This window comes from Armatimonas rosea (assembly GCF_014202505.1).
GTDB lineage: Bacteria > Armatimonadota > Armatimonadia > Armatimonadales > Armatimonadaceae > Armatimonas > Armatimonas rosea.
On the sequence record NZ_JACHGW010000005.1, the window covers coordinates 167574 to 222072 of the forward strand.

A 54499-nucleotide genomic window follows, 5' to 3' on the forward strand; every position below is an offset into this window, starting at 1 on the left:
CTTTTTGGCTGATTGGTCGTATTCTTGGATTTTTATTACGGACCCTGTGTTTTTTCTGTATCCATTTATAATAGATATTAAGTTGTTATATTCGTTTATTCCTGTATAAAGACGAACTGTGTCTGCTAGCGCTGTAAGATAATTTGCATCGCTATCCGTCAGGAATTTTCCGTCAAGAGAAACTGCTTTTTTAATTAATGCATTGGATATTTTATCTGTACTGACAGTTGCTGTGTTGTTAGAAGGGATATATTGTGTTATATCGAATGTGATGTTGATGGCAGGTTCAGTAAATGAGGGGATTGATCTGTTAGTCTTGAATACATTTTTTAAACTGGCATTTGTGAATGATGTGAAAATAATGTTAGGTTTAAAATCTCCAATATTAAGTGCCAGAATTATTTCTGGGCCATGAAAAAATCTATAACTCTTATTTGAGAAAATATTAGACTTAAAATCAGATGAAGAGAGACCTGAAATGATTGATCTAAAAGAATAACCCATCTTTAAATTTGCACCTATGCGACTATCATTATTTCCAAATTGACGATAGTTTTCAAATTTACCTAACGATCCATATGCAAGCCATCCTTGATCACTAGAAGTATCTTTCTTCCATTGAAGCGGCGTAAAGCCGATGTTGAAATAGTGTCCATGTTTTGACTTAAGATCACTTTCTGTGTCTATATCGGGATTTGGTTTTGCACCTTTAAATAAACTATGAATGTTACTATCGCTTGCTATGTATAAATTATATACAAATCCAGATTGTGTTGGTAATAAGAGCTTTTTACCAAATTCATTTGCGTCTTCAGACGAGAATATATCTGATATCTGGAATACAGACGAAGTGATTTTCTTATTGTAGTCTTTAATTGTGTAACCAAATAATGAATTGAAACCAGTAGTGCCAAATACATTAGATTTTGCTTTTTGGTTGGGTGATACTGAAATCCCATAAGCCATTCCATATTTTATAGAGCTTTGATCTGATATTTGATTGAGTATATTTTCAGCGTCAGACTTTGTTTTTTGATTGTCTTGACCAAGTGAAATGGACTGGTTGGCCATGATAAGTAATGCTGTTGTTATTATTGTGTTGGTTAGTTTCATTCTTTTGCCTTTGAAGATTCTTTATATTGATTCGGCTACGGGTGCATACCCCGGAGCTTGCTCCAGTCGGGTAGTTGTATTGTAGAAACGATTATACATAGACTTTATTTGTGGCGCAAGAGCTAAATAAGAATTTTCCTAGAATATTTATTACCTTATAGTGCTTAACAATCTATTACCTAATTGTTGGCAAATCGTTGTCAAGGTGGGGTCGGCACAAATAAAGCCATACTGAGGTGAGATGCGTGGCTATGAGTTGTAGATCGGTAGTCCTTCAGGGAACGCTAGCTTTGGGCTTACGCTTGGGGGGCTTGCGTTCGCTGGTGATAGTGCCTCCGGCTTGCTTATATTGCTTGCTATCGGCACCATAAACTGATCGGAAGCCATCACGGGCGCGTATGGTGTAGTCAGTGAGGGTATCTACTTTCTTATCGCACTCCTGGAGTATTCCAGTAAGTTTGTTACGCTGCGCTTCTTTGCATCCTGGAGAGAAACGACGAACTGTGCCAAATTTCGGGGAGGCGGTTCGTGCGGCAGGTACAATCCAGGAATGGGAAAAGCAAGAGTGTTGGTGACCGGTGCGGCAGGAGTGGCGGGGCGGGAGACGGCTCGGCAGCTGCTGGTGGCGGGGTTTGAGGTGCGGATGGCGGATGTCGGGGCGCCGCCTAAGGATGCCGAGCTGGCGGGAGTGGAGTTTGTGCGCTGCGACACGCGCTCGCCGCAGGATGTGGAGGCGGCGGTGGAGGGCTGCGAGGGGGTCGTGCACCTAGCGGCGTGGCACTGCGGGCATATTCCTCCCGTGAGTGATGCGACCATCTTCGCGGTGAATGTCGATGGGACGTTCTATGTTTTAGAGGCGTGTGTGAAGTTCGGCGTGAAGGCCGTGGCGTATGCCTCGTCGATGGCGTATGGGCACGGCGGGGTCTACTCGGTGACCAAGGTGATTGGCGAGGACCTGTGCCGGACATGGCACAACCGAACCCGGCGGCCGATCACGCTTTTGCGCTACCATGACTTTGTGCCCAAGCCCTATCTTGCGTTTGGGGAGAAGCTATTGCGTAATGGGGTCGATGCCCGCGATGTGGCTGCGTCGAATGTGGCTTCTATTTCGAAGGGGCTCGAAGGTGGCTTTGGGGTCTTGCGCTCCGTGATCCACACCAACCATGGGATGCCCGCCGACGTCGTGGGGGACTTTAAGACCCACGGCTTGGCGTGGTGTGAGGCGCAGGTGCCGGGCAGTGGTGCTCTGATCGCCAAGTACGGCATCACCTTCCCCGAGCGCGTGGAGCAGCACGATATGAGCGAGGCCGCGAGTGTGCTGGGCTGGACTCCCCAGATCAGCTTTGTCACCTTCTTGCAGGACCTCGCCGCGCGCGAGGCACGCGGCGAGGACATTCGGGCGCTCTGGGCACCGGGGCTCCTGCCTACAGCTGGCTAAGGGCGGCGAGCACCTGAGAGAGCGGCTGGTCCGAGGCATCAAAGACGATGCTCTCGGGCTTTGTTTTTGTGTTGAAGACCCCGTGCCAGTCCTGACGGAAGCGGGCCTTGCTGGGGGAGTCTGTCGATGAGGGCACTTGGAGCCGGGCTTGGGTGGGGGCGAAGTGACGGCCATCGCGGGCCAGCCGGGTGAGGGCGAGGTGGGGATAGGCGGACTTGAGGGCGGTGAGAAGCTGGTCCCCAAAGCCCTCGGCGGCGTCTTGGCGCACTCTATAGAAACTGTCCCAGAGCCAGCCCGAGGGGGCATACCAGTTCAGGGTGGGCTTGCTCACTCCCCCCATAGAGAGAGACACACTAAAGCTGACTCGCCCGGAATAGAGCATCTGGGTATCGAGCCTGGCGCTGGTGAGATCGACCGGGTCGGGGCCTTGCTGGCGCAGGCAGGCTAGGCGCAGGTTCTCGCTGTAGCCCAGGAGCTCTTTCCAGTCGGCGGTGCCACGCTGGTAGCCCGTGGGGTAGAGGTCGGTGAGGGCGAGGCCGGCGAGCCCTGGGGTTGCCGCGAGGGTGCGGAGGCGGGGGAGGACGGCGGCTTGGGTCTCCAGAGCATCCGGTCGCAGATAGAGGGGGGAGCGCTTGGCCTCGACAGTCGTGTCGGTGCCTTGGGGCGCACGAAGAGGGCGGACGAGCGCATGGACGGGGAGCTGGGCGGCCTGCCCGGCCTTGACCGCGGCGGCGAGGAGGGCGGTGTCGCCCAGCCCGACTTGGACCCAGAGCGCGGCGAAGCCCTGTGCCTTTGCGGCCTGCACCGCTCTCTCCGCGTCTTGTGGGCTCTGGATCGCCACGGCCAGCGTGCGGGGGAGCTGGCGGAGGGGCGCGGGGAGAATCTCAGGCTCATCGGCGGTCTCGGGGCGGTGCCCGCGTGGGTAGCCCTCCGCTGCCCAGCTCACCCGAATCGGCGGGTAGCTTGGGGGAAGGAGCTCCAGCACGGTCTGGGGTTCGTAGACCACGCGATCTGTAAAGACCGAGCTGACGGCCTTGGTGAGCTGCTGCTCGGCCTGGGCACGGAGGGTGTCGGGGAGGTCACTGAGGCGAAGCGTGAGCTCATTGGGGCGCCAGCCACCGTCGGGGGTCTTCAGGAAGGGCTGCTGTTGCCACTGTGCCTCAAACGCGGCGAGGCGCTCGGCAAGAGTGCCGGTTGGGCGGCTGGGATCGTCGGGATGCCAGCGAAGAAGCGCCGCTTTTTGCGCCTCAGAGCGCTCCTCGGCACCGGCCCGCGCGGTTTCTAGAGCGTCTTGAGCGGCGGTGAGCCAGTCGTGGATGCGGCCCATGCGGATGGCAAGGGGCGTTAGGTCGTCGGTGAGGACATAGCCCGGCCCCACTTTGCGCCAGGTTCCCGCGACACCGCGTGCCAGCGCTTGTAGGACATCGCCCGTGCGTGCTTGGGTGCCGCGCAGGTGCACCTGTCGGTCGGCGTAGCGCGGGTCGCAGAACAGCTCGTTGCCGGTTGTCTCCCCACAGCGCCGCACCAGCTCCCCGACCGTCTTGGCGTCTTTGAGGGAGACGGGCTTATCGAGCGCACTCGCCGTAAAGTCGAGCTGGCCTGGCTTGGCGCTATTGCTCTGTGGGGTCGTAAAGGTCGCGCCGAAGCTCCCCCCCGAGCGGAAGTTAGAGAGGGAAGACGCTCTCGCAATCGTGACGCCGCTGATCTCCGTCAGGCTGGTCACAAAGGCGATGTCCGTGGTGGAGAACACGTTTGCAGTGTTACTATTGTTATCCCCGAGGACAAGGCCCGGAATCGCTCCGACAGGCGAGCGCTGCGCCGGGGCACCGAGCTGCCAGGCCGGCGTGCTGGGCGCTTCGCTGGGAAGCTGGATGTAGGCACCGTTGGCATTGGTAAAGTGGTAGCCGAACCGGCGCGAGAGGCGCAGGCGGGTCTGGGTGCGCTCGGTCTCGCTGAGGGTGACACTCTCGGTGCCGCGGGTGAGCGGAAACGGACGGGGAATCAGGAGCAGAAAGAGCTTGCGCTGGTCGCGGCTTAGGTCACTTAGGCCCAGGCCAGCGCTGCTACAGAGCTTTTCCCACTGCTTATCGGTGAGGCTGGCTTCGAGGAGCTCGTATTTCTCGGGCGCACTCAGGCTGTCGTAGAGATCGGGCTTGGGCAGGTTCTCCCAGCGGAGCTCCGTGCGCTCTCGTGGGATATAGGCCGACAGCGAGCCAAAGGTCGCCAGCTGGAGCGATCTTTCGTCACCGGGCAAGACAATCAGGAGTGGGCCGCGGGTCTCGGGGTTCCAGGCCAGCGACTCGGGGAAGGCGAGGGTCGGCGCCTGCGCGAGAAGGGCCGCCGGTGTGGCGAGGATCGGTATCATGCCTTGATAGACTCCTTGGGGGCCGGGTTTGCTTCGTTATTTTAGCACGATATAATCGGGCATGGGATCGTCGCAGGGGGGACGCATTACAGAGGTTCCGCTCTTTCCGCTGGACCTGGTACTCTTTCCGCAGATGGTGATGCCGCTGCATATCTTCGAGATGCGCTACCGCCTGATGGTGCAGCACTGCCTCAAAGAGAACCTCCCCTTTGGGATTGTCTTGCTGACGGGAAGCGATGACGCGACCAAGACTGTCGAGACCGCAGAAGTGGGGTGCCTGGCCAAGATCGTCGAGTCGGAGCCGCTCCCGGATGGCCGCTTTCGGATTCAGATTGTCGGCACCGAGCGCTTTCGCCTATTGGATACCCACGACAACCGGCCCTACCGCTCGGGGCTCATCGAGCTGCTCTACGACCAACCGACCAACGAGGGCAACTGGGAACCGTTAGTGGACTCGCTGAAAGAGGCGCTCAAGGACTACCTGACCCGGCAGCTCGCGCGGGCGGGCAAGCGGGTCGCGGGCTTTCGCCTGCCGGAGGAGCCCGAGCTTCTCTCCTTTGCTGCGGCCTATGTCCTGCCGATTGCCAACCTGGACAAGCAGACCTTGCTGGAGCTGACCGACACGCCCGCTCGCCTGCTCTCCGCGCGGGATGTGCTCCGTCGCGCAACCCGGAAGCTGGAGCAAGAGGCCCCGGTTCCCCGTGAGTGGGAGCCCCTCACGAGCGAGCGGTTTCGTCGCTACCGCTGCTGGAACTAAGCAGCGCCAGCGCAAAAGGCCCGAGCAAGAGCCCTGAGTAGGTGAGGAGTCCTAGGGGAGTAAAGTTGTGGCGCAGCCCATGGAGCAGGCTCCGTGTGGGCAGGACACTCCACTGAATGCCGAGGACGAGCCCAAAGACCCCCGCTCCCAGAAGCAAGCGCTTTGTCCCCGAGCGTAGGCGCGGCAGCGAGGCGGGCCAGAAGGCGAGCACTCCCACCCCAAGTCCCAGGATCGCCAGCTCCGGGAGGAAGGCACGGTAGGCCACGGCAAAAAAGATCGCGCGCAGTGCCAGGGGCAGGGCCACCAGCCCGACCACGATCAGAGCCAGGCGCGGCAAGCGTCGCAGGAGTGCCACCAGGACCAGCAGGACCAGCAAGAGGCTCGCTAGGAGGCAGAGAAGGGCAGCGAGGCGTGTCGCCACCGGCTCTAGGGTAGAGTGGGTGAGCAGGGCACCAGCCACCCCGCCCAGCACAAAGGCAAGCGGCACAAAACGGTTCATGCTACTTTGTACGACAAAGCCTCAGCCTTGCGTTCCCACTTCTTAGGGGAGCGCCGTGACACCGCTCTGGAAGGAGAGGACTTTGTACGTGCGGTTTGCCAGGGGGAAGTACACGGGAGAGAGCTCCAGAAAGCGCAGGTCGTAGAGGCGGTGGCGGCTGAAGCCAAACTGGTCGAGCAGAGCGCCGGTGACCGAGTCGTAGTGGAACTCGCCAAAGGGACCGTCTTTTTTGATGATCAGAGCGCCGAGGTGCTTGTAGATGCCATTGGTGCGGGTGTTGTAGTTGGTGCAGCCGACACTGGGCGTCCCCCCGCTGGAGTCCATGGCAAGGAGTGCCCCGTGGATCGTGATATTGTCGATGTGTCCGCCGGCCTTGTCGCTCTCGACCACCCACATACGGCCGGTGATCATCCCAAAGACCCCACAGAGCGGGTCGGCGGCAGTTGCATCGGAGTCGGAGTTCTTGGACTTGTTCTTGAGGAGCCGCTGGTAGACAATCCCGCCGTCGATCTGGATGCGCCGGTCGGGTGGGGTTGCGATTGTCAAGCGGCTGGGGGTGGTGGCGCTGGTATTGTTGGCCACGACCCCGGAGAGCCCGTGTGTCTGGGTGGTCGTGTCACCGATATCGCCATCGACATAGACTAGGCCATTGGTTACCCCCGAGTAGCTCTCGGTGGCGGTGAGGGACTCCGGGCCACCGCTGGGCGTGGTGTAGCGTGCCACCGTGGTCTGGCTGGCGAGGCGGTCGATCGTCACTACCGTGCGCCAGGTAGTCGCGCCATCGGTCTGGTTAAAGGTCAGGAACTGGTTGACATCGCCGGCTCCCGTGGTATCGAGCTCCAGGCTTGTCACGGTTCCGGAGACATAGATCCCTCCCACGGTGCTTCCACTGGCGCTGGGGACGATCAGCCCCGGCGTGCTAGGGGCGGCGACACTGCCCAGTGCTGCATCGTGGAGGTCGGTCGTGCTCTGGGGATAGGGAATCACCGGGACATTGAACTGGGGCGTGGTGCCTGCCGTGGCGATCAGGGGCCAGTCGCTGGCGGTGGGGGTCTGGACACTCACGAGCCCGTGGTCCCACTCGATCTGCGACGGTGCTCCGGCGCAGGTGAAGTAGTCACTGCCCGCGTAGGTGAAGAGCGGTGTGCTCGTGTCCCAGACAATGGTGTGTTTGGCGTTGGGATCGACCGTATCGGTGCCAGGAAGGCGCATGTTGAGGTGTACCGGTCCAGAGAAGACATGCATTCCCGTCATCCAGACAAAGCCGTCGAGGGGCTCGTCGTAGAAGAGCCCGTACTCCGCAAAGCCCTTGGGACGCACGACCAAGCGGCTGGTGTGGCTCGCGTTGCCGCAGGTGCCGATTGCCTGGATCGCAAAGAACTTCTGGCCCGTGGCGGCATCGGTGCCGGGGTAGAGCCGAACCGCGATTGTCCCGTTCTTGCCACGGCCACTCGGGCTCTCGGTCGCCGTGGGGGCCTGGCTGAGCGTGAGGGTGTTGTAGCCATTAACCACGGGGGCACCGTAGAAGCTAGCCCCCTTCTCCGATGGCGCAAAGGGGAGGTTGGCATCGTTGATCGTGTCCTGCTCCAGCATCCAGGAGTAGGTGATCCGGACACCCGTCTCGGCGAGATCACGGGCGGTCTGGGCCTCGGCCTGAATATCGATCTGCTGGAGCGCGGCGGTGGCGCTACTGCTCACGGAGCTGACCCGGCCCAGGGTTCCCAGGAGGATCACACCGAGGATAAAGAACAGGAGCACCATGGTCCCGAGCAGGGCCATCCCGCGCGGTGCGGGTCGCTGGTGTGTTCGGCTCATGGGTGACCTCCGGTTGCCGTGGGAAGTGCGGCGCTGGGGACGCCCTCCCCGGCGTAGTTGAGCAGGCTAATGGCGTAGTCCGAGGTCTCCAGAGCGCTCTCGTGGTTTGCGCCAAGCGCGGATCTGTCCTGCTGGTAGGAGTCCTTATCGACTAGGAGGAGCCGGTAGCGCAGGACCTGGCCGGACTGGCTCCCGCGCCGGAAGGCAACCGCATCCCAGGTCGAGGCGAGCTTGCGGTAGAGAACGGTCTTCGAGGTCACCACGCCGTTTTCGTAGCCCCACTGCCACAGAAAGGTCCCATTGCTGGGCGCGGGAGTGCCTTGGGAGTCGCCGCGGTAGAGCAGGGCACCGCGGGTGACGCTGCGGCGGTTGGCGATATCGGCCGTGGAGAGCTGTGTCGCCGAGGTTCGGAACGAGAGGCTCTGGGGGGTGGTGAGGCTCACGTAGAGTCCTGTATTGAGGGTGGTGTTGCCCTGCTGCACTTGGTAGTGGCTCTGGGAACCCAAGAGCGCGCTGGACCAGGGTGTCAGGGGGGCGTCGTCGTCGGGGAGCTGGACCGCGGTCGCCTCTTCGAGCCCTTGTCGCATCCGATCGATACTACTGGAGCCGTTTTGTAGGGCGTGGCTACCCGCTTGGAGTCCCAGGGAGAGGCGTATCCCCCCCGTGAAGATCAGCAGGGCTCCCACGATCACGATCGCACCGAGCACGGCCGCGACAAGCACCTCTAGCATCGAGTGTCCACGGCGTGTCATTTTAGAGTGCCCCCTGCGGAATCAGCGTGGTCTCGGAGTAGGTGTGGGGGAGGCCGTTGCTGTCGCTCCACTGCACCTCGACCGTCGCCCGCACGAGCGGGTAGCTATCGACCCCAGCCACGGTGCGCTTGGCGGGCAGATACGGGGCGATAAAGATCCGGCCCTGGGGGGCGCTGTTTCCGCTTGCTGACGGGAAGTACTGGGTGAGCTGGTTGGTCTGGGTGAAGGTGAAGGTCGCGCTGGCAGCACCCTGGGCATTGTCCTGCGGGGTGGGGGTGGTGGGAGTGCCATCGACAATCCCCGCGCCGCTCTGTCCGAGTCCGGGGCCATTGAGGGCAGTGTAGCCGGCGGCCTGGAGCTGGCTGAGCTTGCTGGCAACCAGGGTGCGTGCCACGAGGAAACCACCGGACTGGTGGTTCGAGCGGGCAGACGTTCCCAGGACAATCGCGACCATGAATCCGAGGACAACGAGGAGGACAAGGCTAAGGAGAACTTCTGTCAGGGAAAAGGCGCGGAGGCGGTCTTTCACACATAGAAGTATTGGAATGACTTTGGTTAAAGGTGAGGGTTTGCCGAACGGATTTTTGCGTGGTACAATCCCCCCTTGGCGCAGTTGTAACTCTACTGCGTCTGGGAGAAATATCAATCATGCCGAAGATGAAGAGCCACAAGAGCGCGGTCAAGCGATTTCATGGCACCGGCACCGGTAAGCTGATGCACCGTCACAGCAAGCGGCACCACTCGATGGTCAAGAAGAGCCCCCAGTGCCTTCGCCGCCTGTACGCCGAGGCAGTGCTCGATCCGGGCAAGGCCAAGGCCCTGGGACGACAGCTTCCCTACGGAGCCAACTACTAGTAATTGCAGACCCCTCGCCGCCCGGAGTGACGCTACACAGACAGCGCCGGGCTGGGAACCGGGAAGAAACAGCGGCCAGTCGTTAAGGGGCCGCGCCCGATAAGGAACAGAAGAAAAGATGCCTAGAGTCAAGCGTGGCGTGATGGTCAAGAAGCGCCACAATAAGATCATCAAGCAAGCGAAGGGCTATTTCAGCTCACGCAAAAATGTTTTTCAGACCGCCAATGAGGCCGTCGCCAAGGCCGGAAACTACGCCTACCGCGACCGCCGTGTCAAGAAGCGCGACTTCCGCCGCCTCTGGATCGCCCGTATCGGGGCCGCCTGCCGCAACGGGGGCACCCGCTACTCGGTGTTCATCCATGCCCTCGGTCAGGCTGGGATCGACCTGGACCGCAAGGTCCTGGCCGACATGGTCATCAACGACCCGGCAGCGTTTACCGCCCTCCTCAAGCAGGTGGGCGTCGCGGGCTAACCCCGCCTGTGGAGAAAAAATAAAGAAAGCCCGTGGCACCCGCCACGGGCTTTTTTTACACCAACCCCCCAACCCCCGTCCGACGGGGGGGATACTAGGAACATGACAGACGAACTGAGACAAGTGGAGGCCGAGGCGCTCGCCGCGATTGCGGAGGCACAGTCCACGGCCGCGCTCGAAGAAGCCGATATCGCCTATCTGGGCCGCAAGAATGGCAAGCTGAGCGGGATGATGCGCCAGCTCGGGAGCCTGCCCGTCGACCAGAAGCCGCTCTTTGGGCAGGCGCTCAACGAGGCCAAGGGGCGTGTGGAGACCGCACTGTCGGAGCGAAAAGCCGCGCTCGCCGCCGCGGAGCGTGCGCTTCGGGAGCAGGCCGAGGCAATCGATGTCACCCTGCCGGGCCGCGGACGCACGCCGGGGCGCTTGCACCCGCTCACGCGCACCTTTGCGGATGTGAAGCAGGTCTTTCTGGGGCTGGGCTTCACGTTTGTGGACGGCCCCGATGTCGAGGACTATCTCTTTAACTTCGACTGGCTCAACTACCCGCAGGACCACCCGGCCATGGACGAGCAAGACACGTTCTATGTCGAGGGCGGGGCACCGTCGGGGCAGCCCGGCGCGTGGCTCCTGCGCACCCACACCACCGGCTCGCTCCAGGGCCGCAACTTTAGCAACCTGCCCGCCGTGCCGTTTCGCATGGCGACCATGGGCCGCTGCTTCCGGCGCGATGCCATGGACGAGACCCACTCGCACACCTTCCACCAGATCGACGGCTTCTCGGTCGCGGAGGGAATCTCCCTCGCCGATCTCAAGGGGGTCTTGGCCGAGATCGCCCGTGGCCTCTTCGGCCCCGATGCCATCGTGAGATTCCGCCCCGACTTCTTCCCGTTTGTCGAGCCAGGCGTCGAGGTGGCGGTGTGGTGGAACAACCGCTGGCTGGAGCTGGGCGGCGCGGGGCTGATCCACCCCAATATCCTCAAGCGCGCCGGCTATGACACTGAGAAATACACTGGCTGGGCCTTCGGTCTGGGCCTCGATCGCATGCCCATGATCCGCTACGGCGTCAAAGACCTGCGGCTCTTCCTCGACAACGACCTCCGATTTTTAGGGCAGTTCTGACCCTCCTCCCCGTCCCCTCCTCCCAATCCTGGGAGGAGGGGAGAAGGTTTAAGCAAGATATGGGACCACTTGTGCGTTTGCTGTTGCCCTCAGGAAAAACTGAGGAGGTACTCCAAACTGCCAATACCATTTTTCCCAGGATGGGTCAAAAAATTGAGAGCAACCAGGTGGATCGTTGGGATTGTTGGGTAGAGGATGACTCACTGATTGGTGGCAAGTATCTGGGTGAAGGTAGACCTATCTATAGTTCCTTCTCTCAAGTGGAGCTGGAGCAAGAAGAGATGCTAGTGCTTCAGAAGCATTTCGGCATCACACCCAAACGGGAATGGCATTGCGATGCTGGTTGCAACCAGCTAGAGGATCATCTAATTCTTGGGCAATTGATAACCTACCTCATAGATACTGTTGGGGGAGTGGTGGACTTCTACGGAGCTTTGATCCCATCATTGCCAGAAGATATGGGGAGGCGAGGTTTCTGGCACTATGACTGGTCTGACATTGAGCCGTACTTTGAGGAAATGATCCGGGGGATGCCGGGGAAGATCGTGAGCGTTCCGTATGATGCTGGTGAAGGGCGTACCTGGGTTTCCCATTACGCGGAGGTTGAGTTTATGAAAGCGTGGTTGAAGCATCCCCGTTTTCATATGGTGAAGTAGTCCCCCTCTGGCTCCCCTCCCTTCCCCCCTCGGAACGAGGCGGGTACCCTTTGGGTGCGGGGAAGGGAGGGGCTGGGGGAGGGATGCCGGAGTAAACAATTATGAGAATTCCACTGAGTTGGTTAAATGACTACATCGCGGTTTCCGACGACGAGCAAGAGGCCGTCGCCGATGCGCTGACCATGGCGGGGCTGGAGGTCGAGGAGACGCTGGAGACGCCGTTTGGGAAGGTCTGGTACACCAAGATCACCCCCAACCGCGGCGACTGGGCCAGTGTCTACGGCACGGCAAGAGAGCTTGCCGCCATCTATCCAAACAAAAAACTCCAACCACCACATCCCCCCCGCTTGGCGGGGGCAGGGGGGGGAGTCTCCATCCGCATCGACGACACGGCCAACTGCCACCGGTTCCGGGCGACGGTCATTAAGAACGTCAAGATCGGCCCGACCCCGCAGTGGATTCAGGACCGCCTGACTGCCGCGCTGGGCGACCGCTACCGCATGATCAACAATGTCGCGGACATCACCAACTACGTCATGCTGGAGCTGGGGCAGCCGCTCCATGCCTTTGATCTAGACACGATCCCCAATAGTGAGATTGTCGTGCGGCAGGCGCTTCCGGGCGAGAAGCTGGTGACCCTGGATGGCACGGAGCACGAGCTTCCGCAGGGGACGCTCTGCATCTGCGACAATCAGCGGGCGATCTCGATTGCGGGGATCATGGGCGGCAAGGAGACCGAGATCACGGAGGGGACGACCAATGTCCTGCTGGAGACCGCGCACTTCGACCCGTTCTGCGTGCGGCGCACCGCCAAGAAGGTCGTGCGCTCCGAGGCGAGCTACCGGTTCGAGCGCTATGTCGATCCCAACCTCGTGGCGATTGCCGGCGACCGCGCGGCGCAGCTGATTGTCGAGCACTGTGGCGGCGAGATTGTCGGGGTTTCGGAGGCCGTGGCGCAGCCGATTCCCAAGCGACGGTTCCTGGCGCGGCTGGACCGTGTCCGGGCACTGCTGGGTGTCGATGTGGACCGCGATGCGGCGATTGCGGCCCTCACGCGTCTGGGGCTGGAGGTGGAGCAGTCCGCTGGGGCGCTCGACTGCCTGATTCCCGCCTGGCGGCCCGACCTGACCATCGAGGACGATATCGCGGAGGAGGTGGGGCGGATCGCGCTGGGCTACGCCAACCTCCCCGAGAAGATCGCCTGGCAGATCGGGCAGCGCGGGCAGGACTCGCCGCGGGCTGCGTTTATCCTGCGCCTGAAAAATGCCCTCGTGCAGCAGGGCTTGCAGGAGGTCATCACGCACTCCTTGGTCGCCGATGGCGGTGAAGGGGCGCTTGTCCTGCGGAACCCGATGGCCCCCGAGTACAGCCAGCTGCGAACATCGCTGGTGCCCGGCCACATCGGAATCGCCCAGCGTGCTGTTCGCGAGGGCATCCGTGATATCGCGATCTTCGAGGTGGCGAGCGTCTACTTGGCCCCCTCCGCCCCCACGAGTGGGGGAACCCTGAGTGAGCCGCTACGCGTCTCGGGATTGGTGGCCGGCTCGGCGAGCGCCAGTCTCTGGGCGATCAAGGGCGAGAGCTACCCCGCGGACTTCTACTTCGCCAAGGGGATTGTCGAGAGCCTCCTGGCAAGCCTGGGGATTGTCGCGGAGTATGTTGCGGACAGCTCGCCGCTGACACATCCCTATCGGACCGCGCGTGTGGTGGTCGGAGGGCAGCCCCTCGGCATTATCGGGGAGCTCTCCGCGGCGACCATCGAGGCCAATGACCTGCCCAAGCGCACCTGCATCTTCGACCTGGACGGCGAGGCACTGCTAGCGCTTGCGCAGGAGACCAAGGTCGGGTTCTCCGCGCTGCCGGAGTTCGCCTCGGCCACCCGCGATGTGGCACCGGTCTTCTCCAAGGATGTGTCTTATGCGACGATCGAGCGCGTGGCACGGGAGAGTGCTGGGCCACTTCTGGAGGCGCTGCGCCTCGCGGATGTCTTTGAGGATGCCAGTAAGCTGGGCGAGGGCAAGCGCTCGCTGACCCTACGCTTCACGCTTCGGGCTCCGGATCGGACACTCACGGGCGAGGAGATCGACTCCACGCTGGCAGGGATTCGTGCGGCTCTTGTCGGGATCGGTGCCGAGCGACTCTAAGAGAGACTCTTGTACCCTCGCCTTAGCCGTCCAGTAAGTACCGGGCGGCGGCGGCGGGGGTGCGGTCGATGGCGACCACGGGGCGTCCGACCTCTGTGTTCACTTGCTCTAAGGTCATCTCGTCCAGGAAGACCTCGGTGCCGTCGCGGAGCATGACATTGGGGATGAGGACTTCGTCGCCGAGCTCGGGGAAGGCCTTGAGCGCATCGACCAAGTCCCGCCCGACAATCAGGCCCGCGATATTGATATTGCCCTCGAAGAACTTGTTGTGGATCGCGCAGACATTTATTTCTAGCCCCTCGACCTTATTGAAGATCTCGGCGAGCTGCGTTAAAAGCGGCCCGGCGATCTCTCCCGTGGCGAAGGTGACTTTTCGAGGGCGCGGGGCGCGCTTGGGCAGGTCCCGCTTGAGTTTTTCACACTCGTCTAAGAACAAACGCACGAGGCCGATACCATCTTCGAGCTGCGGGAAGCCCTCGTACTGGGAGCGCGACGGAATCGGGAGGCCGCCGCCGAGGTAGAACTCGTCGGAGAGGTAGACAAAGCGGGTGCCCAGCTCCTTGAGGTACCAGTTGCGGAGCGGCTCCAGCTCGTGCACCCACCAGGCTTTCTGCTCGCCGTTCCAGGTATCGACCGGCGCGAGGCGCTCGCGGAACTGGGTGATACCAATCGGGACCACGGCCACGGAGATAATCCCCCCAAACGCGCCGCGCTTCTTGGGGTGGAGATTGGCCAGGTCGGTGATGGTCTGGAAGAATATCTCACCGTCGTTGTAGTGCGGCACCAGCACGACTTGTGCATGGATCTGAATCCGGGCCTCGACCAAGCGCTCCAAGATCGGCAGGATCGGCTCCGGGCCACGGCGGCCCAGGATCTTGCCGCGCGCCTCGGGGTCGGTGGCGTGGACCGAGACATACAAGGGCGAGAGGCGCTGCTCACAGATACGGTCCAGCTCGCCCGGCTTGAGGTTGGTCAGCGTGACATAGTTGCTGTGGAGAAACGAGAGCCGGAAGTCGTCGTCCTTGACGTAGAGGCTGGGGCGCAGGCCCTTGGGCTGCTGGTAGAGGAAGCAGAAGACACACTTGTTCTTGCAGATGTGCATCCGGTCAAAGAGATCTTCCGCAAACGTAATTCCCAGCGGCTCGTCGAAGCCCTTTTCGAGCGAGAATGTCAGTAGGTCGTCGCCGCGCTTCACCGCGAGCGTGACCTCCTCGGCGGCGGAGTAGAAGCGCCAGTCCACGACATCGGTGAGCGGGTGCCCATTGACCGAGAGCACGACATCCCCGAGCTGCAAGCCTGCCTCCTGGGCGATACTGCCGGCGTCGAGCGCCTCGATGGCATTGCGGGGAAGGGTCGGGCGCTCCAGGTGCTCAAGACGCTCGTGGGTCGCGACGGGAAGGGTTAGGGCCATAGGGCTCTATTGTACCGTGGAGTCCCGCCCCTCCAACGGGCGGGACATGGTAAAATGTTACCTTGGCGGGCGCACTGCGTGCAGTGCGCCCAAACTCTGTGTCAGGAAAAACAACTACGATGGAACGAACCTACATCATGGTCAAGCCCGATGGCGTCCAGCGCCGTCTGGTCGGAGAGATCATTCGCCGTTTTGAGAACCGTGGCCTCAAGCTGGTCGGGCTCAAGCAGCTTGTCCCCAGCCGCGCCACCGCCGAGGCCCACTACGCCGTCCACGCCGAGCGCCCTTTCTTTGGTGAGCTGGTCGACTTTGTCACCAGCGGCCCCGTGGTCGCCATGGTCTGGGAAGGCCCCGATGCGATCCAGCTCTGCCGCAACATGATCGGTGCCACCAAGCCCGTCAATGCCACGTCGGGGACCATCCGTGGGGACTACACCTGCGACATGATGCTCAACCTGATCCACGGCTCCGATGCGCCCGAGACCGCGGCCGACGAGATCGCGCTCTGGTTCAAGCCGGAGGAGCTTCTCTAGTCTCGTGCAGCTCTCGGACTTTGACTACGCGCTCCCCGACGAGCGCATTGCCCAGACCCCTTTGGAGCCGCGAGATTCCTCGCGGCTCCTTTGTGTCGATCGGGTGAGCGGCGCTCGCTCGCACCGGATCTTTCGTGAGCTCCCGGAGCTTCTCCATCCCAGCGACCTCTTAGTGCTCAACGAGACCCGTGTCTCCGCGCTGCGGCTCTTTGGGGAGCGACCCGGCACAGGCGGGCAGATCGAGGTCTTTCTCCTGCGTCCCGCGATCGAGCACGGCGAGGCGGTCTTTGAGGCGCTGGTACGGCCCGGTAGGAAGCTCCTCCCCGGTCAGCGCGTCGCCTTCCCCGAGGTGGCGCTGGAGGCGGAGGCCCTGGCGACCCTGGAGAGTGGGGGACGGCTCCTGCGCTTTGTGGGCGACGATATCCTGGGGAAACTCGATGCGATTGGGCGTGTGCCCCTGCCGCCCTACATCACCGCGCCACTGGAGAATAAAGAGCGCTACCAGACCGTCTACGCCACGACCCCGGGCTCGGCGGCGGCCCCAACCGCGGGGCTCCACTTCACGCCTGAGCTGCTTGCTAGGATCGAGGCCAAGGGGGTGGGGATCGCCCGGCTCCGGCTCGATGTGGGGATCGGCACGTTCCGCCCCATCAAGACCGAGAACATCGCCGAGCACGTCATGCACACCGAGACCTACGCGATCCCCGACGCGACGGCGGCGGCGGTCAATGGCTGCACCGGGCGTGTGATCGCCGTGGGAACGACCGCGCTTCGGGCACTGGAGTCGGCGGGGCAGCTCGCGCTCCAGCAGGGCACGGGCCAGCGCGTGGTCGCCACCGAGAGTGAGACCGGAATCTTTATCACGCCGGGCTACACCTTCCGTGCGATCGATGGCTTGATCACCAATTTTCATCAGCCGCGCTCTACCTTGCTCCTACTGGTCGCGGCGTTCATGGGCTACGAGAGTATGCGAAGGACGTATGAAGAGGCCCTCGAAAAGCAGTACCGTTTTTTAAGCTTTGGGGATGCACTCTTCGCGGTATAATGCGGAACACACATGCCAGGCCTCGACGAATTTTACCGCTACATTGAACGCAGAGAGAAAGAAGCGGAAGACGCTGTCTCTCAAGAGCGAGCCCCCGTCCCACCCCCTGGGACCATAGAGAATGTCCGCTACGTTGTCCGAGGGGGGATCACGATTGCCGTCCCTATCGACGAGCCCGATCCACCACTCCTGATTGCCGAGCAGGCAACCGCGGTGGCGCTCGCCGACCCGCTCCAACCCGCACTCCCGCTCGACGTTCCCACGGCGCGTGAGGCAGGCGTGCCGCGGACGATGGTCCGGCCCGCCTTTAAGATTCCCGGCCCCAAGCAAGCCACCGAGCAGCTGCTCATCCCGCCCCTGCCGCCGCAGATCCCCAGCACCGATGCCGAGGGCGCCCAGCTCTGGGAGGGCCTACCGCGCCACGTCCAGATTCTCGCATCGATGGCCCCCGAGACCATCCCGCCGTCGCGGACCTTTGAGGAGACCCGTGAGCAGCTGATCGTCCGCCTGCTCGACCCCATTCTCACCCTGGAGGAGACTGCCAAGCTCCTGGATGTCTGTCCGGCGACCGTGCGGCGCTACGCCAACCGTGGGCACCTGACCCACCACCGGACACTTGGGCAGCAGCGGCGCTTCAAGCTCTCCGATGTCATGGCGTTTTTGGACAAGCGTGCCGCCAAGCAGCGCCGCCTCTAGCCTCCGCACCGAGTCGGGGCGTGTGCTGGCCACCGATGCCCGCTGGCTGGCACACTTCTGGGAGCGCGGTCGTGGCTGGCTCGCCCGCAAGCCCGACCCAAACCTCGCACTGGGAGTCCCCCTCACCGAGGGGGAGCGCCTCCACTCGATTGGGATGCGCTTCTCCCTTGACATTGCCTACTGCGACTCCGAGGGCAGTGTTCTCGCTGTCTGCACCCTGGCCCCCGCTCGGGTCGCTCCGCCTGTCCCCCGCGCCGTGGTCGCCTGGGAGCTCCTCGCGGGGCAGCTTGCGGGGCTCTCGCTGGGGGAGCGGCTCCGATGCGACTGACCCTGGCGATGGCCGATGCGCCGCGCTATCTAGTGGCCCTCGGCGACACCCAGCACGCCCCTCAGAACCCGGATGGCCTCCGCGTGATCCCACTCGCCCGCCCCGAGGCGACAATCGCAGCCGTGCGCTATGTCCAGCTTCCCCAGTGGAAGGAGATGCGGGTCGTGGCAGCGCGGGTGACTCTCTCCATCGGGCACGCCGACCTACTCGCCACCCTCGGGGACGAGTACTTCGCCGCCGCCGCCTACCCGCGCTTTGTCGAGCATGTCCACGCGATCCGTGCAGAGCTTCCCGCCCTCTGTGAGCCCGGAGTCGTGCTGGAGCTAGCGCCGCTCACGGGCTTCGACGGCTGGGAGTGGGCGGAGCGCTTCGCCGCCGCGCTCGCTTTGTGATCCCCCCGATCAGAATGGGGGGACTGGAGAGCGTCGCAGGCTCCGCTGCAAAGCCCGTGCCGCCCATCCCCCTTCGCGAAGCCGGAGGGGGTGGCCGAGGAACGAGGCCGGGGGAGGTCCCGCCCCTCCAACGGGCGGGACACCTCGCTCTAACCCGTCACGTGAAAGAACGCCGCGTTTCGCGCCACGGACGTGCGCCACTTCTCGGGGAGCGTGTCGATGGAAAAGATCGCCTCGACCGGGCACTCGGGCTCACAGAGGCCGCAGTGGATACACTCATCGGGGTTGATGTAGAGCTGCGGGGAGTCGTCGTCGCCCTGGATGCAGTCCATCGGGCAGACCGCGACACAGGACTTATCTTTCACACCGACACAGGGCTCGGCGATGACATAGAATGGGTTGGTTTGCATGGCCCCAGCGTACGGCGGGGGCGCTGGTCTCGTCCGTGACTTTTGTCATCGAGTGACAAAACGCCATAGAATGCAAGCGATGACCCGAGACGAGGCGCTACGGCGTGTGGTTTTCCTCAAAGACGCCCCCGAGGCCGCGGTGGCCGCACTGCGCCAAGCCGGCGTGGTCCTGACCCTCACCGAAGGCGAGGTGTTGTTTTTGGAGACGGAGCCCTCGCGCGGGCTGCTGGTAGTGCTCGAAGGGGCGCTCAAGGAGAGCAAGACCGACACGCGGGGTAGAGAGCTGATCCTCGCCATTCACAAGCCCGGCGCGAGTGTCGCGGAGCTGCCGCTCTTCGACGGCGGCAACCACCCCACGCAAGCCATCGCGCTGGAGGCTCCCACGCGCATCTTCTGTGTCGCCCGCCCCGCGTTTGAGGCGGTCTTGGAGCGCCACCCGAGCCTGGCACACAGCGCGCTCCGGGCGCTGGCGATCCAGCAGCGCAAGCTCTTGGAGATGCTCAAGGCCCAGGCGCTCCACACCGTCCGCTCCCGGCTGGCGGCCTACCTCCTCGCCCAAGACACCCCGAGCTTCACCCTCCCTGAGACCAACGAGAGCATCGCCGCGCAGGTCGGGACCGTGCGCGAGGTCATCTCCCGCACCCTCCACCAGCTCGCTGATCTGGGGTATCTCACACTTGACGGCCGCACGGTGACGGTTCTCAGCCGTGCGGCGCTGGAAAAAATCGCCGCGGGGGAGTGAGCGGGTGCGGGCGAGCCTATGCCTTTTTCTTGCTGGAGCGGGTCAGGTCGGTGATGAGGAGGGGGGACTGCGCGGTGAGGGCGTCTAGGACCTCGGCGACGGTCTTTTTCTTGCCCTTGATAGCATCAAGCTCGCTCTGGGTGAGCCCCACCATCTGGAGAAACTGGACCTTCCCGTGGGGCGTCTCGATCACGCCCAGCGCCGGGTCAGTGAGGAAGGCCAGGCCGACAATCTCGGTCTTGGTGTCGAGGCGGATGGGGCCATTGGCAGGAATCCAGTGGAAGTCATCGAAGACACGCTGCGTCTCAAAGACATAGCGCGCCAGGTTCTGGAAGAGATCACAGACCCACGTGGGCGGCTCCTTACCATCTTTTGCGAAGGGGCGCAGGCGAAAGGTGAGCTCAAACCCAAACGCGCTGTACTCCCCGCCCACCGCCTCTTCGTCGTAGTAGAGGTTCGAGAGGCCGTAGGTGACATAGTGGAAGTGACTGCCGCCGGGATCGTCGGCCTGGTAGGCGCTGATGCCATCGAGGGGATCGGGGCCGCCCAGGTTCCAGCTCACAATCGTCCCCCAGTGCATCGGCTCCTGGGTCGGGTAGAGCGTCTTGAGGTGCGACGTGATAGCGTCCCAGCCCACGGGCGACTCGGAGGAGTAGGTTTTTTTATAGGTCTCGAGGTCCACAAAAAATCTTTCTCAGGAAGTGAAGAATCCTGGTGCGAAGCTGCGTTATTCTAACAGCAATGGACGCCCTCAGCACCCTCTCCGACTTCGAAGCCTTTGTCCGAGCGCACCAAGCTCGGGCGCTGCGAATCGGTGTACGCCTCGCGTTTGGCGATGCAGCGGCGGCGCAAGATGCGGTCCAAGAGGCGTTTCTGCGGCTCTGGCGCTGCCGCGAGCAGCTGGAGGCAAGCAACCTGGAGGCGTATCTCTACCGCACGGTGCTCTCCTGTGCCCGCGATGCCAACCGCCGTCTGCGCCCCACCGTCCCGCTCGACGAAAAGCTCGCGCTGAGCCCACGGCATGAGTCGCCCGACACGGGGCTGATGGTCCGCGATGCCCTGGCGCAGCTCCCCGATGACCAGCGCGAGGTGGTGATTCTCTCGCACTACGAAGGCTGGACCCAGGCCGAGATCGCCGAGCTGCTACAAATCCCGCCTGGAACCGTTGCCAGCCGCCTGCACCATGCCCTCCGAAAGCTCCGCGTCCTCCTGACCGACGCCGAGGACCAAACCCATGCGTAAGCTCAAACAACGCACTGACCAAGCGCTCCAAGAAGCCACCGACCTCGGTGAGCTCGTCGCGCTCCTCGATACCTGGCAGCCCGAAGCCCCCGAAACCGATCTCTGGCCGCAGATTGCGGCAGGTCTGAGCAAGGGAGCCAGTGGGATCAAACTCCCTCCCCAAGTCGCGGAGTTAATAGACCGCCTAATGCGGAGTGCCATGGAGGCTGGTGTGGAGCCACACGCACGACTCGAAACAGCAGGGGGCGGGGATCGGGATCGTCTGCCTCCACAACCACCGACTGCGCTGGGAACGAGTAGCGGGGACGAATTCGATCCCGTGAAACGCATTCAGGAGCTACACGAGCGCAATCTTGAGAGACAGGAGCAACGCACCCATCAGCAAGATGAGGACTTTGATCCCCTGAAGGAGCTCTCTTTCACGGCATTTGTCGCGGATCGTGGGGGGGCAAATAGTGTGGCACTCTTAACGCCGCGCCAGGAGCGCTGGCTCGCTCGCTGCGTTGAGAGTGGGGGTGAGCAAGCAGAGAAGGCGCGCGGGGTTCTCGTAAACGCCAACCTGCGCTTGGTGACGAGTATCGCCACGAAGTATCAGAACCGTGGGATCGCTCTGGAGGACCTGATTCAGGAAGGCACTCTGGGGCTAATCCATGCGGTCGAAAAATACGACTGGCGCCGTGGGTTTCGCTTCTCCACCTACGCCACCCACTGGATTCGTCAGGCACTGGGCCGTGCGGTTGCTGGGCAGGGGCGGACCATTCGGTTGCCTGAAAGTGCCGTGGCCCACCTAGAGCAGATTCGTCATGCGCGGGAGGCATTTACGGCGACTCACGGACGGCCACCAACTCCCATCGAGCTTGCGGAAGCGGCGCACCTGCCTCAGGAGCGCGTCGAGCTTCTTCTGGAGGCCGAGGCACCTGAGCCGACGCACTTGGGCGATCTGCTCCCCGCAGAAGACGCCACCAGCCCGTCGTCACGTATCTTCCGCCGCGCCCTCCGCGACGAGATCAACAAGGCTTTGGAGCACCTCAGCGAGCGAGAAAAGGAGGTTCTCTCGCTACGGTATGGCCTCTCGGAAGACCAAGAGCAGCTCATGACGCTGGAGCAGGTTGGTAAGCAGCTGCAGCTCACCCGAGAGCAGGCGCGGCAGGTTGAGGCGGGGGCACTCCAGAAGCTACGACGAAGTGAGCTTGGTGGGCGATTGCGCGATCCAGAACTAGCAGCAATTTTGGAAGATTCATCCACGGAAACGTCATCTGAGCAGCAGCGCAGACTCGTGAATTTAATGACGCCTGAACAAGAATTAGAGCTGGTTCGTTGCATGCATGCTGGAGGAGAATCTGCGGAACAGGCTAGACAATCTTTATTTGCGTTTGGTCTACAGTGTGTCGTGAGCCTCGCGGAAAGGTATGCAGGCGAAGAGGTGACACGGGACGAGTTAATCTCGGAAGGAGTGAAGATTCTTCCTGAGCCACTCGCGAACTACGACCCTAATCGTGGGTTGCGTTTTGGCACTTACGTCCTATTTTGGCTACGCCATACCATGCTACGTTTGGTTCGTGACCGTGTTCGAGGTGCTCACAGGCTTCCGATAGAGCCAGACTTTTTCACGGACGCGACTCGCAATCCTCTTGCAGATCCTACTCGTCAGGCACTGCGGGAAAAGATCGGTCGTTCTGGGGATCAGCTTCATCCGCGCGAAATAGAGATTCTTGCGCTCCGATTTGGGCTTCTCTCCGATGAGTCGGTCCCTATGTCCTACGAGCAAGTTGTCATGGTGATGCGACTGTCTGCTGAGCGCGTTCATCAGATTGAGGAGCAGGCACTGGCTAAGCTGAGCGCCCCAGAGCCTAAAGAGCAGAGTGGCGAGAGCAAGGTGCTGTCCGAACTGTCGGGGACGCTCTCCGAGGTCGTGGGCGAGCTGGCGGGGCTTCGTCGGGAAGTGATCCGGCTTCGGGAGGAAGTGACGGCGCTGCGGCGGGAGCGCTCAGGCGGGGGCTACCCGACCCTCATGCCCTACGCCCGCGCCGACGACAAGCCGCTGCCGCTGGGGTGAGCCAGCCCCCTAACCCCCGCTGGGCGGGGGGACAATAAGGAAAAGAAATTCCTCTTATCCCCCCCGCCGGGCGGGGGATGGGGAGTAGGAAACACCATGAAACTAACAGACTTACTGGAGAAAATGGAGTCGGGGATCTCGGATCTGCACCTGGTCGTGGGGGAGCCGCCGATCTTTCGCAACGGGGGCAGGCTCGCACGAACGGAGGCCGAGCCTCTGGCCGCGGAGGCACTGGCCACGATGCTTGTCGGGGTGCTCCCCGAGCGGCTTCAGGGCCGCTTTGTTCTGGACCACCAGAGCGTGCTGACATCGGTCGTGCACGCCGGGCGTCGCTTTCGCCTCAGCGCGTCGTGGGAGCGCGGCCAGCCCTGCGCGGTGCTGCGGGCGATTCCCACTCGTGTCCCCCGGCTGAGCGAGCTCCGAATCGCCGAGGGGCCGCTTGGAGTGTTGCAGAGAATGGCAGCGAGCACGCGCGGCCTGATTGTTGTCAGCGGCGCGGCGGGCTCGGGCAAGACGACCCTGATGGCCTCGCTGGTGGAGGAGATCAACGCGACCCGCTCGGAGCGCATCTACACGCTGGTGGAGAGCATCGACTACGAGTTCACCAACCAGGAGAGCTTCGTGACCCAGCAAGAGCTCGGCAACGACTTCCACGACTTTCCCCAGGCCCTGCGGGACCTGCTCTACGCCGACCCCGATGTCGTGATGCTGGGTGCCCTCACAAGCCTGGAGTCGATCGCGCTGGCATTGAATCTAGCGGAGACGGGGCACCTGGTCTTTGTGCAGGTCGGACAGTCCAGTGCGGTCGATGCGCTCAAGCGGCTGGTACATGCCTTCCCCGAGAGCAACCGCGCCGAGGTCCAGCGCCAGCTCTCGAACAACCTGGTTGGTGTGGTCGCTCAGCAGCTTCTTCCTGCGATGGGCGGCGGTCGCGTCCCGGCGCTAGAGCTTCTGCTGGGAGTCCCTGCGGTTCGCGGAAAGCTCCGGCAGGGCGACTTTGACCTCCAGGCGATAATCGAAGAGAGTACGGGAATCGGGATGCAGACCATGGCGCAAGCCCTCAACGCGCTCGTCGCAAGCGGTACCATCACCGACGAAATGGCCCAGAGCCGGATGCCGGTTTTCTAACCTCTAGCCCCTCCCTCTCCCGGGCACTCGTTCCTCGTTGGGGAAGAGAGGGGAGCCAGCGGTACTAAGCCCCTTTCCCAGTGAGGGACGAACGCCCGGGAGAGGGGTGCCGAGGGACGAGGCGGGGAGAGGTCTTTCCGGTTAGGGATCTCTTTGGGTAGTATAAGGCCATGAACACCGCTACCCTTCCCGCCGACTGGCAGGCCGCCCTCGTCGCTGAGTTTTCCGCTCCCTACTTCACCGCCCTCATGGAGTTTGTCGCCGCCGAGCGCGCTACCCATCCGGGCGCGATCTTTCCCGCCGAGGATGAAGTCTTCAATGCCCTGACTCTAACATCGCTGGCCGACGTGAAGGTCTTTATTCTGGGCCAGGACCCGTACCCGACCCGCGGTCATGCCCATGGGCTGGCGTTCTCGGTGCAGCCACAGGTCAAGCCCCTGCCCGCATCGCTACGCAATATCGTTAAGGAGCTGGAGAGCGACCTGGGCATCGGTAAGCCCAGCTCGGGGAGCCTGATTCCCTGGGCCAAGCAGGGGGTCTTGCTGCTCAACACCGTGCTCACCGTGCGCGAGGGGGAGGCCAACTCGCACCAGAAAAAGGGCTGGGAGAAGTTCACCGATGCCGTGATCCGCGCCGTCAGCGCGGCGAGTACGGAGCCGGTGGTCTTTATCCTCTGGGGCAAGCCCGCGCAGAAAAAAGAGGAGCTGATCGATGCCAGCAAGCACACGATTCTCAAGTCTGCGCATCCCTCGCCGCTCTCCGCCAACACCGGGTTCTTTGGGAGCAAGCCCTTCTCGCAGGCCAATGCCGCACTGAAGGCTGCTGGGCGTACGGAGATCGACTGGTCCCTCTAGGCGCACTCAGCTCTGAGGGGCATGCTTCAGGTAAAATGAGGGATGCTCCTGAGCTTTATTGCGCTGCCGTTTATCCTAGCCCCCCAGGTACCATCGCCGTTGTCGTCGCGCTGGAACGTCGTACTCGTAACCGCCGATGACATGAACGCGGACTCGGCGGGCTGGATGGGCAACAAGCTGGGGGCGACTCCGAACTTGGATGCCTTTGCGGCCACCGCGCACCGGTTTGTCAACCACCATGTCAGTGTGCCTATCTGCCAGCCGAGCCGTGCGGCGCTCCTAACCGGTCGTGTGCCCCATCGCAACGGCGCACTCGGCTTCAACCCGATCTCGCCGGGCGTGCCGACTCTCGTCGGCAAGCTCAAGGAGGCAGGCTGGTTTACGGCATCGCTCAATAAGCAAGCCCATATGAAGCCCGACAGCGCCTTTCCCTGGGATCTGGCACTCACGGGCTCGGGGAAGAACCCAAGTGTCTTTGGGGAGCAGGTTCGCCAGTGTGTCAAGGCGGCGAGCGTCGCCGGTAAGCCATTTTTTATCAACGCCAATATCACCGACCCCCATCGGCCCTTTTTCGGCGCGGGAAGCTCGCCTGAGGAAAAAGAGGGCAGTGTCAAGCCCTACACACTGGAAGAGGTCACCGTTCCCTCGTTTCTGGAAGACATTACGCCGGTTCGAAAGGAAGTGGCACAGTACTACAGCAGTGTCCGGCGGGGGGATCAGAGCTTCGGAGCACTGATGGCGGCGATCAAGAGCACCGGGCACGAGACGGATACCGTGGTCGTGTTCCTCTCGGACCATGGGATGTCATTTCCGTTCTCAAAGGCGACGGTCTACCGCAATGGCACCTGGTCGCCGGTGCTGCTCCGTTATCCGGGAATGGGCAGTCCCCAAAAGCGTGAGGAGTTTGTCAGTAGCGTGGACATCCTTCCCACCCTCATGGAGCTACTGAAACAGCCCCCGCTTGAGGGGGTGGACGGGCGCTCGTGGGGGCCGCTGCTCCACGGCGAGAGACCGACCGACCGAGACTACGTGGTGACCCATGTCAATACGGTCAGTAGCGGCAAGAGCTTTCCCCAGCGCTGTATTCGCACCAAGGACTTTTCCTATCAGTTCCATGCCTGGCCCAATGGCACGCCGCAGTTTCGTGTCGAGGCGATGAGTGGGATCACGTTTGCAGCGCTCAAGAAAGGCGCTGAGAGTGACTCGAAGCTCAAGGCGCGTGTGGATCAGCTCACGATTGGTGTGCCGGAGCAGCTCTTCGACCTACGCTCCGACCCGGATGAACGCACCAACGTGAGCGCCGATCCCAAGTACAAAACCGAGCTGACACGTCTTCGGCAACTTCTCCTGGCTCATATGGAAAAAACAAGCGATCCCCAGCTAGGGAACTTTCGCAAACAGCTGGAGGGAAGGCTGTGAGGAACCCAGGAGACATACGGTAAGGAACTTTGTTTCGAAGGGCGACGCTCTAATGGTTATGAGTCTCTCTTGTCCAAACGGTGCTCGTCGTGGTGGCTTCACCTTGATCGAGCTTCTGGTGGTGATCGCGATCATCGCGATTCTGGCTGCCATTCTTTTTCCTGTCTTTGCCCAGGCCCGTGAGAAAGCGCGCCAGACAACCTGTCTGTCCAACGAACGGCAGATCGGGGTGGCGCTGATGATGTACATGCAAGACAACGATAGCCGCTCGGTCGTCGCCCACCACGAGTCGCCTCCGCTCTATCCCTGGTATGGTGGGCTCCAGCCCTATCTGAAGAACGATGGTATCTTTCGCTGTCCCTCGTTAAACGACACGATCACCTCCTATGAGCCGCCTCTGACGGCAGCAACCTGGGCGACGACTCGGACGGACTATCTGATCAATGGGCTCCTAGCACATGGAGTGAGCCAGTCTGCCGTCGCGACCCCTGCGGAGCAGATCATGGTGGGAGAGCGTCATAAAGGCTGGGCCTGCTTCGACTACGATGCCTGGCTCCCCGAGTTCACGGAGGAGCGTGGCTGGCTCGATGGCTCCGGGATTGCACCCGATGGCACGGTGGAGCCGGGCAACAAGGGGCGACACTCCGAGGGGGATAACTACCTCTTCACCGATGGTCATGCGAAGTGGCTACGCTGGAACCAGACGTTGAGTGTCGGCGCTGCGCCCTTTGGGATGCACAACCGTGACGGCCTTGCGGCACCTACCGATAGCATGTAGCCGTGATCGAGTAGCCATGCGTTGCACTGGAGGGCTCCTCGGGGTAGAATTGGCACATGCCCTACGTGATTGCCGAGCCCTGCGTCGGCGTGAAAGACAAGTCCTGCGTTGCGGTCTGCCCGGTGGATTGTATCCACGGCGGCGACGATGACAACCAGCTTTTTATCGACCCCTCTGAGTGTATCGACTGTGGCCTCTGCGAGCCTGAGTGCCCGGTGGACGCGATCTTTATGGATGACGAAGTGCCTGAGAAATGGTCGAGCTTCATCCAGCTCAACGCCGATTACTATAAAAAATAAAAGCCTCGACGGTAAACGTCAGGCTTTGGGGCGTCGTGCCTCCGCCGCGCTTCGCGATCTCTTGTCCGAGCGTAGCGAGGCGGCCGAAGGCCCTACAGCAGGACGATCTCCGTCCTTGGGAGTTTCATGTTGCTGACAGCCCGAATCCGGGTGCGAACCTATGAGCTAGACTCGTTCGGGCATGTCAACAATGCGGTCTATCTGCAGTACTTCGAGCAGGCCCGTGATGAGTATCTTCGGCTCATGGGGCTCTCCTTTGCGGACTTTGCCCGCACCCAGACCCAGTTTGTGATCACCGAGGCGCGCGTTCGCTACATCCGCTCCGCACACTACGGCGACGAGCTGCTGATCACGGGCGAGATCCTCGCGCAGGGGCCCGCTAGCACCCTCTTTACCTACAAGGTCACTCGCGACGATACCCTCATCGCCGAGGGGGAGACTCGCGGTGCCTTTCTCAGCGCCACCACCGGGCGTCCCATCCGGGTCCCTGAGCCCTTCAAGAGCGCCTTCCAGACACAAAGCAAAACGGACCGAGAACTCGCTCGGCCCGCTGTGGATGAGACAAAAAACGCTTAGTTCGTGCCGCTCTGAGCCAGCTCCGCTGCACGGGCGCGCAGGTTGGCAGTGCGTGCCTGCTCCGCGCTAACCCCCTTCAGCGCTGCCACCTGGCGGTACTTGTCGGCGGCTTCGGTAAACTTCTTCTGCGACTCCAGACACGAGGCCCAGACCAACAGGTTCGCGCCACGGTCGAAACGGTCACCGGTGCTCTCCGAGAGCTGTGCGGCCTTGGCCAGGTGGTGGAGGGCCACATCGTTGCGGTGCAGTCCCAGGGAGGCGACTCCAAGGTCGTGCCAGGCTTGGGGAGAGCTCGGGAAGTTCTTGGCAGAGATCTGGGCCACGGCCTCCGCCTCCGAGAAGCGGGCCAGGGTGCGCAGGTTGCTGCTGAGCGCATGCAGGGTCCAGGGACTTGCCTCCTGCTTGGCGATCTTGAGGCGATGCTCCAGCGCGAAGAAGTGCTTTCCCTGCGCCTCTAGTGCATCGGCGTAGCCCTGACGAACCACGGCGGGAGCGTTCTTGGCCTTCTTGAGCAGGCTATTGAAGGCAACCTCGGCGAGCTCGGGCTTCTCCATCCGCTCCGCAGCTTGCGCAAAGAGCCAGACCACGACCGGGTCGTTGCCCTGGGTGCGGGAGAGCTCGGTCAGCCCTGCAAAGGCCTCGGTGGCGGTATCGGGATCGCTCAGGTGGAGGAAGTGCTGCGCGGCGAGTGCGGAGGGAGCCGGCTTCTCGGACTTTGCCCCTAGCTCCACCACATGGGAGAAGTAGTTGTCTGCCTCACCCTCGGCGCTGTGGCTGGCGACACTAGCGGCCAGGAAGAGGTTCAGCCGGATGTCGCTGGGGAACTTCACGCTCTGCTCGCGCAGAAACGCCTCCGACTTCTCACCCTCGCCCTTGCTCCAGAGCTTCCAGGCCTCTCCGTAGGCATCCGCTGCCGACTTCACGACGACCGAGTTGGTCTTGTTGTTGTTGTTTGCGAAGGCAGGCACGCTTGCCATACCACCCACCAGGCTCAGAGCCGCTACAATCACTAATCCCTTGCGAAACTGCATCAAAGTTCCTCCGGATTAAATCTTTGGCGGCTCTGGCAGGTGGGGAGACCCCAAAAATTACCAGGTTTCCGAGGGGAGAAACCAAAACAACTACCTGGTTTTCTCCTAGGGAGCCTCACCGAGCACGGCTTTGACCGTGAGGGCGCGGCTTCCACGCACAACTCCGAAGGTGACACTCTCTCCGGGCTTCTTGTCGCGGAGCAGGCGGGGGAGGTCCAGCGAGCCGACCAAGGGGGTGTTGTTGAGCCGAACAAGGATATCGCCCGGCCGCATTCCGGCCCGTGCTGCAGGGCCACTGGGGTCGATGGCCTCGATCATGAGCCCACGGGAGACCGGCAGGTTGTAGGCCCGGGCGATCTTCTCGTCGAAGCCCGTGAACTGAATCCCCAGGTAGGGCTTGCGGTCGGTCTTGCGCTCCGAGCGGCCGCTGATGAGCTTCTGGGCGATCTGCTGGGCCGTGCGGATGGGAATCGCTAGCCCCAGGCCCTCGGCACCATCGGCGCGGAGGACCGCGGTGTTGATCCCGATCACCCGGCCTTGCGAGTCGAGCAGGGGACCGCCCGAGTTGCCGGGGTTGATGGCGGCATCGGTCTGGATAAAGCCCTGCTCGTCCTGGCGGCTCAGGCGCCGGTTGAGCGCGGAGACGACGCCCGTGGTGACGGTCTGGTCCAGCCCTAGCGGGTTTCCAATCGCAATCGTGGTCTGGCCTACCTCAAGCCGGTCGGAGTCGCCCAGCGGGGCCGCAGGGAGGGGGCGTGCGGTCTTGACCTGAACAACGGCGATATCGATCTCTTTGTCGGTGCCCAGGACGCGCCCTTCGAGCTGCTGGCCACCCTTGGAGCGCACCAGCACCTGGGAGGCTCCGGCGACCACGTGGGCATTGGTGAGGATCAGCCCCTGCTTGCTGTCGATGACCACGCCTGTGCCTAGGCCACGACCCTGCTCGATCCGCACCACCGACGGCGAGACGCTCTTGACGACACGGACGATGTTCTGCTCCTCGGTGCTCTTGGCGGTCGAGGGCTGTGCCTGCACGGCGGGGGAGAGGCTAAAGGTCCCCGTGGTCGCGCCCAGGCCCACACCCAGACCTGTCCCCAGCCCGACCGAGCAAACACCAAACGCTGCTAGCTTCTTGACAAACTCTTTCATGCGCTTTAATACGCACCAGAGCCCCCGAAAAGTTCGCAAAGTGTGTGTGGTGTTACTTTTTCCCTAGGGCGAAGATCGCATCGGCGAGGTCCTCGGCGGCGCGGGGGGTGGCGAGCTTCTTGGCCTTGCCCCCCAGGGAAGCTCGCCGTGAGGCATCGTCGAGCAGAGGCAGGATCGCGGCCAGCAGGCTCTCGCCGCTACACTCGGACTGCTTGATCAGCAGCGCGGCACCGGCATCGACCAGGCGCTGGGCGTTGCGGGTCTGCTCATCACCGCTCGTGGGGACCAGGGGGACAAAGATCGCAGGCTTGCCCAACGCACAGACCTCGGTGACTGTCCCCGCTCCCGAGCGGCTCACCAAAAGGTTGGCCAGCGCATACGCATCCCCGATCTCATCGGACTGCACAAACGCCCGCACCACCCAGCGGCTCCGCTCCCGGTCGGTGAGGGTCTTGCGGTAGGCCTCCAGCGCCTCGATATCGCTCTCGCCGCACTGGTGGAGGACGCGCGCCTGGGTCAGGAGCGTCGGGAGGGCGTCTTTGACCGCATTGTTGAGGATGCGTGAGCCCTGCGCCCCGCCCGTGACATAGATACAGGGCAGGCACTCATCGACGCCATCGAAGCCAAAGCGGCTGGCGGCGCTGTTCTTGCTCCCGGCGAAGATCACCTCGCGCACCGGGTTGCCCGTGACAAAGGCCTTCTTCTGGAGCGCGGGTGGGAGCTCCTCTTTGGCTCCCTCGAAGCTCAGCGCGATCCGCTTGGCGTAGCGCCCATTGATCTTATTGGCCAGCCCCACGGTCACGGTCTGCTCGTGCGTCAGGATCGGGATGCGTAGCGATGCCGCGGCCAGCACCGCCGGAACCGAGACATAGCCACCCGTGGCAAAGACCACATCGGGCTTGAAGTCCTTGACAGCCTTGAGCGCCTGGAAAAATCCCTGGGGCACCCGAAAGGCATCGCGCAGGTTGGCTCCCGTGAGCAGGCCCAGCGGCCCCTTCGATGAGCGCCGGAGCTTGCCGCTGGCGACTCCCACAAACTCTAGCCCTGCCTCACGTGCCAGCTTCGCCTCGACCCCTGTGGCGCTTCCCACGTAGCGGATCACGATTCCGGGCTCCCGTTTTTGCAGTGCCTGGATCACGGCCAGGGCGGGGGAGACATGGCCCCCGGTTCCGCCGCCGGTTACAAGTACTCTCAAGAAGGTCTCTCTCCACGCGTCAGGTTCAGGTGCCGCTCGGGCATCCCCGCGTGCTTGTCGTTGCCCTCGCTCTCCACCTCGATCGGGTCGAAGAAGCTGCTCTCTAGAAACAGGACGAAGGCAGTGCGCTCGCTGTCGTAGAAGGCATCCATCACCTGGGTATCGGGAGGGAGGGGGGGAAGGTTGTAGGTCTCACCGCTGGCGAGGGCCTGGAGGAGCTGGATAATGCGCTCCGGGGGAATCAAGTAGGCCTCCCAGCGGATTCGGTCGGGGAGGATCGTCGGGCGGAGCGGCTCAGGGGCCTCGTCCTCCAGCGCGAAGAGGATCTCCTCCCAGCCGCCGCTCCAGCGCCCTCGAAAGAGCCGTGTTTGGACAGGCGCGTAGAAGGCACTCTCCAGCACGAGGACACACTGCTCTGCCTGCTGGTCGTAGAAGGCATCGACAACGCGAACATCGGGGGGGAGGTGCTCCGCCTTCAGGCCCACATCGTGGCGCGCCATGAGCTGGAGTAAGCTGAGTAAATCACCGGGGCGCGTTCGCAAGAGAGTCCAGCGCTTCTCATAGACTCCATCCGGTTCCTGACCGATCACGCCTGCCATGATACCATGAGTGTATCCCCATGCCTCTCTCCGCGCTCCTCTTCGACCTCGACGGCACCCTCACCGACTCTATTGGGCTGATTGTGCACTGCTACCAAGCCACCCTCACCCACTTCGCGGGCCGCACGCCAAGCTCGGAGGAGATCGTCCCCAAGATCGGCCGCGCGCTCCCGACCCTCTTCGCGGAAGAAAATGTCGGGGATGTCGAGGCGATGCTGGCGTTCTACCGCGCCCTCTATGCCCAAGAGCACGACGACTGGGTGCGCCTCTACGACGGCGTGGAAGAGCTTCTCGATGGCCTCTACGGCAAGCTTCCCCTCGCCATCGTGACCTCAAAGTCGCTGCAGTCCGCGCGCCCTGCCCTGGAGCGCTTTGGGATCGGGGCGAAGATGCAGGCGGTTGTCACCAGCGACGATACCCAAAAGCACAAGCCCGACCCGGAGCCGCTGCTCCTCGCCGCCGCCCGTCTCGGCGTTCTCCCCGAGCACTGTGCCTACCTGGGCGACTCGGTCCACGACCTGCACGCCGCCCGCGCCGCCGGGATGCAGGCCCTCGCCGCCCTCTGGGGACCATCGCCCCCCGAGACCCTGCGCCCCCTGGCAGACCAGAGCTTTGACTCCCCTCAGGCACTTCTAGCGTTTGGCTAGCTCTTGGCGTGTGGCGATGGGGACGTAGCCGATCTCCAGCCCCTTGGGCGGCTTGACCAGCTGTGCGGGGTCGAGGTCGGCGAGCTTGCCGGTCTTGGGCGGGGGCAGGTACTCGCGGTCCTTGGTCCAAGAGCGGTGGAGCTTCTCGACGCGTGCCTGCAGCTTCTCCCGCTCCGCATCGGTGAGGTCGGCGTTGAGGAGCGCGGGCTGGTCGGCGAACCGGTACCAGTAGTAGGTGACCACACTCCCATCCCCGAGAAATGCCTTGAACGGCCCCGCGGCCGGGCCGGGTTTCTTCCAGCTACTCTGGGGCGCTTCTGGGGTGTCGTAGGCGGGCTGAGGACGCTCTTTGGGGGTCTCCCAGGTCAGCGCGTGCAGGCCGGTCTCTGCGGGAACCCTCTCCGCAGCAACCGGCACCCAGCGCGCTTTTTTCTCATCGTCGCCGTTTTCGAGCATAAAGTACTCGGGGAGGGTGACGAGCTTGCCTTGGTTTTTCGTGGTCTCTGCGCTCCACTGGTAGCCGTAGGTGTGCGGGTCGGGTGTGGTCGGGGTCGCAAAGGCCGTCCAGGCGATATTGACCTTCTTTTCTTCCTTACCCCCTGACTTGGAGTGAATCTGCCAGGTGGCACGGCCGCCACTGCGGAAGGTACGCACAAACGCCCCTTGCGCGCTCACCCTACCGCTACTGGGCGCACCACCGGAAAACCACGCCGCCACGGAGTCGTGGAGGGCGGTGCTGTTGTAGACCGTGTCCTGGTGCACCAGGGTCGAGTGGCTGTCGGTGCTGCGCGGAAACGATGTCGGGGCGATGCGGGCGTAGGACTGGCCCTTGGAGTCGGTGCCCATGCGGCAGGGAATGTACTGGGTCTCCATCTGCACCTGCCGGTTGGGATCGACCGGGCGCGTGTCGAGCAGCAGGCCCGCCAGCTTGGGGTCTTTCTCGGCGGAGTGCGACCAGAAGTAGGGCGAGAAAAACGCGACTGGCCCCTTGAAGTTATTGGAGTTAAAGAATAATGTCCAGCACTGATTCCCGGTCGGCACCGGCTTGCCCTTGGTGGTCGGCTTGGGATCGGTCAAGGGGAGGTTGAAGTAGCCGTAGCCAAAGAGCTCGCCGCACGTCCCCTGCTTGAGGTTGATCCCGTCGATAGGAAACAAGAGCCAAGGGCTGAGCTGCGCCACCCCGTAGAGCCCGCGCGGGTTCTCCCAGGTCCCCCAGCCGTGCGCCGGCCCGTTGGCGATCTCGGAGAAGTTGGGCGCGACCCCGCCCATGATGAACTTGGGGGTCGTGGTGGGGAAGCGCGTGTCCCGCCACCAGCCGAGGCCGCCCTCCACATCGGAGTACATGTCCTTGGGCGCGGGACCGTCCCACTGCGCAAACATCCAGGTCCCCGGCAGGCCCGTCTGAAACTGATGCCCCGGGTAGTTGGAGAGCAGTGGCCAGGCCGCGATATACATCGAGAACCCCGCGTTGTAGCTCCGGTCGACTTTCTCAATGGGTAAGATCAGGTAGCCCGCGAGGTACTCGTTCTGCCCGCTCACCAGCCCCTGCGGCTTCATCGTTTTCTTCATGGCCCGATTGTACACCAGTTTTGAAAGCCCGAGGAACGAGTCCCCGGTCTTAAAAGGGCGACGGCGACCTTCGTCGCCAAAGTCCGGATTCCGTCTGATTGCTTGGTTTTTGAGTGCCAAGGACATGTCTGCATACAAGCTTTTCTTTCAAGATGTCTATTTGGGTGAAGTGACGATGGGCGAAGCGGAGTTTCCTCGGCACGTGGGGGAGTTCGTGCCCACAACGACTCCCTGTGAATCGGCGCTCTGCCGACGGCTCCACGCCTATCTCGCGCTGACCCGTCAGGAAGCGGTGGACGAAGACCCAAATGTAGACTACTCCGAGTACGAAGACCTGATCGACTCTGAGGACTGGGTTCTCGCCGATACCGAAGGCCGACGGCTCCCCATTTCGTCCCCTGCCTATGGCCTCGACGGCGAGCTTATCTGGTGCTAGCCCCTCGGCCTAGCGCAAGCCCCGTGCTTTTAGGAGAGCATCGGCCCACGCAGTGTCTTCTTCGTTGAGCGGAGGAAAGGGCTGGTCACGGTAGGCGAGAGTCTTGCGGAAGGGGCCATGATCCCAGACATGGTCAAGGAGCGCTTGAACGTCCAGGCGTACATCCGGGACTTCGGCGGTGAGGGGAATGGGGACGGTGGGAAGGACTTGGCGCAGGGTGCGTGCCCAAGCATCGCACTCCGCACCTTCTCCGGCGCGGTGGAGACTTACGACGTAATCCCAGTGTCCGAAGATCGCCTCTAAGTCCTCTTTGGTAGCCGCGACCGTATGCCGACCGGCGCGCAGTAGATCAATCTCTAGCAGGTGGGTCGAGCTTCTCAGGAGCCGCTGTTGCTTGCGCACGTACTCCTCACGCCCATCTCCTGGGGTTTTGTTGCTGAGGCTCAGAAACTCAATGGCGGTGATAATCTCCTCGGGCTCCGAAAGTGAGACGATCTCAATGAAGCGCTGAGGCACCTCCAACAGGCTCGCCCGAACGCGTGCAGGAGCATCACCAATCACCGCTACGGTTTTGGGGACGGCTGGCATCGGCGCGACGCGGTGGACGGAGACATCCGGTAAGATGCTACGCTCAGGCGTGAGAATAGTCAGGCGCTCCTCAATCCGGGCGATAAAGCCATCGGGCAGGAGTGCGTTTAGGGTCTCATAGCAGGCGACAATCAGCGCCGCATGCACCCCACGCCAGTGCGCCGGGTCTTCCAGATACGGGTCCATTCCAGGAAACGGAGAGGGCATAGTGCTCTCATTTTATCGCGCTCGGTATACTGGAGGCACCATGCGTCCTCTCCTCGAATCCCCGCCGTTTGATGCCGAGCTACTCGCCAAAGTCGAAGCCCTCACCGACGAGCTCTATGCGCTCCACCAGCACGGAAAACCCAAGAACGAGGCGATTGCGCGGCTGAACGACCTGATTCGAGAACCGGTCGATGAAGGCGCTGTCTGGGGGGCATTTGGTTCGGTAGACTCGGAGGTTTGGGCACGATTTCTTGTCTTTGACTACAGCCTTATCCCCGACGATCTTTCTCGCGAGGAGATGTTGGAGCTGATCCAACACGTTCGTGGAGAGGAAACAAATGAGTTTCTCCTTGACTTTTGGATTGAGTGCTTGAAGAAAAACACAGGAAATTCACACTTTGGCGACCTTCTCTACTGGCCCAATGTGTACTTTGGCGACGAGGAAAAGCTACATATTGAGCTGACACCGGAGGGGATTCTGGAGACGGCATTGACGACGAAAGCGGTGGAGAGGGTAGGCGAATGAGAGCAATGGTGGCGAGTGCGGAGCCGCTGGCGTCGCAGGTGGGTGTGGACGTGATGCGGCGGGGTGGGAATGCGGTGGATGCGGCGGTGGCGGTCGGGTTTGCGCTGGCGGTGACCTATCCGCAGGCGGGGAATCTCGGCGGCGGTGGGTTTCTGCTGTGGCGGCGCAAGGACGGCCAGACCGCGGCGGTGGACTACCGCGAGATGGCGCCCGCTGCGGCGTTTCGGGAGGTCTACGCCGGGAAGACCGACGAGGGCGGGCCGACGGTCGGGTGGCGGGCATCGGGGACGCCGGGGACGGTGGCGGGGCTGGCGTTGGCGCACAAAAAATACGGCTCGGGCAAGCTCTCGTTTGCGGCGCTGATCGAGCCCGCACGGGCGCTGGCGGCGGAGGGTTTCGTCGCGCCGGCGTCGCTGAGCCGTTCGCTGGCCAGCTACACGGCGCTGCTCTCGCGCTATGAGGCATCCAAGGCTGTGTTTGTGGGGATCGGTGAAGGGCAGAAATTCCGTCAGCCGGAGCTGGCCGAGACCCTGGCGCGGATTCAGAAAAACGGCCCACGCGAGTTCTACGAGGGCGAGACCGCGCGGCGCATTGCGGCGGCGATGCGGCCCCACGGCTGGATCAGCGAGCGCGACCTAAAAGGCTACGACGTCAAGGAGCGCGGGGTAGTCACGGGGCGCTACCGAGGGCACGGGATTGTCTCCATGCCCCCGCCGTCGTCGGGCGGGGCGGTACTAATCGAGATTCTCAATATCCTAGAGGGCTTCGAGCTCGGCAAGCTGGGCTGGGAGAGCCCGCTACGCTGGCACTTGGTTATCGAGGCGATAAAGCGGGCCTTTGCCGACCGTGCGGAGTTCTTCGGCGACCCGGACTTTGTCCGTGTTCCTGTCGCCAAGCTCACCGACCCCGCCTACGCCGCCCGCTGGCGCGCCAGTATTGATTTACACCACGCCACCCCGAGTAGCGCGATCCGTGCGGGGCAGGCGAGCCACGAGCCGCTCCACACGACCCACTTCTCCATTCTCGACAGCGACGGCAACGCGGTCTCGAACACCTACACGCTCAATGGCCCGTATGGCTCCGGCGTGACCATTCCCGGCACGGGGATTCTGATGAACAACGAGATGGACGACTTCGCGGCCAACCCCGGCAAGCCCAACCGCTACGGCCTGATCCAGGGCGAGAGCAACGCCGTGAGGGCTAAAAAGCGCCCCCTCTCCTCCATGACCCCGACCTTTGTGACCAACCCCGACGGCACGCTACGGCTCATTATCGGCTCTCCTGGCGGCCCGACCATCATCAACACCGTCCTCCACGTGATCCTCAATGTCCTCGACCATGGCCAAGGTATCGCCGACGCGATCGCGGCACCGCGCGCACACCACCAGTGGCTCCCCGATGAGATCGGTGCCGACAAGCACCTCCCGGAGAGCGTCAAAGGGGGCCTGGAGCGCCTCGGGCACACGTTTGGCAAGCCCCGCTCGCTGGGGGACGCCCAAGGAATCCTACTCGCCCCCGATGGCACGGTAGCCGGCGCAAGCGACCCCCGCGGCTCAGGAAGGACAATCGGCGGATAAAAATCGCCGCTTGAGCTGCTCCAGTGCCTGTCGGTCTGGGGGCGTGAGCGGCTCGCGGCGCAGCGCGGGCGCAAGTGCGGGGAAGTGCGCGGCCAGTGCTTCTTTGGTGTAGAGCTCGACCCCCTCGGAGAGGGCCACGGCTTGCCCGAGCTGAAAGGCGATGCTCTTGGCGATATCCTCGGGCGTCCCGTTCTTGCCGAAGTCCACGGGCTCGGCGAGGTCCAGTACTTCTAGCATCGCGCATCTCTGGACAAAGTCACCGCTCAGGGCGCGCTTCACGGCCTCACGCTGCGGGGTGCGGGAGTAGAGGGAGAGGACAATGCGCGCGGCCCGCTGGCGCTTGGCGTCTAGGTCGCGCGGGACGGGGCGAGCGATAGCGAGCGGGTGGGGCTGGGGGTGAAAGCCGTAGGTCGCAAGAGCGGCGTTGTTGGTCTCGTCGGGGAGGCCCTTGAGCGTTTCCGTAATCACTCCCTCGTGCAGGACGGCGAAGTTGACGTTGAGTTTCTTGTCCGTACCGAGCTGCGCCGCAAGCTCCGGCGCGAGCTGCGCGGCGAGTGCCTTGCTGTCTTCCAGTGTGGGCAGAGCATCGACAAAGACGACGATGTCACAGTCAACCGAAGAGGGCGAGCCGAAGACATGAAAGACCATGGTTCTCTATCGGCTCGCCCGGTGGGTTTGTTAAGCTAGCGCGTTTTCTCGAGTACCTCGATGTTCTTGCGGTAGATATTGCTAAAGGACGTGCCTTGTGGCAGGCGGTCCGCCGCTTCGGTGGCCTTGCGGTACCAGTAGAGTGCGCGTTGTCGTCGCTCTGGCGAGGGAGTGCCGTGGTTGGGTAGGTTGCCTAAGACCCCCTGGAAGTACAGCGCACGCGCCTCGGCTTTCTCTGTCGCAAAGTCCTTGTGCGGGCCGACATGGTGGGTGAAGTTGGCCGGATCGTCCCAGCTCAAGCTCCCTTCTGTCTGGGGCAGCGGGATCGTCAGCTCCAAGTTCTCTCTCACCAGCGCGACCGTGCGTCCTCCTGTGCCAATGCGCTCGTAGACCTCGAGGCTGACTGACACGGTTAGCCGGAGGCTAGTCGGGCGCGAGTCGGTAACGAGATAGGGCTCCTCGGGGCAGAGATAGAGCGTGTCGGCGCTCCCCGTGCCGGGCCAGAGGAGGCTGATGTACTGGCGGCCCAGGTTGTCCGTGGCCTGCACGCTACTTGCCGAGAGCGAGAAAGGGACTGTACCCGAGCCGAGCGCAAGGTGCGTGTTCCCGACCCAGTGCTCCAGGTGGACCTTGAGGCAGCCCTCATTGTCACGGATCGGCACGGAACCCACGACGGTTAGCCCTTTGTTGCGGGCGGCACTCTCGCCCTGTGCCTCCGGGGCCGTGCAGGGCGTGGTCATATCGAAGCGAGGGAGCTGAGCTGCTTGAGGCACCTGGGTAACTCCCTCGGGGAGCGTGACATCGTAGTGGGCCTCCAGTTCGGCTTGTGGGGTCTCTCGCCCCGTGAGTTTTTCTTGGGCGTCTCGTGCCTGGCGCTGGATGCTATAGCGGCTGGGGAGGCTGGTCTTGGTGTCTATCTCCAGGCGAGCGGTGTCCTGCACATAGGCCTTTGGCATCGCCCTGTCCTCTTTGATATCCACATCGCTGAGGTAGGTCGCGTCGGCCTCCAAGGTGCGCCGTGTGCCGTCTGTCCGGTCGCGAGTCCAGTCTGCAGGGTCGCCGCTGAGCCCGGCGAGGAAGCCAGCGCGGGGATCGGCGAGGGTCTTGGGATTGGCTCCCACGGACTTCTGGACCAGAACAAAGCCGGGGCGTGGCCCTAGGAAACCCTCTGGCCCCGCGGGTGCTTGGAAGAAGAGCCGCCGCTTGCCATCGTCGAGTAGCACGTTGTCGCCGATCTGCTCGCGGTAGAAGAACGGGGCACGGCGGCCCCAGATCTCCCAGCGCACTCTCTTGCCGTACTGGATGCGCCAGCCGGAGAAGTGCCAGGTGAGGGTCTTGCCGATAGCGGCCTCGATACCCGCGGCGGAGGCGGGGCTGAGGAAGAGGCGCGGGGCGGCGACCAGACCGATTCCGGTAACAGCGAGGGCCGCTAGCGCGGCACGTCGGGTAAGAGCCATGGGAGTTTTCGCTTTCTTGAGGTCGGGGAGGCTTGCGAGGGTGCGGTCACGCAGTCCCTCGGGGAGGGCAGGGTCTTGGGTACGAAGCTGCTGTGAGCGCTTGCGTAGGTTCTTATCAAAGGACATGACAGGTCTCCTTTTCGGTATCGGAGTCGGGGGAAAAGTGGGCGGTGAGGGCGGTTTTGAGGAGCCGGGTGGCGCGGTGGAGCCGGGACTGAACCGTTCCCAAGGGGAGCTCTAGAAGCTGGGCGACCTCCTGGTAGGAGAGCTCCTCGATCCGCACGAGCACAAAGACCTCGCGGTAGCTCTCGGGGAGCGCTGCGACAGCCTGTTCCAGCGCCTTGAGGGACTCTGCCTGGGTGCAGTGTGCCAGGGGATCGGCCTGAGAGTCGCTCTCGACCAGGGCTTCGTCGAGGGGGACCGACTCGTGTGCTTGCCGATGGTGGGTGCGCCAGTGGTTGACGGCGATCCCGCAGAGCCAGGTCGAGAGTGCTCCCCGGCCGCGCCAGCGCTCCAGGCTCTGCCAGGCGGTGAGAAAGGTCTCTTGGGTGAGGTCCTCCGCCAGGCTGGGGTTGTCGCTCAGGCGGCGCAGCAAGTGGAAGACACGGCGGCTGTGTCGGTCAAAGAGCTTGCCGAACGCCGCTTTGTCGCCGTGGCGTGCTCGCTGCACGAGCCAGAGATCGGGGAGTAGCATGGTCTATTGTGTTCCTTCGGCGTTGAGTGACACAAACCCTGGCTATTGTTCCCAAAGGCCAAGAAATATCGTGCATTAAGAGATGCGATACAATAGCCGCCGTGGAAATTACGTTTCTGGGGACCGGCTCGGGTGCGCCCTCGCGAGCACGCAACGTCTCGGCGACGGCCCTACACCTGCCCCAGCGCGGCGAGTGGTGGCTGATCGACTGCGGCGAGGGGACACAGCACCAGATTCTCCGCGCCTCCCATATCCGGCTCTCCCAGCTGACGCGTATCTTCCTGACCCACCTCCACGGCGACCATCTCTTTGGCCTGCCGGGGCTGCTCGCCTCGCGGGCGCTCGCGCAAGGCGGGGTAGGGCCGATCACGATCTACGGCCCCGACGGTGTCGAGGCGTGGCTCAAGGCGACCCTGCGTGTCTCCGGGATGCGCTTTGGCTTCCCCGTGACCTTTGTGACCGTCAAGCCCGGCGAGGTCTGCACCGATGGCGAGTTCACGGTCACGGCGGCACCCGTGCGACACCGGATCGAGGCCTATGCCTTTGCGGTGCGGGAGGCCGAGCAGGCGGGGCGCTTCGATGTCGCGGCGGCGGCGGCGCTGGGAATCCCCCCGGGACCGCTCTACGGCCAGCTCAAGGCGGGCAAGACCGTCACCCTCGACGATGGCCGGGTGATCGAGGGGAGTGCGCTGGTCGGCCCGACACGGCCCGGGCGCTGCGTGGTCTTCTCGGGCGACACGGGGCCGGCACCGGAGCTGGCTCCGCTGGCCAAGGGGGCAGACCTGCTGATCCATGAGGCAACCTACTCCGAGCTAGACCGGGGCCTCGCCGACCGTGCCGCCCACGCCACCGCGACTGTCGCCGCCGAGGTGGCCCGTGAGGCGGGGGTGCACTCTCTCCTCCTGACCCACTTCTCGGCGCGCTACGAAGGCGGCGAGAGCGAGGTCAACCTAGAGACCCTCCTCAGCGAGGCCCGGGCGATCTTCCCGGAGACCCGCCTCGCCTATGACCAGCTCCGGGTTAGCGTCCCTCGACGAGAGCAATAACGGCCTCGGGGGGGCGTCCGATCACCGCGCGCTCTCCAAACACCGCAATCGGGCGCTGGAGGAGCCTGGGATGGGCGGCAAGCGCGGCCAGAAGCTCGGTGTCGGTGAGAGCGGGGTTGTCCAGTCCAAGAGTGGTGTACTCGGGCTCGTCGGTGCGGAGGAGCGTCCGGGCGGGCTGTCCCAGCTTTTGCAGGACCGCCTCAAGCTGCTCCACACTCGGGGGCGTCTCCAGGTAGAGAACCAGCTCCGGCGCGATTCCATGCTCCTGAAGCAGGGCCAGGGCGGCTCGTGACTTGGAGCAGGCGGGGTTGTGGTAGAGGGTGACGTGGCTCATTGGTGCTTTAGCGTACCCGCAAGTGCCTCCCGAATGAGCCGTGCTACTTTCCAGCGCCAGGCGGGGCTGCGTGCCGCTTGAAGGTCTTTGGGGTTGGAGATGGTCGCCAGCTCGATCAAGACGCTCTGCGGGACGGGGTTGTGGAGGGGATTGAGAACACCCAGCTCGCGTGGCTTTGGCTCGCCTCCACGCCGGTGTCCACTGAGCCCACTTTTTTTCCACCGCACCGCCAGCTCCCGTGCGAGCTGGGGGGGGCGGCTCAAGCGGGCATCGTAGCAGATCAGGCCACCCCGCCACTTGCTCGCACTGAGGGCATCGTAGTGGAGGGAGAGAAAGAAGATCGGACGCCGCGTCTGTTGCTGTTGCCAGAGCTGGGCGGCGAGCTGGGCACGTCGGTAGAGGTCCTCGGGGCTCTCGCCGTGCCGAATCCCCACAAACTTATTGTCGCTGAGAAAGCGGGCATCGCGGGGGGCCTGCAGGGGCGGCTCGGGCTGGCCCTCTTTGGGGAGGGGCGTGAGGGTGCTGCTGTGGACCGTAAAGATCACCTCCGCGCCCGCTTGCTGGAGGGAGGACGCGAGGGTGGCGGCCATGCGGTAGGTGAGCTGCGCCTCGCTCATCCCGCCGCGCTGCGCCCCCGAGTCTGCGCCGCCGTGGCCGGGGTCCAGCACGACCAGGACTCCCTTGAGAAACGGGTGCTTGTCGGACGCGGGGGGGAGAGTGGGGTGGGGTGGGGTGGGGCGTCTGCGGCACTGTCCCACCAGCCCGATCACCAAGAAAAACGCCAGGACAAGAGGGAGGTCCCCTAGTCGCTCTCGGCGTGCTCGGCGCTTGGTCGGGCGGGGAGGCGTCACGGCAACATCATACCGTAGCTTTTCCCGATGCTGTAGGTTTTACATTTGCTATGTTTCGGGCGATACTGTAGCAACTATGACAAAACTTAACCAGATCATCGCGGTCGAAAAAGGGGTCAAGACCGCCGCGTTTCAGAAACTCACCGATGTCTACCAGCTCTTGCAGAAGAATGCGCTGCTCTCCGGTATCTCGCGCACCTACCGCCCCCGTGACGAAGAAGGCGAGTCGCTCCCGCCCGAGTCCACGCGGGTTCAGCTCCGCACCGAGGAAGTGATCAAGGAAGTCACCGAGGAGCTGACCCGGCTCTTCGATGTCACCGCGACCAAGGAGTGGGCCAACTGCCAGGCTAAGGCCGATGTTCTGGTCGAGGGCACGGTTCTTCTGAAGGATGTCCCCGCGACCTACTTACTCTTTCTGGAAAAGCAGCTCGTGGACCTCCATACGTTTATTAAGAAGCTCCCTACCTTGGATGCCTCCGAGAGCTGGGAGTTCGATGCATCGGCCAACTGCTACGCCACCGAGCCCGTACAGACCGTCAAGACCCGCAAGATTCCCCGCAACCATGTCAAGGCGGAGGCCACCGAGCACCACCCGGCTCAGGTCGAGGTCTACTACGAAGACGTCGCGATTGGCTACTGGCGCACGGTCAAGTTCTCGGGCGCTCTGCCGGCCAAGCGTATCCACGAGCTGACGGAGCGTGTCGAGCGGCTCCAGCAGGCCGTGAAGTTTGCCCGCGAGGAAGCAAATAGCCTGGAGGTCACCGACCAAAAGCTGGGCGCAAAAGTCTTTCAGTATCTGTTTGGATAGGCTATGAAACTTCTCTTTTGTGGTTACTGCCACGACATTGTCCGCCTGTTCCCTGAACGTCGCACCTGCCACTGTGGACGTTCTTGGGGACAGTACCTAGAAGACAATTCCACCACGATCCAGACGGCAAATACCCTCTCATTGGGTATTGCCAATCCTGATTTCTGGAGGGCAGTTGAGGTTTATCAAGAGTCCCCCGAGCACTTCTCGCCCGAGCTCTCGATGCGTGCTTGGATCAATCCTCTGACGGAAGAAGATGTCCGCTATATCCGCCCTGAAGACACCTCCCTGGAGAACGCGAAGTCTCTTTAGCGGAGTACAAAGTATCGGCTATACTGTGCTTGGAGCAATCCAGACTTAGCTTTAGCAGTAGCGTGACGGGGAGCTGTGTCCTACGTGCAGGTTCGAGTCCTGCCCCCTGCATCTGATCCTTGCAGGGGTAGCCCAACTTGGTAGAGGCGGCAGAGTTTCCCAAAACAGACTTAGACTCTTGCTCTAGACTAAGCATTTCTTCGTGGATCGCCGGGTCGAGCGAGTCGCGCCGAGAACGCCTGAAAGAGGTTCGATTCCTCTCTGGCCCATCGTGAGGGCCGGTAGTTTATCGGAAAAACCAGATGTTATAACGAGTGAGTGCGACTCTTAAACGTGACGGCGTGCTAAGTGCACGATACCCCGAGGCCGGGAGCTGGTCATGCTCTCGGCCTCTCTCGTTTGTGGTAGGATAAGGCTTATATGACACGTTCGGCGGGCAAGAATACCCTGCTTGTAATGGCCTTCGTCCTCCTCTCCCGCGTCCTTGGCGTCGTGAGAGACATGGTGATCAACCAGGTTTTTGGCCAGAACCACGTCACTGATATCTACACCGCCGCCTTCCGAATCCCCGATATTCTGCAGTACCTGGTCGCCGGGGGCGCGCTCGCCACGGTCTTTGTTCCGGTCTTCACCGAGTACTGGAACGCGGGCAAGCAGCGCGATGCCTGGAAGGTCTTTGGCACCGTGATGAGTGTCGTGGCCTGTATCGCTCTGGTCCTCGTGCTGATCATGGAGCTGGCCGCGGCTCCCCTGGGGCGCTTCATGAACCCCGGGCTTGGGCTGCAAAAGCAAGTCACCGTGAGCTTCTGGGACGGCTGGCGGGTCTTGCTACACCCCGATGATGCCCCGCAGGAGCAGCGCGATGCCTGGGAGCAAGTGGCGCGGCTCTCGCGGATTCTCTTGCCGGCGCAGTGGTGCTTCTTTGTCGGGGGGCTCATGATGGGCACCCTCAATGCGCGCCACCGGTTTCTTATCCCCGCGATTGGCCCTATCGCCTACAATGGGCTGATCATTGTTGGCGGGCTCACCCAGCTCTTTGTCCCCGAGAACCAGCGGAGCATCACGGCGATGTGCTGGGGTGCGCTCTTTGGAGCCGTGGCGGGGAATTTTTTCCTTCCGATCTGGGAGCTCAAGCGCACGGGGGGGAAGTTCTGGCTAAGCTTTGAGGTCGGGCATCCGGGGGTGCGCAAGGTGGGCAAGCTCATGCTTCCCGCGCTCTTGGGGCTCTCGCTCTCGCAGCTCGGTTTCTGGATCACCGGCTCGTTTGCCTCCGGGGAGGGCTCGCTCTCAGCGCTTCGTAATGCCTACAACCTCACCCAGGCCCCGATTGGGATCTTCGCGCAGGCATCGGCGATCGTGATCTTCCCCACCATCTCTGGGCTCGCGGCGGAGAAGAACTGGAAGGAGTTTCGCAAGGAGATCCACTACGGCATCCGGCGGATTCTCTTCCTGACAATGCCCGCCTCGCTGCTGATGGCGACCCTGGCCGAGCCGATTATCGCCGCGATCTACTTCAAGGGAAAGTTCACCCAGGATGCCAGCGGGGCGTTTACGGTCGCAAACTTGCTCGCTTCGGCGATGGCGCTACGGCTCTACTCGCTGGGGACCTTTGCCTGGAGCGCGCAGGCCGTGCTGGCGCGTGGGTTCTACGCCATGCAGAACAGCAAGACCCCCGTGGTGATCACGACCTGCATGGTGTTCTTCTTCACCGGGCTCTGTGCCTTTCTTCCCCGCGTTCCGGGGCTGGCCAACTACGGCCTCGCGCTGGCGCTCTCGCTGGCGGGGACGGTGAACATGCTGATCTTCTTCCGAACCCTCCAGAAGCACGTGGGGGGGCTGAACCTGCGCGGGCTGGTGGTCGCGGCGCTGAAGATCACGCTGGCCGCGCTGGCCGCCAGTGGCACGGCGTTTTTGTTTCTGCGCCTCTTCTGGCACCTGCCGACCGTGGAGCACCAGGGCAGTGCCCGCTTCCAGGGGATCGCGGTCTCGGTGCTGGCGAGCGCCGCGTCGCTGGCAGTCTATGGGATTGTCTGTGCGCTACTGCGGGTCCCGGAGCTCTGGAGCATCCGGGACATGTTCAAGAAAAAGCCCAAGGACTCTGCGGCTAGCCCTTCCGTGCCGCAAAGTCCTGAATAAGCGCGGCGAGCGCCTGGCAGCCCTCGACGGGGAAGGCGTTGTAGATACTGGCGCGGAGGCCGCCCACATTGCGGTGGCCCGGGAGACCGTCCATGCCCAGTGCCTGTGCCTCGGTGAGGAAGGCCTTCTCTAGCTCCGGGGTGGCGAGCTTAAAGGTGAGGTTCATCCACGAGCGGTGCTCCTTGACCGCGACACAGGGTGTAAAGACACTCGGCGCGGCATCCAGGGCATCGTAGATCAGCGCTGCTTTCTGCTGGTTGCGCGCCGCGACCGCCTTGACCCCACCCTCCGCGGCGATCCACTTGAGGGTCAGGCCCAGGACATAGATCGGGAAGACCGGCGGCGTGTTGTAGAGCGACTGCTTGTCGCACTGGACCTGGTAGGAGAACATCGGGGGGAGGTTCTTCTGCGCGACCGCCAGAAGCGACTTGCGGAGGATCACAAAGGTGACACCCGCAGGGCCGGCGTTCTTCTGTGCCCCGGCGTAGATCAGGTCGAGCTGGCTGTAGTCGCGGTCCACCCCAAAGATATCGGAGCTGGCATCGGCGAAGAGGGGAGCGCCCTGGGTCTCGGGGAGCGTGAAGACCTGGGTTCCCTCGATCGTGTTGTTGGTGGTCAGGTGGAGGTAGCTCGCCTCGCCGGAGGGGATGATCTCGGGCAGGCGGTCGTAGTTGGTCGCCTTCGACGAGCCCGCGATATGGACACGCCCGACGCGCCTTGCCTCGGCGATTGCCTTGGCACCCCACTCACCCGCATCGACATAGTCCGCGGTCTCGCCATCGCCCAGGAAGTTCATCGGCAGGAGCGCAAACTGCGTGCTCGCCCCGCCGCCCATCAGCGCGACCGTGTACTCGCTCGCCGAGAGCCCGAGGGTGGAGAGGAGCAGCTCCTGTGCCTCGGCGTGGACGGGGTCGTACCACTTGCCGCGGTGGGAGAGCTCGAGGATGGACATGCCCGAGCCCTGGAACTCAAGGACGGCCTGGCTGGCTTCTTCTAAAACAGAGACGGGAAGGATGCCGGGACCGGCAGAGAAGTTGTAGATTCGATTCATAGCTTTGTGGGAGTGGCCGCCTTGCTGCGGTGGACCAGCTCGGTCATGGTGACAAACTCGTAGCCCTGGGCGCGCAGGCTCTTGACGATCTCCGGGAGGGCAAGGATGGTATTGTCCGGGGCGTTGTGCAGGAGGAGGATGGTTCCTGGCTTGACTTTCTTCAGGACAAAGTCGGTCAGGTCTTCCGGGCGGAACGGGGCGTACTCGAACTTAAAGCCATCGACTGTCCAGTAGGCTCCGTGCATGCCCAGCGCCGACGCCGCATCGGCGATCGCGCCATTGAAGTTGCCGCCGGGGGGGCGGTAGAACCGCGGGCGCTTGCCGGTGATATCCCGCACGACAACACTGGTTCGGCAGAGCTCCTTGCGCACCGCATCCGGGGTGAGGTAGGTCAGGTTTGGGTGGGTGTAGCTATGGTTGGCGATCTCATGGCCCTCGTCGTCCATGCGGCGGATCAGGTCCGGGTTGGCCTCTGCTCGTGCGCCCACCACAAAGAAAGTCACCTTGACATTGAGGTTGCGGAGCATGTCCAGCATGGCCGGTGTCCGGTACTTTAAAGGGTTCGGGCCATCGTCGAGGGTGAGCGCGATCAGCTTCTCGGGGGTCTGGCCGCGCCAGTAGCCATTGCCGATCCCGACATACTTCTTGTTGTACTCTTTGAGCGACGCGTAGGCGGAGCGAAACTGCGGGTCGATCGCCACGACCGACTCGATATGGGCGAGCGCGGCGGCGCTATCTTTCTGCCGGACTGCGGCCTCGGCGAGGGCGTAGTGCGCGGCTTTCCGGCTGGGCTGTGGCGTCAGGAGGGCACGCAGGCGCGGCTCCAGCGCGGCACGGAGCTCCGGGCTGACCCTGGCTTCATGGGCCGGGCTCGGGTTTCCATTGGCGATTCGGACGAGCCGGCGGGTCTCGTTGAGTGGCTCGCCCTGGCTGTTGCAGGCAGTGACAATCAGGGTATAGAGGCCGTTGGCGAGCCGGGTGGTGTTCCAGCTCGTGACATAGGGGGCGCTATTGACAGTCGCGGAGTAGTTGCCTGGCACGCGGTAGGTGACAAGGGCCGTCCCAGGGGGGACCGTCCCTGCGGTCAGGGTCGCCTGTCCGCGCAGGGTGGGGGTGTTGGCCGGGGCCTCCGGGAGAGAGAGGGGCTCGACTGCGGCGGCACCGCCCTCTGCCATGCGTCGCTCGACAAAGGGCAGGGTCAGGGCGCGGGATTCTTCACATGCACGCCACTCCGGGCGCGCGAGCAGCGCCGTGAGGAGCGCGACGCCTCGGGGATCGTCGCCGGCTCGGAGTGCGGACATGCCCGCGAGCTGGAGGCGCAGGGGGTCGGGCTCTTTCTCGGTGACGCTGCCCAGCTCGGTGGCCACCTGCTTGTCCCCCGCGAGAAGCCGAACGTACAGCGCCAGGTTGGGGTCGCTGCTGGCGAAGCCCGCTGCACCCTGCCGGTCGTTGAGGAGCAGGCGGGCCTGGGCCAGCCCTAGCGCGGTCAGCGGGTTCTCGGGTTCCTGCTCGCGTGCTTGCCGAAGGGCGGACTCGGCGCGGCGGGCATCCCCGGTGTGGAGCGCAAGGGCCGCGACTGCCAGGAGCCCGCAGATCTCGTTGCGATCGACTGCCAGCGCCCGTGCGAGTGCGGCACGGGCCAGCGGGTGCTCTCCCGACTCAAGCCGACCGACTGCCTCGCTGAGGGCATCGCTGTAGCTTCCATTGGTATCTTGTGCCTGTGCCGACGCGCAAAAAAACGCCGCCACGCCAAGCGCTGCGACGACGCAATCCGGGGCGGCAAGGGGGGATTTCTCTCTTGCCATGGTTCGGAGAGAATTATACCATCCGCTTTAGTTTGGAGCGTTTCTTGCCAATGATAGATAAGGCGCACTCTTGCGCGGGGACGCGTCTCCGTACGCGAACCAAAAGGAAAAGGAACGATGCATCTCAATAAATTCTTCCTGGTAGCGGCCATCGGACTCGCATCACTCGTTGCTCTACCAGCCCATGCGGAGGAGTCGGGCAAGTCCAGCCGCTTTCTCTTTGGGCCACAGCTAGGCTTCTTCACACCCGCCTCGCGCGTGGTGCGTGACCGCTTTGGGGGCTCGTGGACCAACCTAGGCCTAGGACTCGGCGATGTGGCAGCGCCGACCTCCAAGGGCGAGCTCAACTTCGATGTCAACCTAATCTCCTCCCGTGCCAAAGAGGCCGAGGCGCTCCTGGCACCCATCGGGCTTGTCTACCGCCGAGGGACCTCCGAGGAGAAAAAGACCCGACCCTACTTTGGGGCATCGGTCAACCTCCTGGTGACCAACTTCCGCTCCAACTACATCCTCGACAGCATCCCCAGCGGGATTCGGACGGGTGCCGGCGGGAGTGTCTTTGGGGGTGTCTCCATGGGAAACCGCTTCTATGTCGAGGGGCGCTACTATGCCTTCAGCAAGATCCGTAACTTTGACTTCTCAGGCCTGAACATCGGTGTCGGCTGGCGTCTGTAGCGCTTTTTTTAAGAAAACCGAAACCTGCGTCCCCCGTTTTTCGTATAGATAAAGTAGAAGCGGGGGACGTGGTATTTTCCAACGTTTAGAGATATACTACCGGACTACTTGGAGATGGTTGGAACACCCTGTCGGGAGCAACTTAAGGCATGAAGTACAAGCGCTGCTGTGCGTGTGATTACTTTGTGACGACGACGGATCGTCGCTGTCCTAACTGTGGCATTGCGGACCCCCGCAATGAGCGTCCGGATCGGGGCATCCCGGAGATCGTGGCGCAGGGGGATACCCTCACCATGGAGACCCCGATGACCGATGGCGTCCGCGCGGCTTTTGGCGGATTTATCGGAGCCGTGATCGGAGGCTTCCTGATGGCGGGAATGGGAGTCGCGGTGGGGCTTGCGGTGGGAATCAGCCTCGGCGTGCTCCTCGGGGCCGACAAAGAGTGGTCGCCGCCCGAGCTAACCAACCTTGCCAAGCGCATGATCGAGTGTCTCCGCAACGACGAAGAGACGATTCGCCAGCGCCTCAATGACATTGCCCAGCGCGAGAAGCACCTGGAAGAGACCCGGCAGCAGGTCGCGGTCTCGGGGGGGGACGCCGCCACGCAGGAGCGCTGGAATAAAGTTCGCCAGACCATCGACTCCGCCGCCGGGGTTCTCGCCAAGCAGCGCGATCGCTACCATGCCAAGCTCTGGGAGATCGCCCTCGTGCGCTGGCAGAACGCTCTGGAGCCGCTCGCCTCGGACTGGGAGTCTCTCACGCACGAGGCCTGTAACCAGCGCCTGCGCCAGCTAGAGCGCCTGCGCGACCAGGGCAAGCAGTACCTCGATGACTGGGAAGGCGTGGACCTCACCGACCTCCCTGAGGCCCGCCGCTGCCTGGAGCGCCTCCGCAACGCCCTGGAGAGCTGCGACCAGCTTCGTGAGGCCCTGATTGTGGAGCAGGCTCGCCTCGCGGTCGTGGGTATCGCCCCGGTTGACGAAGCCCTCTCGACCTCGATGAGCACGAGCTCCACGGCACTCCACGCGCTGGATGTCTTCAATGCCCGCGCCGCCCTAGGGGAGTTTGAGAGCGCCTTCGACGACCTGGAGGCCGAGTACAACCGCCTCAGAAGTGAGGACGAGCTTGCGCAGCAGGTTACTCTGGTTCAGCGCCGCTAGCCTGCTGATCGCTCTCAGCGGCTGCGCCAAGGTTGGAACCACGACCGATATCAAGGCCGATGGCTCGTTCACGCGCACGGTGGTCTACCGTGGAAGCGCCCCCAGCACCGATGGCTTCACGATGGGACCGACCCTCGACGACATTGTCGCGCCGCCTCGCACCCCGGGCTGGCAGGTGACTCGCGCGAAGGACCCCAAGAACGACAGTGAGCTGGTGCTGACCGCGACAAAGGCCTTCGCGCCGGGCGAGACGCTCACCGATGACCTGGCACTCAAGGCGCCGCCGAAAAAAGACGCGCCGACAAGTACCCCCCCGACATTTGTCCTAGGCAACACCGTGGCGGTCACCAAGCTTCCCAACGGTACCATCGCCTACCGCGAGACAATCCGCTGGCGCGGCCCACGCCCCAGCGAGCTCGCCACCCCCGATCCTACGTTTCTGGCCGCGCTCTCGTCGGCTGTGCCCGCCCTCGACAAAGCGGGGCAGGTCGCGGTGGAAAAACGAGTCCACCAGAGTGTCTGGCAAGCGCTCTTTGGCCCCGGCGAGCCCCTGATCGGCCTGCTCATGACCCACCCGGAGCTCGGGGAGTTTCGTCTCAAGCGGCGCCTCAGCGACTCGCTCCTTGCTGCACTGCAAGACGCTCTCGGCAACAAGCTCACCGAGGCCGAGCGCCGCGCCGCGGTTCAGAAGCTAGTCACCTCCCTCACCGACGACGTGAAGGACAAGACTAAAAAGCAGGTGAACGCCGGGCCTAGTGGAAGTGGCAGCAGCGACGATACCCTAGTGGCGCTTCTGATCAAGGCGCGCTTCCCCGGTAAGGTGCTCCAGACAAACGGCGAGCTCGACCCCGCCACCGGCGAGGTGATCTGGGGCCTCTTCTCCCAGGCTGCCGCCGCCGGCGACGTTGTCCTGACCGCCGTCTGCGAGCCCGAGAAGTGAGCTAGCTGAAGTGCTCCTTGAGCTTTTTGCGGACAAAGTCGACGGACTTTTCTAGGTCTCCCATGCCGTTCATGCCGTCTTCGATACTTACCCAGCGCGGCGTGCTGCCGGCGGCCTTGAGGGTGGTGAAGATCGCATCGTAGTCGTTGAGGCCCTCGCCGATGACGCCGTGGGCGAGGCGCGACGCGTAGCCGAGACTGTCTTCCTCTTTGCGGAGATCGTCGATGGTGCCCGAGAGCAGGTAGCGGTCCGACGCGTGCATGGTCACGACACGGTGCTTGACGAGCTCCAGAACATCCAGCGGGTCCTCGCCGGCAAGAAAGGCGTTGGAGGGATCGTAGTTGACCCCAAAGTGCGGCGAGTCGAGGGCACTCACGATCTCACAGAAAACATCGGACTTCTGCGCAAACTCGGGGTGGGTCCAGTAGTTGTCCTTGTAGTGATTCTCGATGATGAGAGTCACGCCGTGCGCGGCGGCGAAGGGCAAGAGGCTCGCGATCGCCCCGACCACCCGCTTGACACCGTCTTCGCGGGAGAGATCGGGGCGGCGCTGGCCGGAGAGGACGCGGCAGTAGCTTCCTCCCAGGGCGGCCGTGAGCTTGATCCAGCCACGCTCCTTCTCCAGCTCAGCGTCCAGGTTATCCGCCGTAAAATCGGGGGAGCAACAGAGCATGGGCATGGCGAGGTTCTTGGCCGCCAGCGCCGCGCGCACGGACTCTAGCCACGCCGGATCGTCCTCACAGAAGCCCGTGTAGAACTCCAGGCCGTCGATATCCAGCGTTGATGCCAGCTCGATCCAGTCGAAAACCGTCATGGTCTTGTGGACGCAGAGCTCGTCCATGAATGCCTTGGGAAAGGCGGCAAGTTTGGGTGTCATCCGGGTATTCTACCCGCCGATGTACTGCGCCGCTGGGCAAGGCCGCCAAGAAAGTTTTGGAGACGGATTTGTTGGGTTTTATTCCCCTCAGCAACGACATCGATGAAGCCAATCATCATCTCCTCAAAGGTCTGCTCACCCCATGTGACCGTCTTCGTCGGATCAGGGTTAAAGGGGTTCTTGGACGAGTTGTCGTACCAGGCCTCGATAAGAATCTTGCTTCCCGCAGGGACTTTCTTGGGCTCTTTGAGCAAGTAGCGCGTCTGCCAGTTAAAGTCGTACTTCGGTACAGAGAGTAGAGTCTCTTGCTTGCCATCGGGGTAGGTCGCGCTCATGCGAAACGCCTTGCCGCGTACATGCATGTGTGGCGTGTAGGCATAGATCGTGGCGTTAACGGGAACCGTCAAGCTTCGTGACGACTTGTAGCTCTCCGCGCCGGGGGGAATGCGCAGGTTCAGCCCAAGAATCCCGATTGTGTCGGCGATCTCTTTGGGAGGCTCTTTTGCAAAGATAAAACCGAGCTCAGAAAGGTCGGTCTGCTCGACTCCAGTAGGGGTGTAGTGGACCTGAAACATCAGGTCTGCTCCCTTGGGCACACGCTTGGCGACCCCTGCGGGGAAGACCATCGGGCTCTCACCAGGGGCATACTCCGCCACAAAACCGTCTAGTCCATTGGGCTGACTCAAGCCGCCCTTCTTATCGTCGATGAAGACTAAGATATGGTGCACGGCGCTTCGTGCGCCGGGCTTGACCTCAGCGGCCTGAATCCACTTGTCTTCGGTGAAGTTGGTGGGGACACGGAACCACTGATAGGGCAACACTCCCGTTGCAGCGATCTTGTAGGGCTTGTCCATCTTCAGTACCACATCCGGCTTGCCGATATTCCAGCCCTCCACAAAGCTTTTAGGAGCGGGGAGTTTCTTGGAATCCCCCTCAGGCATGCCCTGCTTGACCCAGGCAAGCACTGTCGCTTTCTCTTTGGCGGTCAGGCTACGGTCGTTGGCGAAGTCGCCGTGGCGTGGGTCGGCGTGCCAAGGGGGCATACGGTTATTACTGATGGTCTCGGAGATCATCGCGCTCCAGCGCTTGGCGTGGGCGTAGGTCTGGAGCGGGAAGGGCCCTACCTGACTAGGGCGATGGCAGCTCTCACACTTGTCTTGAAGGATCGGTGCGACATGCTCGGTAAAGCTGACACTTCCCACAGCGGGTAGCGGCGGCTCCGGCGCGACAGGCGGCGTCGCTTGTGGAGTCTGGGCAAAGGCGGTGAGCACAAGCAACGATGAGGTACTCAAGGCAAGGGGAAGAGATTTCATGACATTCTGACTTTCTCGATGGCTGTGATAGATCGTACCTGATACAGACGACTGAGAGGATTCAAATCCGCGAAAATGCGACGCGTAGGTAGGCAGGGGAAGCTGTCACCGGCTATACTAAGGCTATGCTCACAGACGACCAAGTGGAGTTTTACCGCGAGCGAGGCTATGTCCTTGTCAAGGGGCTCTTCAACAAAGACGAGATGGCGCGGCACCGGCAGGCGCTGCACGACCTGGCACACCGGCTCTATGTCGAGACCAACCGCGGCTCGGACGCTACCTGGGGCGCGGCGCGCGACTACGTGGAGGGGGGCAAGACCTCGTCGCTCCAGCACTGCCACGATGTCCAGTTCTACGATGCGGGGCTCGCCCGGCTGATCGTGGACGAGCGCCTCACCGGGATTGCGGCGCAGATTATCGGTCCCAATGTCCAGCTCCACCACACCAAGATGTTCATCAAGCCCTCGGAGAAGGGGAGCCCGTTCCCGATGCACCAGGACGCGCCGTTCTTCCCACACGAGAACCACTCGATGATCGCCGCGATCGTCCACTTCGACGATGCGCCGCTGGAGAAGGGGTGTGTTCGCGTCGTGCCAGGGAGCCACAAGCTCGGCCTGCTACCCCATGACTCATCGGGCGGGTGGCATGTCGATCCCGAGCTCTACAAGGTCGAGGACGCCACCCCATGCCCGGCGGAGGCAGGCGATGTGCTCTTCTTCTCGTACCTGACGATCCACGGAAGCGGGATCAACTCCAGCCCCGAGGCCCGCACGACCCTCCTCATCCAGATGCGCGACCCGCTCGATCCCCCGAGCATCCGCACCCACGAGAGCCGCGGTCAGGGAATGATGTTGGCCGGCGTTGACCCGTCGTGCTGTACCACCAAGCCGATCTCCGACGACCACAGCGACAACCCGGTGCACAAGGTCAATGGCACGGCGGGCAGCTGCGGTGAGGTGACCATGGGCGGTGAG

57 protein-coding genes (2 of these 57 only partly in view) are annotated in these 54499 nt (G+C 62.6%); 33 read left to right on the forward strand and 24 right to left on the reverse strand.

Annotated features, from left to right (window positions below):
* A protein-coding gene (locus HNQ39_RS24255) for a hypothetical protein (protein ID WP_184203007.1) crosses the window boundary here: on the reverse strand, window positions 1–1113 show its 5' portion. The gene continues 159 nt to the left of window position 1, outside the view; the window shows 1113 of its 1272 coding nt (coding positions 1–1113); it begins with the start codon at window positions 1111–1113; the stop codon falls past the left edge of the window.
* Between the two features lie 550 nt (window positions 1114–1663).
* Here HNQ39_RS24255 and HNQ39_RS24260 point away from each other — a divergent pair.
* Window positions 1664–2551, forward strand: coding sequence for an NAD-dependent epimerase/dehydratase family protein (locus HNQ39_RS24260; protein WP_221290299.1), 888 nt, complete (start codon window positions 1664–1666; stop codon window positions 2549–2551).
* Here the strand turns inward: HNQ39_RS24260 and HNQ39_RS24265 are convergent.
* Window positions 2538–4916: a hypothetical protein gene (locus tag HNQ39_RS24265; RefSeq protein ID WP_184203009.1), complete on the reverse strand. Its 2379-nt coding sequence runs from the start codon at window positions 4914–4916 to the stop codon at window positions 2538–2540. The genes HNQ39_RS24260 and HNQ39_RS24265 overlap by 14 nt on opposite strands.
* A gap of 61 nt (window positions 4917–4977) precedes the next feature.
* On the opposite strand from HNQ39_RS24265, the gene HNQ39_RS24270 reads away from it, so the two are divergent.
* On the forward strand, window positions 4978–5673 hold the full coding sequence (locus HNQ39_RS24270) for an LON peptidase substrate-binding domain-containing protein (RefSeq protein ID WP_184203011.1): 696 nt from the start codon (window positions 4978–4980) through the stop codon (window positions 5671–5673).
* On the opposite strand, the gene HNQ39_RS24275 is transcribed toward HNQ39_RS24270, so the two are convergent.
* The 4 genes from HNQ39_RS24275 to HNQ39_RS24290 are packed head-to-tail and all read right to left on the reverse strand — an operon-like array spanning window position 5633 to window position 9268.
* Window positions 5633–6172, reverse strand: a complete 540-nt coding sequence (locus tag HNQ39_RS24275) for a hypothetical protein (RefSeq protein WP_184203013.1) — start codon at window positions 6170–6172, stop codon at window positions 5633–5635. The two genes, HNQ39_RS24270 and HNQ39_RS24275, sit on opposite strands and share 41 nt — an antisense overlap.
* A 42-nt stretch (window positions 6173–6214) precedes the next feature.
* Complete coding sequence (locus HNQ39_RS24280) at window positions 6215–7987, reverse strand: hypothetical protein (RefSeq protein WP_184203015.1); 1773 nt, start codon at window positions 7985–7987, stop codon at window positions 6215–6217.
* Entirely contained in the window at window positions 7984–8739 is a 756-nt protein-coding gene (locus tag HNQ39_RS24285) for a PilW family protein (protein ID WP_184203017.1), read from the reverse strand. The genes HNQ39_RS24280 and HNQ39_RS24285 overlap by 4 nt, the downstream gene beginning before the upstream one ends.
* 1 nt (window position 8740) lies before the next feature.
* The gene (locus HNQ39_RS24290; protein WP_184203019.1) at window positions 8741–9268 is read right to left on the reverse strand and encodes a hypothetical protein; all 528 of its coding nucleotides are present in this window, start codon (window positions 9266–9268) and stop codon (window positions 8741–8743) included.
* 119 nt (window positions 9269–9387) lie between these two features.
* Here HNQ39_RS24290 and rpmI point away from each other — a divergent pair, with 119 nt between their 5' ends.
* The 5 genes from rpmI to pheT all read left to right on the forward strand — a co-directional run bounded on the left by rpmI (window position 9388) and on the right by pheT (window position 13985).
* Complete coding sequence (gene rpmI / locus HNQ39_RS24295) at window positions 9388–9594, forward strand: 50S ribosomal protein L35 (RefSeq protein ID WP_184203021.1); 207 nt, start codon at window positions 9388–9390, stop codon at window positions 9592–9594.
* Between the two features lie 118 nt (window positions 9595–9712).
* Window positions 9713–10066, forward strand: a complete 354-nt coding sequence (rplT, locus tag HNQ39_RS24300) for a 50S ribosomal protein L20 (RefSeq protein WP_184203024.1) — start codon at window positions 9713–9715, stop codon at window positions 10064–10066.
* Between the two features lie 102 nt (window positions 10067–10168).
* Entirely contained in the window at window positions 10169–11185 is a 1017-nt protein-coding gene (gene pheS / locus HNQ39_RS24305) for a phenylalanine--tRNA ligase subunit alpha (protein ID WP_184203026.1), read from the forward strand.
* 59 nt (window positions 11186–11244) lie between these two features.
* Window positions 11245–11841 carry a DUF6368 family protein gene (locus HNQ39_RS24310; protein WP_184203028.1) on the forward strand — a complete coding sequence of 199 codons (597 nt, stop codon included), beginning with the start codon at window positions 11245–11247 and terminating at the stop codon, window positions 11839–11841.
* Window positions 11842–11942: 101 nt separating this feature from the next.
* Window positions 11943–13985 (forward strand): phenylalanine--tRNA ligase subunit beta, encoded by a 2043-nt coding sequence (pheT, locus tag HNQ39_RS24315; protein ID WP_184203029.1) that lies wholly within the window; start codon window positions 11943–11945, stop codon window positions 13983–13985.
* A 22-nt stretch (window positions 13986–14007) separates the two neighbouring features.
* Here the strand turns inward: pheT and HNQ39_RS24320 are convergent, their stop codons facing one another.
* Window positions 14008–15396 (reverse strand): DUF512 domain-containing protein, encoded by a 1389-nt coding sequence (locus HNQ39_RS24320; protein WP_184203032.1) that lies wholly within the window; start codon window positions 15394–15396, stop codon window positions 14008–14010.
* A gap of 119 nt (window positions 15397–15515) precedes the next feature.
* On the opposite strand from HNQ39_RS24320, the gene ndk reads away from it, so the two are divergent.
* From ndk to HNQ39_RS24345, 5 genes are read left to right on the forward strand one after another with little or no spacing between them, the layout of a single operon-like run.
* Window positions 15516–15929 carry a nucleoside-diphosphate kinase gene (gene ndk, locus HNQ39_RS24325; protein ID WP_184203034.1) on the forward strand — a complete coding sequence of 138 codons (414 nt, stop codon included), beginning with the start codon at window positions 15516–15518 and terminating at the stop codon, window positions 15927–15929.
* Between the two features lie 4 nt (window positions 15930–15933).
* Window positions 15934–16974, forward strand: a complete 1041-nt coding sequence (queA, locus tag HNQ39_RS24330) for a tRNA preQ1(34) S-adenosylmethionine ribosyltransferase-isomerase QueA (RefSeq protein ID WP_184203037.1) — start codon at window positions 15934–15936, stop codon at window positions 16972–16974.
* Window positions 16975–16986: 12 nt separating this feature from the next.
* Window positions 16987–17670 (forward strand): helix-turn-helix domain-containing protein, encoded by a 684-nt coding sequence (locus tag HNQ39_RS24335; protein WP_184203039.1) that lies wholly within the window; start codon window positions 16987–16989, stop codon window positions 17668–17670.
* Window positions 17645–17998, forward strand: a complete 354-nt coding sequence (locus tag HNQ39_RS24340) for a DUF192 domain-containing protein (protein ID WP_184203041.1) — start codon at window positions 17645–17647, stop codon at window positions 17996–17998. The genes HNQ39_RS24335 and HNQ39_RS24340 overlap by 26 nt, the downstream gene beginning before the upstream one ends.
* Window positions 17989–18390, forward strand: a complete 402-nt coding sequence (locus tag HNQ39_RS24345) for a hypothetical protein (protein ID WP_184203043.1) — start codon at window positions 17989–17991, stop codon at window positions 18388–18390. The genes HNQ39_RS24340 and HNQ39_RS24345 overlap by 10 nt, the downstream gene beginning before the upstream one ends.
* Before the next feature lie 149 nt (window positions 18391–18539).
* Here the strand turns inward: HNQ39_RS24345 and HNQ39_RS24350 are convergent, their stop codons facing one another.
* A complete protein-coding gene (locus HNQ39_RS24350; RefSeq protein WP_184203045.1) occupies window positions 18540–18800 on the reverse strand; it encodes a 4Fe-4S dicluster domain-containing protein in 261 nt (86 codons plus the stop codon).
* A gap of 79 nt (window positions 18801–18879) precedes the next feature.
* On the opposite strand from HNQ39_RS24350, the gene HNQ39_RS24355 reads away from it, so the two are divergent.
* Complete coding sequence (locus HNQ39_RS24355; RefSeq protein WP_184203047.1) at window positions 18880–19542, forward strand: Crp/Fnr family transcriptional regulator; 663 nt, start codon at window positions 18880–18882, stop codon at window positions 19540–19542.
* 16 nt (window positions 19543–19558) lie between these two features.
* On the opposite strand, the gene HNQ39_RS24360 is transcribed toward HNQ39_RS24355, so the two are convergent.
* Window positions 19559–20224, reverse strand: a complete 666-nt coding sequence (locus HNQ39_RS24360; protein ID WP_184203049.1) for a suppressor of fused domain protein — start codon at window positions 20222–20224, stop codon at window positions 19559–19561.
* A gap of 59 nt (window positions 20225–20283) precedes the next feature.
* On the opposite strand from HNQ39_RS24360, the gene HNQ39_RS24365 reads away from it, so the two are divergent.
* From HNQ39_RS24365 to HNQ39_RS24400, 8 genes are all read left to right on the forward strand, one after another.
* Window positions 20284–20784, forward strand: a complete 501-nt coding sequence (locus HNQ39_RS24365) for an RNA polymerase sigma factor (protein ID WP_184203051.1) — start codon at window positions 20284–20286, stop codon at window positions 20782–20784.
* Window positions 20777–22840: a sigma-70 family RNA polymerase sigma factor gene (locus HNQ39_RS24370; RefSeq protein WP_184203053.1), complete on the forward strand. Its 2064-nt coding sequence runs from the start codon at window positions 20777–20779 to the stop codon at window positions 22838–22840. Before HNQ39_RS24365 ends, HNQ39_RS24370 begins: the two co-directional genes overlap by 8 nt.
* A 96-nt stretch (window positions 22841–22936) precedes the next feature.
* Entirely contained in the window at window positions 22937–23968 is a 1032-nt protein-coding gene (locus tag HNQ39_RS24375; RefSeq protein ID WP_184203055.1) for a type IV pilus twitching motility protein PilT, read from the forward strand.
* Between the two features lie 170 nt (window positions 23969–24138).
* Complete coding sequence (locus HNQ39_RS24380) at window positions 24139–24822, forward strand: uracil-DNA glycosylase (protein WP_184203057.1); 684 nt, start codon at window positions 24139–24141, stop codon at window positions 24820–24822.
* 42 nt (window positions 24823–24864) lie between these two features.
* On the forward strand, window positions 24865–26241 hold the full coding sequence (locus HNQ39_RS24385) for a sulfatase family protein (protein WP_184203059.1): 1377 nt from the start codon (window positions 24865–24867) through the stop codon (window positions 26239–26241).
* A 58-nt stretch (window positions 26242–26299) separates the two neighbouring features.
* Window positions 26300–27019: a type II secretion system protein gene (locus HNQ39_RS29705; RefSeq protein WP_221290300.1), complete on the forward strand. Its 720-nt coding sequence runs from the start codon at window positions 26300–26302 to the stop codon at window positions 27017–27019.
* Between the two features lie 56 nt (window positions 27020–27075).
* The gene (locus HNQ39_RS24395; RefSeq protein ID WP_184203061.1) at window positions 27076–27318 is read left to right on the forward strand and encodes a 4Fe-4S dicluster domain-containing protein; all 243 of its coding nucleotides are present in this window, start codon (window positions 27076–27078) and stop codon (window positions 27316–27318) included.
* 126 nt (window positions 27319–27444) lie between these two features.
* Window positions 27445–27894, forward strand: a complete 450-nt coding sequence (locus HNQ39_RS24400; protein ID WP_184203063.1) for an acyl-CoA thioesterase — start codon at window positions 27445–27447, stop codon at window positions 27892–27894.
* On the opposite strand, the gene HNQ39_RS24405 is transcribed toward HNQ39_RS24400, so the two are convergent.
* From HNQ39_RS24405 to HNQ39_RS24420, 4 genes are all read right to left on the reverse strand, one after another.
* Window positions 27891–28925: a tetratricopeptide repeat protein gene (locus HNQ39_RS24405; protein ID WP_184203065.1), complete on the reverse strand. Its 1035-nt coding sequence runs from the start codon at window positions 28923–28925 to the stop codon at window positions 27891–27893. The two genes, HNQ39_RS24400 and HNQ39_RS24405, sit on opposite strands and share 4 nt — an antisense overlap.
* Window positions 28926–29030: 105 nt before the next feature.
* Window positions 29031–30074: a S1C family serine protease gene (locus HNQ39_RS24410; protein WP_184203067.1), complete on the reverse strand. Its 1044-nt coding sequence runs from the start codon at window positions 30072–30074 to the stop codon at window positions 29031–29033.
* Between the two features lie 52 nt (window positions 30075–30126).
* On the reverse strand, window positions 30127–31269 hold the full coding sequence (gene murG, locus HNQ39_RS24415; protein ID WP_184203069.1) for an undecaprenyldiphospho-muramoylpentapeptide beta-N-acetylglucosaminyltransferase: 1143 nt from the start codon (window positions 31267–31269) through the stop codon (window positions 30127–30129).
* Window positions 31266–31868, reverse strand: a complete 603-nt coding sequence (locus HNQ39_RS24420; protein WP_184203071.1) for a hypothetical protein — start codon at window positions 31866–31868, stop codon at window positions 31266–31268. Before HNQ39_RS24420 ends, murG begins: the two co-directional genes overlap by 4 nt.
* A gap of 20 nt (window positions 31869–31888) precedes the next feature.
* Here HNQ39_RS24420 and HNQ39_RS24425 point away from each other — a divergent pair, with 20 nt between their 5' ends.
* Window positions 31889–32515 (forward strand): HAD family hydrolase, encoded by a 627-nt coding sequence (locus HNQ39_RS24425; protein ID WP_184203073.1) that lies wholly within the window; start codon window positions 31889–31891, stop codon window positions 32513–32515.
* On the opposite strand, the gene HNQ39_RS24430 is transcribed toward HNQ39_RS24425, so the two are convergent.
* Window positions 32501–34084 (reverse strand): hypothetical protein, encoded by a 1584-nt coding sequence (locus HNQ39_RS24430; protein WP_221290301.1) that lies wholly within the window; start codon window positions 34082–34084, stop codon window positions 32501–32503. The two genes, HNQ39_RS24425 and HNQ39_RS24430, sit on opposite strands and share 15 nt — an antisense overlap.
* 214 nt (window positions 34085–34298) lie before the next feature.
* Between HNQ39_RS24430 and HNQ39_RS24435 the strand changes: the two genes are divergently transcribed.
* A complete protein-coding gene (locus HNQ39_RS24435; protein WP_184203075.1) occupies window positions 34299–34520 on the forward strand; it encodes a hypothetical protein in 222 nt (73 codons plus the stop codon).
* A 9-nt stretch (window positions 34521–34529) separates the two neighbouring features.
* Here HNQ39_RS24435 and HNQ39_RS24440 read toward each other — a convergent pair whose 3' ends face one another.
* A complete protein-coding gene (locus tag HNQ39_RS24440) occupies window positions 34530–35315 on the reverse strand; it encodes a DUF4058 family protein (RefSeq protein WP_184203077.1) in 786 nt (261 codons plus the stop codon).
* A gap of 40 nt (window positions 35316–35355) precedes the next feature.
* Between HNQ39_RS24440 and HNQ39_RS24445 the strand changes: the two genes are divergently transcribed.
* Together HNQ39_RS24445 and ggt are read left to right on the forward strand one after the other, a co-directional pair.
* Entirely contained in the window at window positions 35356–35841 is a 486-nt protein-coding gene (locus HNQ39_RS24445; protein WP_184203080.1) for a hypothetical protein, read from the forward strand.
* A complete protein-coding gene (gene ggt / locus HNQ39_RS24450; protein ID WP_184203082.1) occupies window positions 35838–37418 on the forward strand; it encodes a gamma-glutamyltransferase in 1581 nt (526 codons plus the stop codon). Before HNQ39_RS24445 ends, ggt begins: the two co-directional genes overlap by 4 nt.
* Here the strand turns inward: ggt and HNQ39_RS24455 are convergent.
* From HNQ39_RS24455 to HNQ39_RS24465, 3 genes are read right to left on the reverse strand one after another with little or no spacing between them, the layout of a single operon-like run.
* The gene (locus tag HNQ39_RS24455; protein WP_184203084.1) at window positions 37395–38066 is read right to left on the reverse strand and encodes a hypothetical protein; all 672 of its coding nucleotides are present in this window, start codon (window positions 38064–38066) and stop codon (window positions 37395–37397) included. The genes ggt and HNQ39_RS24455 overlap by 24 nt on opposite strands.
* A 35-nt stretch (window positions 38067–38101) precedes the next feature.
* Entirely contained in the window at window positions 38102–39649 is a 1548-nt protein-coding gene (locus HNQ39_RS24460; RefSeq protein ID WP_184203086.1) for a hypothetical protein, read from the reverse strand.
* Window positions 39639–40217 (reverse strand): RNA polymerase sigma factor, encoded by a 579-nt coding sequence (locus tag HNQ39_RS24465; protein ID WP_184203088.1) that lies wholly within the window; start codon window positions 40215–40217, stop codon window positions 39639–39641. The genes HNQ39_RS24460 and HNQ39_RS24465 overlap by 11 nt, the downstream gene beginning before the upstream one ends.
* A gap of 101 nt (window positions 40218–40318) precedes the next feature.
* Here HNQ39_RS24465 and rnz point away from each other — a divergent pair, with 101 nt between their 5' ends.
* Window positions 40319–41263 carry a ribonuclease Z gene (gene rnz / locus HNQ39_RS24470; RefSeq protein ID WP_184203090.1) on the forward strand — a complete coding sequence of 315 codons (945 nt, stop codon included), beginning with the start codon at window positions 40319–40321 and terminating at the stop codon, window positions 41261–41263.
* On the opposite strand, the gene arsC is transcribed toward rnz, so the two are convergent.
* Both arsC and HNQ39_RS24480 read right to left on the reverse strand, forming a co-directional pair.
* Window positions 41238–41597: an arsenate reductase (glutaredoxin) gene (gene arsC / locus HNQ39_RS24475; protein WP_184203093.1), complete on the reverse strand. Its 360-nt coding sequence runs from the start codon at window positions 41595–41597 to the stop codon at window positions 41238–41240. The two genes, rnz and arsC, sit on opposite strands and share 26 nt — an antisense overlap.
* Window positions 41594–42448 (reverse strand): N-acetylmuramoyl-L-alanine amidase, encoded by an 855-nt coding sequence (locus tag HNQ39_RS24480; RefSeq protein WP_184203096.1) that lies wholly within the window; start codon window positions 42446–42448, stop codon window positions 41594–41596. Before HNQ39_RS24480 ends, arsC begins: the two co-directional genes overlap by 4 nt.
* A gap of 76 nt (window positions 42449–42524) precedes the next feature.
* On the opposite strand from HNQ39_RS24480, the gene HNQ39_RS24485 reads away from it, so the two are divergent.
* From HNQ39_RS24485 to murJ, 3 genes are all read left to right on the forward strand, one after another.
* Window positions 42525–43256, forward strand: coding sequence for a DUF7873 family protein (locus HNQ39_RS24485; RefSeq protein ID WP_184203098.1), 732 nt, complete (start codon window positions 42525–42527; stop codon window positions 43254–43256).
* A 3-nt stretch (window positions 43257–43259) separates the two neighbouring features.
* Window positions 43260–43568: a hypothetical protein gene (locus HNQ39_RS24490; protein ID WP_184203100.1), complete on the forward strand. Its 309-nt coding sequence runs from the start codon at window positions 43260–43262 to the stop codon at window positions 43566–43568.
* 420 nt (window positions 43569–43988) lie between these two features.
* On the forward strand, window positions 43989–45704 hold the full coding sequence (gene murJ, locus HNQ39_RS24495; RefSeq protein WP_184203102.1) for a murein biosynthesis integral membrane protein MurJ: 1716 nt from the start codon (window positions 43989–43991) through the stop codon (window positions 45702–45704).
* Here the strand turns inward: murJ and serC are convergent.
* Window positions 45673–46755, reverse strand: a complete 1083-nt coding sequence (serC, locus tag HNQ39_RS24500) for a 3-phosphoserine/phosphohydroxythreonine transaminase (protein WP_184203104.1) — start codon at window positions 46753–46755, stop codon at window positions 45673–45675. The genes murJ and serC overlap by 32 nt on opposite strands.
* A complete protein-coding gene (locus tag HNQ39_RS24505) occupies window positions 46752–48560 on the reverse strand; it encodes a polysaccharide deacetylase family protein (protein ID WP_184203106.1) in 1809 nt (602 codons plus the stop codon). The genes serC and HNQ39_RS24505 overlap by 4 nt, the downstream gene beginning before the upstream one ends.
* 117 nt (window positions 48561–48677) lie before the next feature.
* Here HNQ39_RS24505 and HNQ39_RS24510 point away from each other — a divergent pair, with 117 nt between their 5' ends.
* From HNQ39_RS24510 to HNQ39_RS24520, 3 genes are all read left to right on the forward strand, one after another.
* Window positions 48678–49235: a hypothetical protein gene (locus HNQ39_RS24510; protein ID WP_184203108.1), complete on the forward strand. Its 558-nt coding sequence runs from the start codon at window positions 48678–48680 to the stop codon at window positions 49233–49235.
* 149 nt (window positions 49236–49384) lie between these two features.
* Complete coding sequence (locus HNQ39_RS24515) at window positions 49385–50395, forward strand: hypothetical protein (RefSeq protein WP_184203110.1); 1011 nt, start codon at window positions 49385–49387, stop codon at window positions 50393–50395.
* Window positions 50361–51335 carry a hypothetical protein gene (locus tag HNQ39_RS24520; protein WP_184203112.1) on the forward strand — a complete coding sequence of 325 codons (975 nt, stop codon included), beginning with the start codon at window positions 50361–50363 and terminating at the stop codon, window positions 51333–51335. The genes HNQ39_RS24515 and HNQ39_RS24520 overlap by 35 nt, the downstream gene beginning before the upstream one ends.
* 1 nt (window position 51336) lies before the next feature.
* On the opposite strand, the gene HNQ39_RS24525 is transcribed toward HNQ39_RS24520, so the two are convergent.
* A complete protein-coding gene (locus HNQ39_RS24525) occupies window positions 51337–52212 on the reverse strand; it encodes a sugar phosphate isomerase/epimerase family protein (RefSeq protein WP_184203114.1) in 876 nt (291 codons plus the stop codon).
* Window positions 52209–53525: an alkyl hydroperoxide reductase gene (locus HNQ39_RS24530; RefSeq protein WP_184203116.1), complete on the reverse strand. Its 1317-nt coding sequence runs from the start codon at window positions 53523–53525 to the stop codon at window positions 52209–52211. Before HNQ39_RS24530 ends, HNQ39_RS24525 begins: the two co-directional genes overlap by 4 nt.
* A gap of 125 nt (window positions 53526–53650) precedes the next feature.
* Here HNQ39_RS24530 and HNQ39_RS24535 point away from each other — a divergent pair, with 125 nt between their 5' ends.
* A protein-coding gene (locus tag HNQ39_RS24535) for a phytanoyl-CoA dioxygenase family protein (protein WP_184203119.1) crosses the window boundary here: on the forward strand, window positions 53651–54499 show its 5' portion. The gene runs 45 nt beyond the window's last position; 849 of the gene's 894 nt are visible here — the first part of the coding sequence; the start codon lies at window positions 53651–53653; its stop codon lies beyond the right edge, outside the window.

Excerpts from the sequence above, each read along its gene's own strand:
- HNQ39_RS24260 (WP_221290299.1), top strand. The coding sequence starts at position 1,664 with ATGGGAAAAGCAAGAGTGTTGGTGACCGGTGCGGCAGGAGTGGCGGGG.
- HNQ39_RS24265 (WP_184203009.1), bottom strand. The coding sequence starts at position 4,916 with ATGATACCGATCCTCGCCACACCGGCGGCCCTTCTCGCGCAGGCGCCG.
- HNQ39_RS24270 (WP_184203011.1), top strand. The coding sequence starts at position 4,978 with ATGGGATCGTCGCAGGGGGGACGCATTACAGAGGTTCCGCTCTTTCCG.
- HNQ39_RS24275 (WP_184203013.1), bottom strand. The coding sequence starts at position 6,172 with ATGAACCGTTTTGTGCCGCTTGCCTTTGTGCTGGGCGGGGTGGCTGGT.
- HNQ39_RS24280 (WP_184203015.1), bottom strand. The coding sequence starts at position 7,987 with ATGAGCCGAACACACCAGCGACCCGCACCGCGCGGGATGGCCCTGCTC.
- HNQ39_RS24285 (WP_184203017.1), bottom strand. The coding sequence starts at position 8,739 with ATGACACGCCGTGGACACTCGATGCTAGAGGTGCTTGTCGCGGCCGTG.
- rpmI (WP_184203021.1), top strand. The coding sequence starts at position 9,388 with ATGCCGAAGATGAAGAGCCACAAGAGCGCGGTCAAGCGATTTCATGGC.
- rplT (WP_184203024.1), top strand. The coding sequence starts at position 9,713 with ATGCCTAGAGTCAAGCGTGGCGTGATGGTCAAGAAGCGCCACAATAAG.
- pheS (WP_184203026.1), top strand. The coding sequence starts at position 10,169 with ATGACAGACGAACTGAGACAAGTGGAGGCCGAGGCGCTCGCCGCGATT.
- HNQ39_RS24310 (WP_184203028.1), top strand. The coding sequence starts at position 11,245 with ATGGGACCACTTGTGCGTTTGCTGTTGCCCTCAGGAAAAACTGAGGAG.
- pheT (WP_184203029.1), top strand. The coding sequence starts at position 11,943 with ATGAGAATTCCACTGAGTTGGTTAAATGACTACATCGCGGTTTCCGAC.
- HNQ39_RS24320 (WP_184203032.1), bottom strand. The coding sequence starts at position 15,396 with ATGGCCCTAACCCTTCCCGTCGCGACCCACGAGCGTCTTGAGCACCTG.
- ndk (WP_184203034.1), top strand. The coding sequence starts at position 15,516 with ATGGAACGAACCTACATCATGGTCAAGCCCGATGGCGTCCAGCGCCGT.
- HNQ39_RS24335 (WP_184203039.1), top strand. The coding sequence starts at position 16,987 with ATGCCAGGCCTCGACGAATTTTACCGCTACATTGAACGCAGAGAGAAA.
- HNQ39_RS24345 (WP_184203043.1), top strand. The coding sequence starts at position 17,989 with ATGCGACTGACCCTGGCGATGGCCGATGCGCCGCGCTATCTAGTGGCC.
- HNQ39_RS24350 (WP_184203045.1), bottom strand. The coding sequence starts at position 18,800 with ATGCAAACCAACCCATTCTATGTCATCGCCGAGCCCTGTGTCGGTGTG.
- HNQ39_RS24355 (WP_184203047.1), top strand. The coding sequence starts at position 18,880 with ATGACCCGAGACGAGGCGCTACGGCGTGTGGTTTTCCTCAAAGACGCC.
- HNQ39_RS24365 (WP_184203051.1), top strand. The coding sequence starts at position 20,284 with ATGGACGCCCTCAGCACCCTCTCCGACTTCGAAGCCTTTGTCCGAGCG.
- HNQ39_RS24370 (WP_184203053.1), top strand. The coding sequence starts at position 20,777 with ATGCGTAAGCTCAAACAACGCACTGACCAAGCGCTCCAAGAAGCCACC.
- HNQ39_RS24375 (WP_184203055.1), top strand. The coding sequence starts at position 22,937 with ATGAAACTAACAGACTTACTGGAGAAAATGGAGTCGGGGATCTCGGAT.
- HNQ39_RS24380 (WP_184203057.1), top strand. The coding sequence starts at position 24,139 with ATGAACACCGCTACCCTTCCCGCCGACTGGCAGGCCGCCCTCGTCGCT.
- HNQ39_RS24385 (WP_184203059.1), top strand. The coding sequence starts at position 24,865 with ATGCTCCTGAGCTTTATTGCGCTGCCGTTTATCCTAGCCCCCCAGGTA.
- HNQ39_RS29705 (WP_221290300.1), top strand. The coding sequence starts at position 26,300 with ATGAGTCTCTCTTGTCCAAACGGTGCTCGTCGTGGTGGCTTCACCTTG.
- HNQ39_RS24395 (WP_184203061.1), top strand. The coding sequence starts at position 27,076 with ATGCCCTACGTGATTGCCGAGCCCTGCGTCGGCGTGAAAGACAAGTCC.
- HNQ39_RS24400 (WP_184203063.1), top strand. The coding sequence starts at position 27,445 with ATGTTGCTGACAGCCCGAATCCGGGTGCGAACCTATGAGCTAGACTCG.
- HNQ39_RS24405 (WP_184203065.1), bottom strand. The coding sequence starts at position 28,925 with ATGCAGTTTCGCAAGGGATTAGTGATTGTAGCGGCTCTGAGCCTGGTG.
- HNQ39_RS24410 (WP_184203067.1), bottom strand. The coding sequence starts at position 30,074 with ATGAAAGAGTTTGTCAAGAAGCTAGCAGCGTTTGGTGTTTGCTCGGTC.
- HNQ39_RS24420 (WP_184203071.1), bottom strand. The coding sequence starts at position 31,868 with ATGGCAGGCGTGATCGGTCAGGAACCGGATGGAGTCTATGAGAAGCGC.
- HNQ39_RS24425 (WP_184203073.1), top strand. The coding sequence starts at position 31,889 with ATGCCTCTCTCCGCGCTCCTCTTCGACCTCGACGGCACCCTCACCGAC.
- HNQ39_RS24430 (WP_221290301.1), bottom strand. The coding sequence starts at position 34,084 with ATGAAGAAAACGATGAAGCCGCAGGGGCTGGTGAGCGGGCAGAACGAG.
- HNQ39_RS24440 (WP_184203077.1), bottom strand. The coding sequence starts at position 35,315 with ATGCCCTCTCCGTTTCCTGGAATGGACCCGTATCTGGAAGACCCGGCG.
- HNQ39_RS24445 (WP_184203080.1), top strand. The coding sequence starts at position 35,356 with ATGCGTCCTCTCCTCGAATCCCCGCCGTTTGATGCCGAGCTACTCGCC.
- ggt (WP_184203082.1), top strand. The coding sequence starts at position 35,838 with ATGAGAGCAATGGTGGCGAGTGCGGAGCCGCTGGCGTCGCAGGTGGGT.
- HNQ39_RS24455 (WP_184203084.1), bottom strand. The coding sequence starts at position 38,066 with ATGGTCTTTCATGTCTTCGGCTCGCCCTCTTCGGTTGACTGTGACATC.
- HNQ39_RS24460 (WP_184203086.1), bottom strand. The coding sequence starts at position 39,649 with ATGTCCTTTGATAAGAACCTACGCAAGCGCTCACAGCAGCTTCGTACC.
- HNQ39_RS24465 (WP_184203088.1), bottom strand. The coding sequence starts at position 40,217 with ATGCTACTCCCCGATCTCTGGCTCGTGCAGCGAGCACGCCACGGCGAC.
- arsC (WP_184203093.1), bottom strand. The coding sequence starts at position 41,597 with ATGAGCCACGTCACCCTCTACCACAACCCCGCCTGCTCCAAGTCACGA.
- HNQ39_RS24485 (WP_184203098.1), top strand. The coding sequence starts at position 42,525 with ATGACAAAACTTAACCAGATCATCGCGGTCGAAAAAGGGGTCAAGACC.
- HNQ39_RS24490 (WP_184203100.1), top strand. The coding sequence starts at position 43,260 with ATGAAACTTCTCTTTTGTGGTTACTGCCACGACATTGTCCGCCTGTTC.
- murJ (WP_184203102.1), top strand. The coding sequence starts at position 43,989 with ATGACACGTTCGGCGGGCAAGAATACCCTGCTTGTAATGGCCTTCGTC.
- serC (WP_184203104.1), bottom strand. The coding sequence starts at position 46,755 with ATGAATCGAATCTACAACTTCTCTGCCGGTCCCGGCATCCTTCCCGTC.
- HNQ39_RS24505 (WP_184203106.1), bottom strand. The coding sequence starts at position 48,560 with ATGGCAAGAGAGAAATCCCCCCTTGCCGCCCCGGATTGCGTCGTCGCA.
- HNQ39_RS24510 (WP_184203108.1), top strand. The coding sequence starts at position 48,678 with ATGCATCTCAATAAATTCTTCCTGGTAGCGGCCATCGGACTCGCATCA.
- HNQ39_RS24515 (WP_184203110.1), top strand. The coding sequence starts at position 49,385 with ATGAAGTACAAGCGCTGCTGTGCGTGTGATTACTTTGTGACGACGACG.
- HNQ39_RS24525 (WP_184203114.1), bottom strand. The coding sequence starts at position 52,212 with ATGACACCCAAACTTGCCGCCTTTCCCAAGGCATTCATGGACGAGCTC.
- HNQ39_RS24530 (WP_184203116.1), bottom strand. The coding sequence starts at position 53,525 with ATGAAATCTCTTCCCCTTGCCTTGAGTACCTCATCGTTGCTTGTGCTC.